Raw genomic sequence first — 57033 nt, 5'->3', positions numbered from 1 at the left:
GCGTCGCTCACCTCGGAGACCGCGTACGGGCCCTGCACCGCGACCTCCTCCACGCGGAAGCGCACGGCGGGCCAGCGGCGCCGGGCGTTCTCCAGCACGTCGCGCTCGGCGGCGGAGTCGCGCCCGCAGATCAGCCCGATCGTGCCGGGCAGGAAGGGCAGGCGGCGCTTGCGGTCGGCGGCGAACAGCCCCTCGGCGGCCAGCACCTGACGCAGCCGCTCCAGCCTGGCCAGCAGCTCGCCCACGCCGACCGGCCGGATCTCCAGGGCGGTGAACGCGAAGGACCCGCGGTTGACCCAGAAGTCGGGCTTGACGTGCATCACGACCCGCGCCCCGTCGGCGGGGCGGGGGACGGCGGCCTCGTAGACACCCCTGGGGCAGGTGACCCGGGCCGAGACGTTGGCGACCGGATCGCGCAGGGTCATGAACACGGTGCCGCCGCGGGCCGTCAGCTCGGTGATCTGCCCTTCGACCCAGATGGTGCCGAGCTTGCCGATCCACCCGGCGACCATCTGCAGCACGGTCCTGATCGGCAGCGGCTGCTCGGGTGAGGTCTTCTGCGCCATGCCGGGCAGCTTACGTGCCCGGCGGTCGCCAGGCGGACCTCATCCGGCCGTACGCGGCCCGCCGTGGTTACGCGCCGCCCTCCGCAGCGATCTTGGCGAGACGGTTCTCGTACATCTTGATGATGTTCGGCCGGTCGGTGGTGGCCCGCTCGTAGTCGAGCAGCGCCTGCACCTCTTCGGCCGTCTTGCCGCGCAGCCGCGCCCGCAGCGAGGCCATCGTCAGCTCGGCGTAGCCCGGCATCGGCTCGGCCAGCGTCGCGGTCTCGACGGTGCCGCCGGCCTTGACCGGCTCGGCCGCGACGGGGGCCGGCGCCTCCTCCACGACCGCCTGCGCGGCCTCCTCGGCCTTCTCGGCGGCGGCCTCGGTGGCGGTGGCCGCCTTGGCCAGCTCACCCTCGGCCTTGGCGGGCTCCTCGACCTTGACGGCGGGCTCCTCGGCCTTCGCCGCGGGCTCCTCGGCCTTGACCGGCTCCTCCACCTTGACGGCGGGCTCCTCGGCCTTGGCGGCGGGCTCCTCGGCCTTCTCGACCGGCTTCTCAACCGGCTTCTCGGCCGCCTTCTCGACCGGCTTTTCCGCCGGCTTCTCGGCCGGCTTCTCCTCCGGAGCGACGACGACCGGAGCCGCCTTGGCGCCGTTGGGCGTGATCTGCTCCGGCTCGACCGGGCGCGGTGCGAAGATGACCGGCTCGCGGCGCTTCTTCTCCGGCTCCTCGGCCGCCGGCTTCTCGGCCTTCTCGGCCTTCTCGGCCTTCTCGGCCTTCTCGGCCTTCTCCGCCTTCTCGGCCGTCTCGGGCGCGGTCGCGGTGGTCTCTTCCTCCTCCTCGCGCCTGCCGAGGCGCTTGAGCTTGGTACGGACCCGGTCGCCCAGGAGCAGTGCCTGGCCGACCCCGCTCAGGGCCGACTGCAGCACGTACGCGGGCAGGTCCTTGGCCTTCCGCCCGAGCTCGTCCCGGTCGGTCAGCGTATCTTTGACGGATTTGGCGACGTTGCGAACGACGTCGGTGATGGACATACCGACTCCTTGGGAGGTCTGTTATCGGATGGCCAGTCTGGCGCAGACTGGCGTAACAGGCACGCGGGCTGAGACGTTCTTGTCCCCCCCGTAGCATAGAAACATGACGACACAGAGCTCCACGACCCGCCGACGGGTCCTCGTGGCCAGGCCCCGCGGCTACTGCGCGGGGGTCGATCGGGCGGTCCAGACCGTGGAGAAGGCTCTGGAGCGTTACGGCGCGCCCGTGTACGTGCGCAAGCAGATCGTGCACAACACGCACGTGGTCAAGACCCTTGAGGAGCGGGGCGCCGTCTTCGTCGAGGAGACCGAGGAGGTCCCCGAGGGCGCCATCGTCGTCTTCTCCGCGCACGGCGTGAGCCCGGCGGTGCACGAGGAGGCCGCCAAGCGCAGCCTGCGCACCATCGACGCCACCTGCCCCCTCGTCACGAAGGTGCACAACGAGGCCAAGCGGTTCGCGGCCAAGGACTACGACATCCTGCTCATCGGGCACGAGGGCCACGAAGAGGTCGAGGGCACCGCGGGCGAGGCGCCCGAGCACATCCAACTCGTCGATGGGCTCGACGGGGTGGCCGGGGTCAGCGTGCGCGACCCCAACCGGGTGGTGTGGCTGTCGCAGACCACCCTGTCGGTCGATGAGACCACCGAGACCGTCGCCCGGCTGCGCGAGCGCTTCCCCAACCTGATCGACCCGCCGAGCGACGACATCTGCTACGCCACCCAGAACCGGCAGGTGGCGGTGAAGGCCATCGCCCGTGAGGCGCAGCTCGTCATCGTGGTGGGCTCGACCAACTCCTCCAACTCCAAGCGCCTGGTCGAGGTGGCGCTCGACGCGGGCGCCGACGCGTCCTACCTGGTCGACTACGCCGACCAGATCCGCGACGAGTGGCTCGACGGCGTCACCACGGTCGGCCTCACCAGCGGCGCGTCCGTGCCCGACGAGCTGGTGCAGCAGGTCATCGCCCATCTCGCGGCCCGCGGCTTCGGCGAGGTGGAGGAGGTGGAGTCGGTGGAGGAGAGCGTCCGCTTCGCCCTCCCCCACGAACTCCGCAAGGATCTGCGTACGGCCTAGCCGGGCGCGCCGCTTCACCGGGCGGCGGGCTCGATGTCGATCTCGACCAGCTTGTCCAGCTCGTACGTGTCCAGGTCGGCGGTGTTCCAGCGCTCATCGGGCCTGATGCGGTGGAACCGGAACGTCCCGTTGGTCTCGTTGACGGCCACGATGCAGCGCACTGCGCATGGCGGATCGAGGGCGTGGACCAGGCGGCTGAACTCCAGGGCGAAGGCGATCCCGTGCTGGAGGATCAGCCGCTGGTCGTCCTCGCGGATCACCGGAGGGCCGTCGGCGGCGACGAGCTCCTCCATGGTGGCCTCGTCCAGGACGTAGGGCTCCAGGTGGAAGGAGCTGGCGCTGCTCTCCCAGTACGTGAGGGTCTGGCAGCGCGAGGCTCCGTCGGGCATTCCCGGGCAGGACGCCCAGGTGAGCACGTCGCCACGCCACGCGATCCCCTCCGCGAGCCGTTCCCGCAGGTCCGCCGACAGGCCGCCCGGAGGGTGGGCGCCGCCCGGCCCGTCGAGGACTCCGAGCAGGGCGGCGGCGTCGTCGTTCATCTTCACCGAGATCATGGGGCCATGATCCCGCGGTGCCGTCAGCGTACGGTCGCGCCCTCGGCCAGGGCCAGCAGGGGGAGTTCGGCGCGGGTGGGGAGGGCGTGCCAGTCGCCGTGGGAGGCCACCGCGAAGGCGCCCAGGGTGACCGCGCGGTCCAGGCGGTCCTGTGGGGGGAGGCCGTCGAGGAGGCCGGACAGGTAGCCGGCGACGAAGGCGTCTCCTGCGCCGACCGTGCTGGCGACCGGCACGCGCAGGGCGGGGCGGGTGATGGGGGTGTCGGCGCCGGGTGTCCAGACCTCGGCGCCGTCGGCGCCGCGTTTGATCACGATCTCGCCGATGCCGGCGTCGGTCGCGGCCCGGCGTCCGCCGACGATGGGCAGTTCGTCGTCGGAGGCGATCAGCAGGTCCACGTACGGCAGCAGGCCGGTAAGGACCTTCGCGGCCGTCTCGGTGTCCCACAGCCGCGAGCGGTGGTTGACGTCCAGGACGACCGTGGCGCCCGCGGTGCGCGCCTGGCGTACGGCCTGCTCGACGGCCGCGCGCGGGGCGTCGCCGAGCGCGGGGGTGATGCCGGTGACGTGCAGCAGCCGGGGCGCGGGGGTGAGGGCCGCGGTGGCGTCGGCGGGGGAGAGGGTGGACCCGGCCGAGCCCGCGCGGTAGTAGTGCACCCGGGTGATGTCGGCGATCCGGCTCTCCTGGATCATCAGCCCGGTGGGGCGGTCGCCCGACTCGCGTACGGTGCTCACGTCCACGCCCTCGGCGCGCAGGGTGCGCAGCACCAGCGCGCCCAGCTCGTCCTGGCCGACCACGCCGGCCCAGCGGGCCCGGTGGCCCAGCCGGGCCAGGCCGATGGCGACATTGGCCTCGGCGCCCGCGATGCTGAGCGCGAGCGTGCCCCCCATGCGCAGCGGGCCGTCGCCGTGCAGGCAGGCCATGGTCTCGCCGAGCGTCGTGACGTCGGGTCTCACGTCGGGCCTGGGATCGGGCGTGCTCATCTCGCCACCACCTGGCGGAAGCTCCGGGCGCGCTCGCGCAGGGCGTCCAGGTCGCCGCCGTGCGGGGCGTCGCCGACCAGCGGGGAGCCGACGCCGACCGCCGCCGCGCCCGCGTCGAGGTACGCCGCGACCTGGTCGGTGCGCACCCCGCCCACCGGCACCAGCGGAATCCGCGGGAACGGGTCGCGCAGCGCCGCGAGATGGCCGGGCCCGCCCAGCGACGCCGGGAAGATCTTCACCGCGGCGGCGCCGGCGGTGTGGGCGTTCCAGACCTCCGTGGGCGTCAGCGCGCCGATCAGCGACGGCAGGCCCAGCTCGATCGAGCGCAGCGCGCCCGGCCCGAGCGCGGGCGTCACCGTGAACGTCGCGCCCGCCTCCGCCACCGCCTCGGCGTCGGCCTCGGTCATCACCGTGCCGGCGCCGAGCACCACGTCGCCGCCGAGCGCCTTGGCGATCCTGCCGATGACGTGCAGCGCGTCGGCCCCGGTGAGGGAGACCTCCAGCACGTCCACGCCCTCCTCGACCAGGGCGCACGCGGTGGCGTACGAGGCTTCGGGGTCGCGGCCCCGGATGATGGCGACCAGCCGCCGGTCGCGAAGGATGTCCAGAAGATCCATGCTCACCACTCTGCCAGGGAGCCGTCGTCGTGCCGCCACACGGGGTTGCGCCACGCGTGCGGGGAGCGGTCGGCCCGGCGCACGGCCGCCTCGTCCACGCGCACACCGAGGCCGGGGGCGTCGGTGCGGCGGGCGTAGCCGTCCACGAAGTCGAACGGCGCCGGGTCGAGCACGTAGTCGAGCAGGTCGGCGTCGCCGTTGTAGTGGATGCCCGCGCTCTGCTCCTGGATCAGGAAGTTGGGCGTGCAGAACGCGACCTGGAGGCTGGCGGCCAGCGCGATCGGCCCCAGCGGGCAGTGCGGCGCGAGCGGCACGTCGAAGGTCTCGGCCAGCGCCGCGATCCGGCGCACCTCCGAGATGCCGCCGGCGTGGGACAGGTCGGGCTGGGCGACCGCGAGCCCGGCGGTGAGGGCGGGCAGGAAGTCGGTGCGGGAGTACAGCCGCTCGCCCAGCGCGATCGGCACCGGCGTGCCCGCGGTGATCTCGCCGAGCCGGTGCAGGTACTCCGGCGCGACCGGCTCCTCCACGAACAGGGGGTGCGCGGGCTCGATGGCGGCGACGATCTGCCGGGCCAGCGCGACCGAGGCGCGCCCGTGCAGGTCCACCGCGAAGTCGCGGCCGGGTCCGAGCGCGTCGCGGGCGATCTCGGCGCGGGCCACGACCGCGGCCAGGTCGGCGGCGGACAGCGAGCGCGGCAGCATGCCGGACGCGTTCATCTTGATCGCGGTGAACCCGGCCTCGACCTGCTCCTCGATCGCCTCGCGCAGCTCGCCGGGCTCGTCGCCGCCGACCCAGGCGTACACGCGGACGCGGTCGCGTACGGGGCCGCCGAGCAGGCCGTGCACCGGCGCGCCGTAGTGTTTGCCCGCGATGTCCCACAACGCCTGGTCCAGCCCGGCGACGGCGCTGGACAGCACCGGGCCGCCCCGGTAGAAGCCGCCCTTGGTGAGCACCTGCCAGTGGTCCTCGACGCGCAGCGGGTCCTGCCCGATCAGGTACTCGGCCAGTACGCCGACCGCCGCGCGGACCACCTCGGCGCGCCCCTCCACGACCGGCTCGCCCCAGCCGACGACGCCGGTGTCGGTCTCCACCCGGCAGAACAGCCACCGCGGCGGCACCATGAAGGTCTCGACGCGCTCGATCTTCATGCCGTCTCCCCGGCCGGCGTCTCCCACAGGCGCAGCAGGTCGCCCCACGCCTTGGCCAGCAGCTCGCGCATCGCGCCGTCGGCCGCGTCGGCGTCGCCCTCGGCGATGGCGGTCAGCACCGCCAGGTGGCTGGGCACCGGGTCGTCGCCGGGCTGCGCGCCGTGCACCAGCCGGTCGCGCCCGGCCAGGCCCGCGCCCATCACGACGTCCATGCGCTCCAGCAGCTCGTTCCCGCTCGCGGTGAGCAGCGCCCGGTGGAAGGCCAGGTCGGCGGCCACCATGGCGCCCGCGTCGCCGCGCGCCTCGGCCATGCGGCCCAGGGCGGCCCGCAGCGCCTCCAGGTCCTCCTCCGTACGCCGCAGCGCGGCCAGCCGCGCCACCGACGGCTCCACGATGGACCGCAGCTCGTGCAGGTCCTCCAGGAACCCGTGGTCGGGCCTGCCGGCGAACTTCCACCGGATCACGTCGCCGTCGAGCAGGTTCCAGTCCTGCCGGGGCCGCACGAACGTGCCCAGCTTGGGCCGGGCCATGATCAGGCCCTTGGCGGCCAGCACCTTCATCGCCTCGCGCAGCGCGGTCGAGCTGACGCCCAGCCGCTCCTGCAGCTCGGCGACGTCCAGGCCGTCGCCCTCGCGGTACTCGCCGCTGAAGATCATCGTCGCGAGGGCCTCCACGGTCTGCCCGTGCAGGCCCCGCCCCCCGTATGCCGCCATCAAGCCGAGTCCTTCACAATGCTCCAGCCTCCGTCCACGACCACGGACGTGCCGGTCATGAACGACGCGTCCGCCGAGCCCAGGAAGGCGATCACCGCCGCCACCTCCTCCGGCTCGCCGAACCGGCGCAGCACCGTCGCCCGTACGCTGTCGGCCCGGCCGGCCTCGTCCACCCGGTCCCAGGCCGGGGTCATGATCGGCCCGGGGATGACGCAGTTCACCCGCGCGTCCGGGCCGTACTCCACGGCGAGCTGCCGCGTGAGCGCGGTGAGCCCGCCCTTGGCCGCCGCGTACGCGGGGTGTCCGGGCAGCCCGACCAGCGCGTGCACCGAGGAGGTGACGACCATGCTGCCGCGCCGTGCCGCGAGATCGGGCAGCAGCCGCCGCGCGGCCAGGAACGTGCCGGTGAGGTTGACCCCGATCTGCCGGTGCCACGACTCCAGCGAGGTCCGGTGCGCGGGCAGCACGTCCACCGCGGCCGCGTTGCTGACCACCAGGTCGTACGGGCCGCGCTCGGCCACCTGCTCCCAGGTCTCCTCCCGCGCCACGTCGCCGATGAGGTGGTCCCCGGTCTCGGGCGGCCGCACGTCCACGACCAGCACGTCGGCGCCCTCCGCGCGCAGCCGGGCGGCCGTGGCCGCGCCGATGCCGGACGCGCCGCCGGTCACCACCGCCCGCCGGCCGGTGTACCTGCCGGGCGTCATGATCTCTCCTCGCGCAGCACGGCCACGCCCTGGCCGGGCAGGTCGGTCCCGTACGCCCGCACCGGCGCGTCGGTGTGGTTGAGCAGGAACAGGAACCGGGTGCCGTCGGCGGCCTCGCGCGCCACGGCCTCCACGCCCTCGGGCAGATCGGGCAGCACCGGCTCGACCCCGGCGGCGGCCAGCTCCGCCCGGACCAGGGCGCGCATCGCGCCGGGCTCCAACCGGGTGCCCAGGTAGGTGGCGCTGCCCGCGCCGTACGCGTGCCGGGTCACGGCCGGCACGCCCGCCAGCGGCCCGCCGGCGTAGCGGGCCAGCGGCTCGGCCCCCTCCAGCACCAGGTCGTCGGCCCACAGGCCGGCGGTCGTGCCGTCGGTCAGCGTGACGGTCTCGCCCTCGCCGAGCGGCCAGAACTCATCGACGCGCAGCCCCAGCAGCTCGCGGAACGGCCCCGGGTAGCCGCCCAGGTGGATGCGGTCGCGCTCGTCGGCGATCCCGCTGAAGAACGACATCAGCAGGCGCCCGCCGCCGCGCACGTACGCCGCCAGATCGGCCGCCGCCTCGGCCGAGACGAGGTACAGGTTGGGCACCGCGACCAGCTTGTAGCCGGACAGGTCGGCGCCCGGGGGCACGATGTCCACGGTCACGTTCTCGTGCCACAGGGCCGCGTAGTGGTCCTTCAGCCGCTCCAGCAGCTCCAGCTCGGCCGGGCGGGCGTCCAGCTCCAGCGCCCACCAGTTGGCCCAGTCGTGCACCAGCGCCACCTGCGCGCGTACGCGGGAGCCGGCGACGTCCGCGAGCCCGGCCAGCTCCTTGCCCAGCGCGGACACCTCGCGAAACACCCGGTTGTCCGTGCCCCCGTGCCCGACGACGGCGGAGTGGAACTTCTCCGCCCCGCCCGCCGAGGCCCGCCACTGGAAGTACATGACCGCGTCGGCGCCCCTGGCCACGGCCTGCATGCTCCACAGCCGCATCTGGCCCGGCTTCTTGGGCCGGTTCGGCGGCCGGTAGCTGATCGCGCTGGGCGCCTGCTCCATCAGCATCCACGGCTGCCCGCGGCGCAGCGAGCGGGTCAGGTCGTGGAACAGGGCGCCGCCGATGTGGGCCGTGGGGTCCTTCGGCTCGGGGTAGAGGTCGAGCGCGGCGATGTCCAGCTCATCGGCCCAGGAGAAGGAGTCCACCGACTTCCACAGCCCCATCATGTTGGTGGTGACCGGAATGTCGGGCAGCAGCGCGAGCAGCGCCTCCCGCTCCATCAGGTAGCACTCGCGCATCGCGTCGGAGCTGAAGCGGCGGAAGTCGAGCTGCTGGGCCGGATTGGGGAACGTCGGGGCCAGCCGCGGCGGCAGCACCTCCGACCAGTCGGAGTAGCGCTGGCTCCAGAAGTCGGTGGACCAGGCCGCGTTCAGCCCGTCCAGGTCGCCGTAGCGGGCGCGCAGCCACTCGCGGAAGCCGGCCGCCGAGGCGTCGCAGTAGCAGGCGTCCACGTGGCAGCCGTACTCGTTGCCGACGTGCCACAGGGCGAGCGCCGGGTGCTGTCCGTACCGCTTGGCCATCGCGGTGGCGAAGTCGAGCGCGGCGGCGCGGTAGGCGGGGGAGCTGGGGCAGTACTGCTGCCTGGCGCCGGTCCACAACGTGCGCCCCTCGGCGTCCACCGGCAGCGTCTCGGGGTGCAGCCGGGCCAGCCACGGCGGCGGCGAGGCCGTGCCGGTGGCCAGCGACACCGCGATCCCGGCCTCGCCGAGCAGGTCCATGACCTCATCCAGCCAGCCGAAGTCGCGCTCGCCGGGCTCCTTCTCGATCGCCGCCCAGGAGAAGATGCCCAGGGTGACGATGGTGACCCCGGCCTCGCGCATGAGGCGTACGTCCTCGCGCCACACCTCGCGCGGCCACTGCTCGGGGTTGTAGTCGGCCCCGAAGCCGATGCCGCCGCCCATCGCCCGGTACAGGCGGGGGATGCGCTCGCTCATTCCTTGACGCTCCCTGCTGTGAGGCCCGCCCGCCAGAAGCGCTGAAGTGACGCCATGGTGAGGACGAGGAGGAGTGCGGACACCGCCGCCCCGGTGACGGTCAGTTCGAAGAACGCCGGGTCTCGGAAGGTCTGCGAGTTCCACTGGGCCAGGCCCAGCGTGACCGGGTAGAGCCGTTGGTCGGAGAGCATCACCAGGGGCAGGAAGTAGTTGTTCCACACGCCGATGAACTGGAACAGGAAGATCGTAACCAGTGCCGGCGACATCACCCGCACCGCGATCCGGAAGAAGATGCGGTACTCCCCGGCGCCGTCCAGCCGCGCGGCCTCCAGCAGCGCGTCCGGGATCGCCGCGTGCGCCTGGATGCGGGCCAGGTACACCCCGAACGGGCTGACGATGCTCGGCAGCAGCACCGACCAGAACGTGCCGGTCAGCCCGACCTCGCTGAAGATCAGGTACGTCGGCAGCGCCAGCACGGTCGCGGGCACCAGCACGCCGGCCAGGACCAGGTTGAACAGCAGTTCCCTGCCCCGGAAGGGGTACTTGGCCATCGCGTAGCCGGCGCCCGCCGACAGCAGCGTGGCGATGAGCGCGCTGACGCCGGCGTACAGGAAGCTGTTGAGGATCCACCGGCCGAACAGGCCGTCCTCGGCGCCGAACAGCCGGCCCAGGTTGGCGCCGAGCTGCGGGTCGGGCGACCACAGGCCGAACGTGCCGAACAGGTCGGCCGAGCTCTTGGTGGCCGCGATCAGCACCCACGCGACCGGCAGCAGGAAGTACACGGCCGCGGCCGTCAGCAGGGCCAGCACCACGACGGTGGCCGGGCTGAGCCGTCTGCGGTCTACCACGCCCGGTTCCCCTTCCGGTTGACCACGCGCAGGAACCCGAACGAGACCACGAACGAGATGATCGCGATGATGGTGGCCTCGGCGGAGGCGAGGTTGATGTTGCTCTGCCCGAACGCCTGGTTGTACGCGGCCAGGTTGGGGGTGAAGTCGCTGTTGATCGCGGTCGTCAGCGGCTTGAGGATCAGCGGCTCGACGAAGAGCTGCAGCGTGCCGATCAGCGTGAACACCGTGATCAGGATGATCGGCGCGCGCACCATCGGGATCTTGACGTGCCAGGCGATGCGCAGCTCGCTCGCGCCGTCCACCCGGGCGGCCTCGTACAGCTCCTGCGGGATCGCCTGAAGGCCGGCGATCAGCACCAGCATGTTGTAGCCGGCGAACTGCCAGGTCGCGATGTTGGCGATGGAGAACAGGATCGTCCCGGGGCCGAGGAAGTCGTGCGGCAGGCCGACGGCCGACAGGATGTCGATCAGCGGGCTGGTCTGCGGCACGTACAGGAAGCCCCACAGCAGCGAGGCGACCACGCCCGGCACGCCGTAGGGCAGGAAGAACGACACCCGGAAGAACGCCCGCCACCTGGCGCGGGCCGAGTCCAGCAGCAGCGCCAGCGCCAGGGCGCTGACCACCATGATCGGCACCTCGATCGCGGCGAACACCAGCACCCGGCCCAGGCTGCCCACGAACGCGGGCGAGCTGAGCGCGGTGGCGTAGTTCGCCAGGCCGGAGAACTCGATCGTCGGCTCGGTCAGGCCCAGGCCGCTGCTCTGCAGGGTGAAGAAGCTCTCGTAGAGCGCGTAGCAGATCGGCGCGATGAAGAACAGCGAGAAGGCCACGAAGAAGGGCGCGACGAACACGGCGACGTGCAGCCGCGGCCCCCGCCGGGCCCGTGAGCGCGTGTGCGCCGCACGGCGGGGCCGGCCGGACGCGCCGCCGGGAGGGGTCTCCCGCGCGCCGGCCGCCCCCGTCGTACGGGTGCCGGTCGTTCCCGCCACGCTCAGCCGCCCGTCGCCACGACGTTCAGGCCCTTGGCCTTGAGCTGCTCCACCATGGCCGTCTGGGTCTTGGCGAAGGCGTCGGCCAGCGTGCCGTCGCCCTCGACGGCGGCCTTGGCGTTGTCGGTCAGCGTGGAGTACAGCGCGTCGCTCACCGGGGGCCAGCGCCAGTCCAGGCCGACCGCCGCGTCCGCCTCCTTGAAGACGTCCCAGATGTTCTGCCCGCCGTAGAACGGGAAGACGGTGTCGTCCTGCTGCAGGTTGGGAATCCGGCTGGTGTCCTTGATCGAGGGCCAGCCGTAGCCCGCCGACAGCAGGATGTTCACGCTCTCGGGGTCGCTGGTCAGCCACACCGCGAACGCCGTCGCCTCGGCCGGGTGGTCGGTGCCCTTCAGCACCGCCGAGGCGGAGCCGCCGCCCCAGCTCGCCGAGGCGAACTTCGCGGCGCCCGGCCACTGCGGCATCGGCGCGACCGCCCACTTGCCGGAGGTCTTCGGCGCGTTGCCGCGGATGATGGCATCGCCCCAGGAGCCGCCGATCCAGCCCGCGATGTCACCGGTCTGCAGGTCCTTGTACCAGCCGTTGGACATGTCGGCCTCGGTCTTGACCAGCTTGTCGTCCAGCATCTTCTGCCAGAAGCCGGCCATGCGCCGGGTGTCGGGGTTGTCGATCGTCACCTTCCAGGCGTCGCCCTCGGTGCTGAACCACTGCTGCCCGGCCTGCTGCGCCAGCGCGATCATCCACGGCGCCTGGTTGGCGGCGAAGGTGGAGATGTAGGCGCTGTCGTCCTTCTCCCGGATCGTCTTGGCCGCCGCGGCGAAGTCGTCCCAGGTCTTGGGGGCCTCGATGCCCCACTTGTCGAACAGGTCCTTGCGGTAGTAGAAGGCCATGGGGCCGCTGGCCTGCGGGATCGAGTAGACCTTGCCGCCGAAGACGCCGGTCTGCCACTGCCAGTCGACGAACTTGGCGGCGTCCTTCTCGGCGTACTGGGTGATGTCCTCAAGCGCGCCGTTGACCAGGAACGACGGCAGCGAGTCGTAGCCCACCTGCGCCACGTCGGGCGCGTTGCCGGCCTTGACGCCCGCGAGCATCTTGGCGTACCCGCCGTCGGGGCCGGGGGTGATCGTCTCCAGCTTGACCTTGATGCCGGGGTGCTTGGCGTTGAAGGCGTCCACCGCCTTCTGGATGTTGGGCACCCACGACCAGAAGGTCAGCTCGACCGGGTTCGCCGGGTCGCCGCTCGCCGCCGCCGCGCTCTTGGCGGGCTCCTCGCCACCGCCGCCCCCGCACGCGGCGGCCAGCCCCAGCGCCGCGGCGGCGGCCAGCGCACCTGCCGCCGTCCGAATCCTCGACCCCATGTGTCACTCCTTCGAGGTGAGAGGTACCGGCGCAGCTCGCCGGTGCGGCGACATTACTAGTATTTTATTAATAATACAAGGATGTTTCGGTCCCCTAGCGAACCATGGGTGACCAGCGGGAATGCCGTTACGGCTACTCGGAGGCGGCTTTACGGTGGGTGCCGTAGACGCGCGGCTCGAAGTAGCCCTCGGGCTCGGGGGCGTACGCGCCGTCGCCCGCGCGGGGCCGCGGCACCGGCGCGCCCGCGGCCGGCCCGCGCGCGCCCCGCAGCTCCTCGCGCAGCGCGCGCACATTGCCGCGCAGGCCGCGCCGCCAGGTGATGACCAGCACCAGCGCCGTGCCCGCGAACAGCCACGGCGCGCCGCCCGACATCGCGGTGAACAGGCCCAGGGCGAGGTTCTGCAACGGCGACGCCGCGCCCAGCGCGCGCGCCGCCTCGGCGATCAGCGTGCCCACGAAGAACAGCAGCGGCGGGGTGACCACCACCGACAGCAGATCGCGCCGGTTGACCAGCAGCGCCGCGGTCACGCACCCGGCGATGAACACGATCCCGATCGCCGCGCCCGCGCCGGTCAGGCTGTCCAGGGCGTAGCCGACGAGCGTGGCCACCAGGATGACCGCGATGGCGCCACGAGCGGTCAGCGTGACGCCGGCACGTGATGCCTGCCGAGTGCTCAAGACCCTCCTCTTTGCGATCGCCTCGCAATACGCGGGGCTCGCCCCGAACCCGGTCGCCCGCGCCGAAGCCCGGTCGCCCGCGCCGAAGCCCGGTCGCCCCCGCCGAAGCCCGGTCAGCCGTGCCGAAGCCCGGTCAGCCGGGCCCAAGCCCGGTCGCCCGCGCCCGGTCGCCGGGCCCGAATGCCCGAGTCCGGCTCACCGATCCCGGTTGCCCGAGCCCTGCGTCGTCCTCCAGTGTGCGATGGGAGGGGGCGTCAGGACAGGTCCTTTGCCAACTTACCGTTCAGGTGGGGTGCGGGGGACGCGGCCGGGCCCTCCGTGCCCGCCGCCTCGGCCAGTTCCGGGGCGGCCAGGGCGCGCGGCAGCTCCTCCACGAGCTGCGGCTGCTCCAGCTCGGCGTCCACCACGCCGAGATCGTTGAGCTTGCGGGCGCTCACCATGACCCGGCTCTCCAGCGACCCGACCGTCTTGTTGTACGCCTCCACCGCCCGGCCGAGCGCCCGGCCCAGGGCGTCCACGTTGCGGCCCATCGTGCTCAGCCGCTCGTACAGCTCCTTGCCCAGCTCGAAGACCGCCCGCGCGTTCTCGGTCAGCGCCGCCTGCTGCCAGGCGTACTGGGCGGTGCGCAGCATGGTGATCAGCGTGGTCGGCGTGGCGATGTGCACCCGGCGGCTCATGGCGTACTCCAGCAGCGACGGGTCGCGCTCCAGCGCGGGCGCCAGGAACGCCTCGCCGGGGATGAACAGCACCATGAACTCCGGCGCCGGGCTGAACGCCTGCCAGTACGCCTTGGACGCCAGCCGGTCCACGTGCTCGCGCAGGTGCCGGGCGTGCGCGTCGAGGCGTACGGTCGCCGACTCCGGGTCGGCCGCCTCCGCCGCCTCCAGGTAGGCCGCCAGCGACACCTTCGAGTCCACGATGATGTTCTTGCCGCCCGCCAGCCGGACCACCATGTCGGGCCGCACCACCCCGTCGGCGGTCGTCGCGCTGGCCTGCTCGTCGAAGTCGCAGAAGCGCGACATGCCCGCGATCTCCGCCACCCGGCGGAGCTGGAGCTCTCCCCACCGGCCGCGGGCCTCGGGCCGCTGCAGCGCCCGCACCAGCGCACTGGTCTGCGCCCGGAGCTGGTCGCTGCTCTGCCGGACGAACTCGATCTGCTTGGCCAGCTCGGCCTGCGCGGCGCGCCGGCCCATCTCGGTGTCGCGGAGCTGGGCCTCCACCTTGGCCAGCGTCTCCTTCAGCGGCACGATCATCTGTTCCACGGCCTGCTTGCGCTGCTCGACCTCCCCGGCCGCCTCGGCCCGGGTCGTGGCCAGCCGGGTCTCGGCGAGTTCGAGGAACCGCAGGTTGTTCACGTCCAGCGCGCGGGCCGACAGCGCCTGGAACCGCTCGGCGAGCTGCTCCTCGACGTACGCGGCCTTCTCCTCCGCGACCTTGGCCCGGGCCACCGCGTCGGCCGACCGCGACCGCCCGAGCAGGAATCCGATGGCCAGCCCGGCGGCGAGCCCGACGACGAGTGCCATGAAATCCACAACCGCCAATGATCCCAGCAGGCCCGGCTCCACGAGCCCGCGACACGCGGCGGATGAGCGACCATGCCGCGCAGGCCCGTAAACTCGGCAGACGTGAGCCTGAGCATCGGCATCGTCGGCCTGCCCAACGTCGGCAAGTCCACGCTATTCAACGCGCTGACCAAGAGCGGCAACGCGCTCGCGGCCAACTACCCCTTCGCCACCATCGAGCCCAACGTGGGCATCGTGGGGGTGCCCGACGCCCGCCTGCCCAAGCTCGCCGAGATGTTCGGCTCCGCGAAGATCATCCCGGCCAAGGTGGAGTTCGTGGACATCGCCGGCCTGGTGCGCGGCGCGTCCGAGGGCCAGGGCCGCGGCAACCAGTTCCTGGCCAACATCCGCGAGACCGACGCGATCTGCCAGGTCATCCGGGTCTTCAGCGACCCCGACGTCACCCACGTCGATGGCGAGATCTCCCCCGAGCGCGACATCGAGACCATCAACACCGAGCTGATCCTGGCCGACCTGCAGACCCTGGAGAAGGCCCTGCCGCGCCTGGCCAAGGAGGCCAAGTTCAACAAGGACCGCAAGGCCGTGCTCGACGCGGCCGAGGCGGCGAGCAAGCTCCTCGACGGCGGCACCACCCTCTACGCGGGCGCCAAGGGGGCCGGCATCGACCCGGCCGACCTGCGCGAGCTGCACCTGCTCACCGCCAAGCCGTTCCTATACGTCTTCAACCTCGACGCCGACGAGCTGACCGACGCCGCGCTGCGCGGGCGCCTGTCGGCCCTGGTGGCCCCGGCCGAGGCCGTCTTCCTCGACGCCAAGATCGAGTCGGAGCTGGTCGAGCTGGACGACGATGAGGCCCTGGAGCTGCTGCAGTCGGTCGGCCAGGAGGAGTCGGGCCTGTCACAGCTCGCCCGCGTCGGCTTCGCCACCCTCGGCCTGCAGACCTACCTGACCGCGGGCCCCAAGGAGACCCGGGCCTGGACGATCCGCCAGGGCGCCACCGCCCCCGAGGCCGCCGGCGTCATCCACACCGACTTCCAGCGCGGCTTCATCAAGGCCGAGGTGATCTCCTTCGACGACCTCATGGCCGCCGGCTCCATGACCGCCGCCCGCGCCGCCGGCAAGGCCCGCATCGAGGGCAAGGACTACATCATGCGCGACGGCGACGTGGTGGAGTTCCGCTTCAACGTGTAGTTCCTTCAACGTGTGGTCAGAGGGCGAGGTGGGCGTTGGGGGCGCGGGCGGCCTCGGCCAGGGCGGGCAGTTCGACCACGGTCACGCCCGCCTCGGCCAGCACCCGTGCGCCCTGGCAGTCGGAGACGAACGTGTCGGGCTCGCGCCAGGCGATCACGACGCGGCGGATGCCGGCGGCGATGATCAGCTCGGCGCAGGGGCGGGGGCGCGAGGCGCGGCGGCAGCAGGGCTCCAGCGAGCTGTAGATCGTCGCCGTGGCGAGGCGGGGATCGTCCGGCGCGAGCTTGGCCAGGGCGGCCTCCTCGGCGTGTACGTGCGGGTCGCCGCCCTCGCGGCTGTGGCCCCGGCTGAGCTCCGTGCCGTCGGCGGCCACGATCAGCGCGCCCACCGAGAACGCCGTACGCGACGGCGGGCACAGCGCCGCGAGGTCGGTGGCCAGCCGCAGCCGGCGCAGGTCCTCGGCGCTCATGGGACCTCCGGTTTCGGGGCGTAGCGGATCAGCACCACGTCACCCACCGTACGCGCCTCCAGCAGCCGCAGCCGGTGCGCGGGGCCGCCCGGGTAGCGGGCCGGGCCCAGGACGCGCGGGGCGGCCGGGTCGCCGACGAGGAGCGGGGCCACCGCGAGTTGCAGTTCGTCGGCCAGGCCCTGCGCGAGGAAGGCGGTGAGGATCGACGTGCCGCCCTCCACCATCAGCCGTCGTACGCCGCGCGCCCCCAGGTCGTCCAGGAGCGCCCCGAAGTCCACGGTCGCCCCGATGGGCACGACCTCGGCCCTGCCGCCCAGGCGGGCCCGTAGCGGTCCCGCGGCGGCGTCCGTGGTGTAGACGAGCTTCTCCCCGCCGGTGTGCCAGAAGGGCAGCGCCGGGTCGAGGTCGCCGCCGCCGGAGACCACGATCTTGATCGGGTGCTCGGGACGCCCGGCGGCGACGCGGGCGGCGCGCCGCTCGGCGCTGCGTACGAGCAGGCGGGGTTCGTCGCGGCGCAGGGTCACGCCGCCGATGAGGATCGCGTCGGACGCGGCGCGCTCGGCGTCCACGCGGTCGAAGTCCTCCGGCCCGGACAGCAGCAGCCGTTCGGCGGTCGTGTCGTCGATGTGTCCGTCGATGGACGCCGCCACGCTCAGCAGGACGAAGGGCCTGGGCGGATGGTGTGAGTGGGGCACGGAACCCGCAGGTTACGCGAATGCCGTACGCCATGGTCAAGCAGGCGCCCCAGGCTCCTGACTCGCGGCGAGGACGGGCCCGGCCTCCGGCGGGCGTCATCGCCGAACCGGGCGACAAGGGAGGAATGCGAAAGTCGCGACACTCAGGGAGCCCTTAGGACAGCAACACCTGTCCGAAAGGTAATCGACACCCCTCCTGGCCTGGTCCAACCCGCTATCGAACACTGTTCGCGGCGTCCCCGGGGCGTCGTACGGGATGAAGACCTAGTTTGCTCGGTTAGGGTGATGCCTGCAGCACGGGCGTGGCTTTCCTGGAACAATTGGCAGGGCCGCTAGGGTGAATGCTTCACCACCGATAACGGGATCGAGAGTAAGACGACACCGCGCCATGCCGGAGGGATCGGCGCGAGCGGAGGCGTGATGGCTCGAAGGTCGATCGTCCAGCAGGATCCTGGGATCCCTGGAGACCCTGAGCTGTCGGCGTACCCGGATGCCGCCGAGGCCGAGCGAGGGCCCCGGCGGGGCCGCGGCGCGCCCCGGCGGGGCGGCTGGTCCGGGGGCGGCGGGCGGTGGCTGGTATGGACCGGCAGGGCGGTCCTGTGGGCGCTCATCATCGTCATCGTCGTCAACGGGGTGCGCGCCCCGTTCGAGCGATTCACCCAGCAAAGCACCGCCACCGGCCAGGGCGCCACGCCCACAGATTACGGATTTCCCGTCGATCGCGCGTCCTCATTCGCCAATCAATTCGCCGCGGTATATCTGAATTTCGACGCGGGCACACCGGGCCGTCCCGAGGAAAGGGCAGGCAGGCTGGCCCCGTACCTTCCCGACGGCGCCGACCCGCAATTCGGCTGGGACGGAATCGGCCGCATGTCGGCCGGCGCGATCCAGCCGTACGGCGTCGAGGTCATCGACGCGCACAACGCCGTCGTCACACTCGTCTTCCAGTCGGAGAACCGGCGCATGCTGCTCTCCGTGCCCGTCTACTACGCGGACGGCGATTTCGTGGTCTCCGGCCGCCCCGGCGTGCTTCCGGCGCCGGCCGCCGCCGGGCTGCCGCAGGCCGCGCAGCCCGACCGCGACGACACCACCGCCAACGAGCTCAAGCCGCAGCTCGAAGGGTTCTTCAAGGCGTACGCCGCGGGCGACACCGTCCAGCTTCAGCGCTACGTCGACACCGACAGGCCGCTGACCGGCTTCGCGGGCGCGTTCGACTTCGTCGAGCTCAAGGACGTCGTCGTGCCGCCGGGCGGCACCACGCGCGAGATCAGCGTGGAGGTCGTCTGGGGGGTGCCGTCCGCCGCGACACCGGTGCCCCAGGCCACGCCCAACCCCGGCGAGATGGCCGGGAAGCTGACCCAGGCGTACCGGCTGACCGTCGAGAAGCAGGGCGACAAGTGGTACGTCAAGGACATCCGCGGTGCGAATCGGTCCGTGGGGTGACTGATGCCAGACCCAGGCCCGTACGTGGCTGAGCGAAACCCCCGGGAGGACGAGAATTGATCCTGAAAACGATATTGCTGAGCGTCGCCGATCTGGCCGTGCTGCCGGAACTCGCGACGCCCTCGGCCCCTCCGGCGGGCGTCGACACCGAAGGGCTGGCCGACTTCCTGCGCAGCTTCTTCGCCCCGCTGTTCCTCGTGATCGTCTCGGTCGTGGCGCTTTTCTTCCTCTTCACCCGCGAGATCACCAGGTTCGTTCAGTTCATCATTCTGGCGATCGCCATCGGAGTGATCTTCTACGTCCCCAACATCATCGAGGTGACGGCGCGGGCGATCGCGGGGGCGCTGGGCATCCAGTGAGGGTTGGACAAGGCTTTGCGCGGTCATTGATGGATCAGGTGGTTCGCGCGCCGGAGGGCGCGTGAGGTATCCGGCACGATCCGGCGTGCGCGGCGGCGCCGGCGATCATCGGCCCCAGGGGCGGAGAGGAGGACCGCGTGGACCTGCCCACCTATACCAATATCTGGCGCATTGAGAAGCGGCTGTACAAGCTGTATGACCTGCGGCTTCCCATGCCTCTTCCGATCGTCTGGATCGGTGTCTTCGTGGGCGTGCTGGTGCCGTGGTCCCTCATGCTCTGGCTCGTCGGCCTCCCCTTCGAGGCCCCGTGGCACGTGGTCTACCTGGTGCCGCCCGGCGTCGTGACCTGGCTGTCCACCCGCCCGGTCATCGAGAGCAAGCGCCTGACGGAGCTGCTGCAGTCGCAGGTCCGCTACCTGGGCGAGCCGCGTACGTGGTGCCGCATGGCCCCCGACGCCGAGCCCGGCGAGATCACCATCGTGGCCCGCGTCTGGCGCGCCGCCCCCCGCCCCGCCCGCGCCGCCGACCGCGCCAAGGTCCGCGCCAGGGCCAAGGTCGCCGCGCGCGCCAAGCACGCCGCCGTCAAGTCCCGCCGCCCCGAACGCGCCCTGCCCACCGCCCCCCGCCAGGTCCGCCCCGCCGTCGCCGCAGCGGCCGCCGCCGCGGCCAACGCCCCCGTCACCGACCCCGCCCCGCTCCCGGCCCGCGACCGGGTACGCGGGCGCGAGCGCGAGCAGGTCCGGGGCAATGAGCAGGTCCGGGAGCGGGAGCGTGAGCAGGTCAGGGAACGGGTCCGCGAGCGTGAGCAGGTCCGCGAGCGTGAGCAGGTCCGGGAGCGTGAGCAGGTGCGCGAGCGCGGCACCGCGCAGGGCACGCGGGGCCCCGCCGTGCCGTCCCGAGAGGGTGCGCCGTCACGCGACCGCACCCCGTCCCGGGACCGTACGCCGAGGCGCGAGCGCGAGGCCCCCGGCCGCGAGCGCACCACCCCGGTACGCCGCCAGGGCGACGCCCCGGCCCTGATCCCCCTGCCCGGCGTCTCCGCCGACCCGGCCCGCCCCGCCACCGAGGCGATCCCGGCAGCGCCGGCCGCCGGGCACGAGCCGTTCTACCTCCCCGAGACCCGACCGGAGCGCGCGACCCCCCTCACCTGGGGCGACGTCGTCACCCCGCCCGAGGTCCCGTCCGCGCAGGCAGGCACCGGCAGCGGCCCCCGACACGAAGTGACCACATCCCCCGAAACCGGCGCGGCCGAGACCCAGAAGGCCGCCGCCGGGCCCCGCCCTTCGGAGGCGGAGACGCGCGCCGATGGTGTGGCCGTGGTCCCGGCGGTAGAGGCGTCGGGCCCCGTCTCCGGGTCGCGCGCTCCCGAGGTGGAGGCGCGTGGCGATGGTGTGACCGCGGTTCCGGTGGCCGAGGCCGCGGAGCCCGTCTCGGGGCCCCGCGCCCACGAAGCGGCCCTGGCCGAGACGCCGGCAGAGGCCGCTCAGGCGGCAGGCGAGGACGAGGGCATCGCGCCCCGGGTTCGCGCGGCCGGTCGGCAGGCGGCTGGTCGGCGGATGGCCGGTCGGCGGGCAGCCGACCCGCAGGTGGCGGGGGACCTCGCCGAGGGCGCGGAGGCGCAGGGCACGGAGGCTCCCTCGCAGGGCGCGCACGATGCCCGCGCGGTCGGTGCGGGGGCCGCCTCGCCAGGCCCGAGCGGTACTGCCGCCGCCGACATGGACCCGGCCGCGCCCGATGCCAGTGGCGCTCTCGTGGCCGGTGCGGACGCCGCCCTGCCGGACACCGCCGGTGCTGACGGGGCCGACGTGGAGGCGGGTGGCGTGGAGGCCGCCGCCTTGGCGGACCCGGACCTGAATGGGGCTCGCGCGGTCAGTCGGGACGAGGTCACCACCGGTGCCGACCGTGCTCTCACGCCCGATGCCGGCGGGCTGGCGGTGGCCGCTGGTGAGCCCGTGGCCGCTGGTGACGCCGTGGCCGGCGGTGACGTGGACGCGGCTGCCGTTGACAGGCATGCGGCCGAGGGCGAGACGGACGGGGACGAGGCCGAGGGCGAGCGTGCTCGGCAGCGGTCGGCCGGGGCGCCCATCGGGGCGGAGGCGTTGCGGCGGTTGCGGCGGCTGGCGGCCTCCGCCGATCCGGGGGCCGGGGATCTCGGGGCGTCGGGGCGTGACCCGGACGACCCGCGTGAGCAGCACCGCAGGGGACAGCCGCCGCGGCCCGCGCGGCTGATCCCGATCTCGCCCGACACCCAGCGTGCGTGGCCGCCGGCCGCCGCCGACAGCCCGATGCCGGGCGAGCCCGTGGCCCCGGCCGCCGGGCAGGTCCCGGCCGTTCCGGCCGTTCCGGCTGCCGGGCAGGTCCCGGTGGTTCCGGCCGTTCCGGTGGTTCCGGCCGCCGGGCACGTCCCGGCCGTTCCGGCCGTCCCCGTGGTTCCGGCTGCCGGGCCCGTTCCCGTGGCTCCGGCCGCCGAGCACATCCCAGGGGAGCCGGTGGGCACGGCCGAGGCCGGGGGGCTGGAGGCGGGTGAGCCGGGCCGGGAGGCCGGGGCCGGGTATCCGGCGCGGGTGTCGGTCCGGGCCGTGGGGCAGGCGGGGGCCGGGGTGCCGGCGTTGCCGATCCCGGTGGCGCGGCCCGGGGGTGACGTGCCGGATCACGGCGGGAGGCCGGAGTTCCGGCCGCCGGCCAAGCCGCGGCGGGTGGAGTCCGTGGTGGGGCGCGACCCGTCGGGCGGATGGCGGCGGCTGGCGCAGGTGGTCATCGGCTCGGGTGGCAGCCGCACCGACGGGTCGGAGATCGACGAGGCGCGGGCGCGCGCGGTGTTCGCGGGCAGCAGGCGGGTGGTCGTGCTGGGCTGCACCGGCGGGGCCGGGCAGACCACGACCGCGCTGATGCTGGGGCACACGCTGGCCCAGCTCCGCGACGACCGGGTGCTCGCGGTGGACGCCAACACCGGCGAGAACACGCTGACCAGCCGGGTGCAGGCCGACTCGCCCGAGACGCTGACCTCGCTGCTGGGCGGCGTGGAGCAGGTGAGCGGCTACCTGAGCATGCGCGCGTACACGACCCGGTCGGCCTCGGGGCTGGAGGTGGTCGGGGCCGACACCGACGCGGGCGCGGAACAGCGGCTCGCCGACCGCACCCTCTTCTCCGACCAGCGGCTCGGGCAGCTCATGCACGTGCTCGACCGGCACTACAAGCTGGTGGTGATCGACCCGGCGGCGGCGCTGGCCGCGCGGGTGCTGCCGTACGCCGACCAGCTCGTGCTGGTGGTGCCCGCCAGCGAGGACGGGCCCGACGCGGTGGCGATGACGTACGACTGGCTCGACGGGCACGGGTGCGCCGACCTGCGCAGACGCGCGATCATGGTGGTCAACGGCGTGAGCCGGCGCAGCATGGGCGACGTGGAGCAGGCCGAGGCGGTGGCGCGGGGACGGTGCCGGGCGATCGTACGGGTGCCGTGGGAGGACGAGCTGGCGCCGGGGCGGCAGGCCTGCGTGGAGCCGGCGCATCTGCGCTCGGCCGGCCGCAGGGCCTATCTGGCCCTCGCGGGCGTGGTGATCGCGGGATTCGTCGCACCCCGGGCGGCCAGGAACAGCGAGGAGGAAGTGGCTCAGTGATCCTGAGGCGCGAGGGCAGGGAGAGCGGCTCATGAGTCGTTCGTCGCGGGCGCGCAGCCGCCTGGCCGTCAGGTACTTCGACGATCGAGTGCTCCTTACCGATTCCGCGGCATGGGCTTACTTCCGGCTTCCGACGGTGAACTATGAGTTCGTGACCCCGGAGGAGCGCGAGGCCCTGGCGACGAACATCACGATCGCGCTGGCGGCCATCCGCATGCCCGACGCGGAGGTGCACCTGCGGGTCGCGCACCGCGCCTACCCCGCCGCCGAGTGGGCGATGGCGCTGAACCAGACCTCCGACGAGGGGCCGGGCTGGCGCGACTACCTGGAGGAGATGTACCGCCACGTCTGGGCCAAGGACTTCTGGACCAAGGAGGTCTACCTCGGCGTACGCCTCGGGCCGCGCGGGGCGCAGCTCGGCACCGGCGTGCTGGCGCAGCTCTTCGGCTTCTACCAGCGCGGCGAGAAGGCGCTCGGGCTGGAGGACGACCACGTGCCCGACAGCGAGATCGCCAAGTGGACCGCCGCGGCCGAGCGGCTGGGCCGCGCGCTGGCCTCCAGCGCCCTGTACGCCCGCCACGCCACGTCCACCGAGATCGCCTGGCTGTTCCAGCACGCCGCGCACGGCGGCCTGGGCGACCCGCCGCCGTCGGCCAGCCCGAAGCGGCGCTGGGGCCGGGGCGAGATCGAGGCGCTGGTCGAGGGCCAGATCCACAACGGCCGGTCGATGCTGCGCATCGTGCAGAACGCCGGCGACTCCTATGTGGCCCACCTGTCCTTCGCCCGCTTCCCCGACCTGATGCCGTTCCCCGACGGCGAGCCGTGGCAGCACTTCGCCGACCAGCTCCCGTTCCCGGTGGAGGTCTCCAGCCGGATGCGGCTGATCCCGCCGGTCAAGGCCAGCAAGGACGTCGCGCGCAAGCTCGCGCACGCCCGCGACATGGACATCCACATCCGCGAGGCGGGCGCAGAGGCGCCGATCGCGCTGGCCGAGCAGATCGACGCGGCGCGCATGCTGGAGCACGGCATCACCAAGGAGCGCCTGCCCTTCGTGTACGGCTGGCACCGGCTGATCGTCAGCGCGCCCACGGAGGAGATCTGCGTGCAGCGGGTCGAGGCCGTGATCGAGCACTACCGCGACCTCGGCATCGACATCGTCAACTCGACCGGCGACCAGTTCTCGCTGTTCTGCGAGTCGCTGCCGGGCGAGCGGGTGCGGGTCAACGCGTACGCCCAGCGCCAGCCGCTGCGCACGATCGCGGGCGGCATGCCCACGGCGACCGTCGATCTGGGCGACCGGATCGACGAGACCAACGCCGGCTGGGTGGGCCCGTACGTCGGCGAGACCGTCGGCCGGGCGCGCAGCATCGTGCACTTCGACCCGCTGGTGGCGGCCACCCGCAACCGCCCGACCGCCATCGCGATCACCGGCGAGCCCGGCGGCGGCAAGACCACGCTGGCGCTGCTGCTGATCTACCAGATGGCGCTGCGCGGCGTGACGGTCGCGGTGATCGACCCCAAGGGCGACGCCGAGTCGCTGGTACGCCTGCTCCAGGCGCGGGGCCGCAAGGCGCGGATCATCCCGCTGGGCTCGGCCGCGCCCGGCCTGCTCGACCCGTTCAGCTTCGGCGACGACATCGCCGCGAAGAAGACCATGGCCACCGAGACGCTGCGGCTGCTGCTCCCCCGCATGTCGGAGGAGCGCGAGTCGGCCATGATCCAGGCGGTGGCCGCGGTGTCGAACGGCGAGAACCCCTCGCTGGGCAAGGTCGTGGACTTCCTGGAGCAGGCCGACGATCCGGCGTCGAAGAACCTCGGCGCCGTGCTGCGCTCGATGTCCGAGATGCACCTCGCCCGGCTGTGCTTCGACCCCTCGGGCGGCGACCAGATCGACAGCGAGGGCTGGACCACGGTGTTCACCCTCGGCGGTCTCACCCTGCCCGACGTCGCCACCGGCCGCGACGACTACTCCTACGAGCAGCGGCTGTCCGTGGCGCTGCTCTACCTCGTCTCCCAGTTCGCCCGCAGGCTGATGAACGGCATCGACCGCCGCTCGCCCAAGGCGATCTTCCTGGACGAGGCGTGGGCGATCACCTCCACTCCCGAGGGCGCCAAGCTGGTGCCCGAGGTGAGCCGGATGGGCCGCTCGCGCAACACCGCCCTCGTACTGGTCTCCCAGAACGCGGGCGACCTGCTCAACGAGCAGGTCACCAACTGCCTGTCCTCGGTGTTCGCCTTCAGGTCCACCGAGCGGGTCGAGGTCGAGCACGTGATGTCGCTGCTCGGCGTCGATCCCTCGGAGGAGCACAAGGCGGTGCTGCGCTCGCTCGGCAACGGCGAGTGCGTCTTCCGCGATCTGGACGGCCGCGCCGGCCGGATCGCGGTCGATCTGATCAGCGAAGAACTACTTCGCTGGCTCGACACGAATCCGACGCACGACAAGCCCGGCGAGAACGGGCATGATCCTTCTGGGGGCATCGGCGGCTCGGGGGCGACGGCGCAGGAGGTGCGGTCATGAGGGTGTCCCGCAAGGGGCGGCGAGGGCCTGGGCCGAGAATCGGCGGCGGGCCGGAACGCGGAGACAGACGGGCTCGACTACTCCGGCGGTGCGCCGCCGGCCTGGTGCTGTTCCTGGGATTACTGGCGCTGCCGCTGGCCCTGCCCACGATGGGCACGGCCACTGCGGCGGCGCCGTGTGACCTCTCCCCGGACCTCGCACCCGAGATCGTGGACGGCGGGCTCGACGGGCTGCTCAAGCCGCCCGCCGACTCGCTGGCGACGACGGCCGGCGCGCAGGTGGGGGCGCAGCAGCAGCCCACCGCGCCGCCGGCTCCGGAGTCGCAGACCAACTACGACCGCTACGGCATGGCCGGGCAGTTCTGGCACACCCACCAGCTCGGCTGCGACGACGTCGCCGCGGTGCTGGGCAACGCCTGGGCCAACACGATCTTCCTGTGGGCCAAGTCGGTCGATCGGATGACGATCACCACCTACCAGGCCGCGGCGACCGAGGGCCCGCTGCAGTCGATCAAGGACGCGGTGGACGGGATCGTCACCAACCTGGCCAACGCGATGTACTGGCCGTACCTGCGCCCGGTGGTGATCCTGGGCGCGATCTGGCTGGCGTGGTACGGCCTGATCCGCAAGCGGGCGACCACCACCGCCGAGGGCGTCATCTGGATGGTGCTCGCGGTGACGGTCGCGGTGTGGTTCTTCAGCCGTCCCGGCGACTTCACCGGCATCGGCAAGGTGGTGACCGACAAGACCGGCGAGATCGTCAACTCGGCGTTCGCCGGGCTGCCCAACTCCGGCGGCGTGTCCTGCCTGCCCACCAAGGGCGACACCACCGCCGAGGCGCAGCCGGGCGGCTACGGCCAGGCGGGCACGCCCGGGGTGGACCAGAACGCCGACGCGCTGTGGTCCACGCTGGTCTGCAAGCCGTGGCTGATGGGCCAGTTCGGCACCGCCGACCCCAACGCGCCGGTCGTACGCGACTTCGGGGCCAAGGTGCTGGACATCCAGGCCATCGACGCGCAGGAGATGGCCGCGGGCGAGCGGCCGGCCAGCGACGCGTACCAGAAGCGGTATGAGGAGGAGTTCGCCGACAAGCTGGAGAACACCGCGATCTTCCCGCTGATCCAGGGCAAGGACTGGACCACCAGGCTGGGCATCGCGATCGGGGCGCTGATCGCGGCCATGGTGGCGGGCCTGCTGATCTTCCTGGTGGCGGTGTCGCTGCTGGTGCTCAAGGTGGGCTTCCTGCTGTTGCTGATCCTGGCGCCGGTCTTCCTGCTGATCGGCGTGCATCCGGGCTCCGGGCGGATCATCGCGATGCGCTGGCTGGAGATGCTGATCGGCACATTGCTGAGACAGGCGGTGCTGGCGCTGGTGCTCGGCGTGCTGGTCTACGGCTACGCGCTGATCATCGCCACCGCCATGCCCTGGGGCCTGCAGATCCTGTTCATGGCGCTGCTGACGATCGCGGTGTTCTTCTACCGGCGGCCGTTCCAGCACCTGTTCGCGTCCATGGACGGGCACACGCTCACCACCCGCATGCTCGGCGAGGCCGCGACCGCGCCCACCCTGTCGCGGGCGGCCAACGCGCTGCCGCCGGTGGCGGGCTACCGCGCCGGGCGCTGGGGGCTGCGCAAGGCCGAGCCGCTGCTGCAGACCGCGGCCATCGCGGGTGGCGCGACGGCCGCCGCGGCGGCGGCCGGGGGAGTGGCCCAGGGCCGGGCGCGCGGCACCGACGGCGCGGAGGCGGCCACGCCGTCCAACGCCCGGGTGCCGGTGGGCGCGCCCGCGCCGCTCGACACCGACGGCACGGCGGCGGGCCGCCGCAAGGTGCCCGCCCGCACCACGATCCAGCGCACGGGCTCGGCCCCGCCGCTCAACCTGTCCGGCACGCCGTCCAACGGCGCCGTACGCGGCGTGCGTACGGGCGCGACGGCCAACGGGACCGTACGCGGCGCCGCGTCCGGCACCACCGGGACGACCGGCACGACCGGCGGCACCGGCTGGTTCGGCGGGCGGTCCGGCGGCGGCTGGGCGCGCGGCGGCTCGGCCGCGGCGGGCACCCGCGGCACTGGCGGCTCCACCGCCAGGACCGGCAGGCAGTCCGGCGGCCCGGCGCGGGGCGGCGGCGGCCTGTTCGGCGGCGGTGGCGGTGGCGGCCTGTTCGGCGGAGGCGGAGGCGGCGGTGGCCGTGGCGGGCGTGACGGCCGGCGCGGCGGCGACGGCGGCGGCCTGTTCGGCGGCGGCAACGGGCAGGCGCGGCGCAACGGCGGAGGCGTGGCGCGCGGCTCCGACGGCGCGCGCCGCGACCGGGCGTCCGAGGCGCCCCCGCTGTGGCTGCCCAGCAGGAGCGGCGACGGCGCGGACGAGGCGCCCACGCCCTTCTGGCTGCGCCCCACCAATCCCGACAAGGACTAACGAGGACTAACGGTCAAGGACCCGGACGGGTCCGGCACTGACGGCATCCACGAGCACGAGGACCAAGGGAACGGGCGTTGGCGGGCGGAACCGGAGACCGGCGGGGCGTGGTCTTCGCCGGGCTGGTCGCGATCCTCGCGGTGGTGGGGATCTATCTCACGGTGGGCGGGCCGGGCACGTCGGAGGAGACTCCGGCGTCGCCCGCCGCGGCCCAGCGGCAGGAGGTCGGCGAGGGCGGCGCGTCCCCGGCCGTCCCGCAGACGCCGCTGGCCACGGCCAGCCAGGCCCCCTTCGACATCTACTCCTTCCTGCCGATGTCGAAGCAGGAGCTGGCGGCGGCGGCCGACGTGGCGCGGCGTTTCACCGAGGCGTACGGCACGTACCGCTTCGATGAGGACCCCGGCGCGTACGCCCAGCGGCTGCGCGCCTTCACCACCACCGAGCTGGGCGACGAGCTGGCCCGCGCCGTCAGCGCGCCGGGCACGGTCGAGCAGAACCGCACCGACCAGCTCGTCGCCCAGGGCTCGGCGACGGTCAAGCAGATCCGGGAGGTCGACGAGACCTCGGTGATCTTCGTGGTGACGGGCGTGCAGAACGTCACCTCCACGAGCGGGCCGCAACAGCGCAGCGCCGACTACGCGGTCACGCTCACCCAGGTAGGCAGCGACTGGCGGGTCTACGACCTCCAGCCCGCGGACGCGGGCCAGGAGGGCGACCCGTCCGGAGGGGTGGAATGAACACTCCGCGTGTCCGGATTGCACTGATCGTCGGAATCGCGGGGTTGGTTCTCATGACACTCGTGGTGGCCCCGATGCTGATGAGCACCTTCCCCTCGTTCCTCGGCGGCGGCACCTTACCCGACTGCGAGGAGGTCGCCCCCGGCGGCGGCGACGACCTCTCCGCGACCGCCGGCTCCGACATCCCCGCCGAGTACCTGGAGCTGTACCAGAAGTACGGCAAGGAGATCGGCGTGCAGTGGAACGTCCTGGCCGCCGTGGGCAAGCGCGAGACCAACCACGGCCGCTCCACGCTCCCCGGCGTGCGGAGCGGGACCAACTCGGCCGGGGCCGCCGGCCCGATGCAGTTCCTGATCAGCACCTGGGGCGGCAAGGCCAAGATCGATATCCCGTCCAAGTTCAACGGCTACGCCTCCGACGGCGACGGCGACGGCGTGGCCGACGTGTACAACCCCGCCGACGCCATCCTCGGCGCGGCCAAGATGCTCAAGCGCAACGGCGCCCCCGAGGACGTACGCCGGGCGCTGTTCGTCTACAACCGGGCCTGGTGGTATGTGGACCAGGTTCTGGAGATCGCCCAGCGCTACGCCAAGGACGGCGAGCTGACCCTGCCCCCCGAGGCCGACCCCGCCTGCGACGAGCCCCTGGTGGAGGCGGCGCCCAACGACATCGTCAAGGAGATCCTGGACTACGCCCTGGCGCAGCGCGGCAAGCCCTACCGCTGGGGCGGCACCGGGCCCGACGCGTTCGACTGCTCCGGGATCATCTACATGGCCTACCGGTCGGTGGGCCTGTCCATCCCCCGTACGACGTTCGGCCAGTGGCCCTTCGGAGTCAGGATCGACGAAGGCGACGAACAACCCGGCGACCTGGTGTTCTTCAACTCCGGCCCCGGCACCGGCCCCAACCGCCCCGGGCACGTCGGCCTGGTGGTCTCCAAGGGCAAGATGGTCGAGGCGCGCTGCCGCCTGTGCGGGCCGATCAAGGTGACCAGCTACACCGACCGCGGCAACCTGGTCGGGTTCACCCGCCCCCTGGAGAACGAGTCGGTGCGGGAACAGCTCAAGCGGGTGGTGCAGGCGGCGGGCTGACATCATGTGTCCCCATGAGCCTGGTCGTGGTTGGTGCGGCGGTGGTGCGTGACGGGCGGCTGCTCGCGGCGCAGCGGGCCGAGCCGCCGGAGTTGCGCGGTGGCTGGGAGTTCCCCGGCGGCAAGGTCGATCCCGGCGAGAGCGACCGCGAGGCGCTGATCCGGGAGTGCCGGGAGGAACTGGGCGTCCTGGTCACCCTCGGCGCCCAGGTGGGCGGCGACTGGCCGCTCAGCGGCGCGTACGTGCTGCGGGTCTGGATCGCCGAGATCGCCTCCGGCGAGCCGGAGGCCAAGGAGCACCTCGAACTGCGCTGGCTCGCCCCCGACGAGCTGTTCCAGGTGCCCTGGCTCCCGGCCGACCTGCCGATCGTACGGGCGGTGGCGGATTTCCTCGCAGCCTCCTCGCCGGGGCAGGATTGAGGATCAGTCCAGCGTGACATAACAACTACGCAGCGTAATACTGCTCATGTGCGTGCGCGTCCATGCGCGCGATTTCCGGCGGATCTTCGGGGGGAGAAGCGCCGTGCCTGGTCGGGGATATGCGGTGATGACATTGGCGACGGCCGTCGCCCTCACGGCGGGAGCCGTGCCCGCGAATGCGGCACAGGCCGAGATGGGCAAGCGGGACGACGGCGACGCGTGGAGCCGGTGGGTGCGCACCGGGGAGGCGTTCCTGCTCCGGCTCCGCCTGTCCGGCGAGACCGGCGACGCACGCCTGCGCGTACTGGCCGACCCGCCCGGCACCGTGATCGTGCTGCCCTGCGCGGGAAGCGCGGCGGGCGTGCCCGCGGGGGAGGAGTGCCCCCTCGGCCGGGTCGCCGACGGCCGGACGGTGGACGTACGCGTGACGGCCCCCGCCGACGACGCGGAGGAGATCGTCCTCACCGCGGTGGCCGACCTGCGCACCTCCAGCGGCGCCTGGCACACCCGCACGTCCCGGGCCTCGATCCTGACCCCCACCACCGCCGGGACGGCCTCCCCCGCCCCCGCGGACGCCGAACCCCGATCCGCGTACGCCCCCGGCGGGCTCACCGTGGCGGAGGACGGCATGCGCCTGCACTGGCACGCCACCCCCGGCAGCGGCCTACGCGCCCCCCTGGCACCCCCCGCCTCCTTCGAACCCCCGCGCGCCCTCCAGGCCGAGGGCGACACCCAGGCCACGGTGGAGGAGGCCCACGGCGACACCTCCGGCCGCGAGTCCATCTCCCACACTCCCGTGGCGCCTTCGCGCGGCCTTCAGGATGAGGCCGTCGATCGTGCGTCCGTCTCCGACGCTCCCGTGGTGCCCCCGCGTGGTCCTCAGGCCGAGGCCCGTGGCGAGGCCGTCGATCGTGCGTCCGGCTCCGACGCTCCCGTGGCGCCTTCGCGCGGTCCTCAGGGTGAGGCGCGTGGTGAGGCCGTCGATCGTGCGTCCGGCTCCGACGCTCCTGTGGTGCCCCCGCGTGGTCCTCAGGCCGAGGCCCGTGGCGAGGCCGTCGATCGTGCGTCCATCCCCCACACGCCCGTCGCGCCCCCGCGCGGCCCTCAGGCCGAGGCCCGTGGCGAGACCTTCGGTCGTGATGCGGGTGGCGATGTGGTGGCTCGTGGCCCGGCGACCGTGCCCGATCCGGACGGCAGCGGTGTGCGCGGAGACGCCTCCGGCCGCGCGTCCACCCCCCGCACTCCTGCCACGTCCCCGGCCCACCCCGCACCCCCGCGCGGCCCCCGGGCCGAGGGCGACACCCATGCCACCCCCGAGGAGGCCCGCGGCGACGCGTCCGGCCGCGATGCCGGCGGTGATCCGGTGGCGCGTGGTCCGATGAGCGCGCCCGATACGGGTGGCAGGAGCGCACCCAAGGTGTCCCGTCGTGACTCGGGGGGCACTCTGGCGGCCCCCCGTCTGGAAGCCGCGCCCGATGCGGGAGCCAGGGGTGCGCGCGGCGATGCCTCCGGCCGTGACTCGGGGGGCACCCTGGCGGCCCCCCGTCCGGAGGCCGCGCCCGATGCGGGCGGTAGGGGCGGACACGGAGACATGGCCAGGCGTGGGCCCGTGGTCGTCGCCGACCCGGGGGACCGGGGTGGGCGCAGGCACGCCTCCGCGGGCGATCCGCGGCATGACGCGGGGCGTGACAAGCGGGCAGACGGCGGGAGGCTCGACCGGCCTGCGGTTCAGGGCGGGCCGGCGCCTCGTCCCCGCGTTCCGGGCGCCCCCGCGCCGCGTCCCCTCGTGCCGCCGGTCCCGGACCCCCGTCCTGGGGTGCGGGCCGTCCCCGACGGGCGGCCCGGGGTGCGGGCGGTGCCCGACGGACGGTTCGGCGCGGGGGCGGCGCCGGACGCCCGTCCGGGCGTGGGGGCGGTGCCGGACGCCCGGCCCGGGGTGCGGGCCGTGCCGGACCCGCGGCCCGGGGTGCGGGCCATGCCCGACCCGCGCCCTGCCACAGGCGGGGGGCCGAACCCGGGGCAGGGAGTCGGGGCCGTCCCGGCGCCCGCACCGGTGCCGGCGCCGCTCGCCGCGCCCGAGCTGCCCGCCGTCTCTCCGGTCCCGCCCGGCGGGTCCTACGGACAGCCCTCCGCGCCGGTGATGCCCCCGGCCGTGCCGGTCCCGCCCTCGGTGCCGTCGTCCGAGATGATGCCGTCCCAGGGAATGCCGTCCCAAGGGATGCCGTCGCAGGCGTTGCCGGCCCAGCCGATGCCCTCCGGAGGGATGCCGTACGGCGGGACGCCCTACGGCGGGATGCCGTCGGCGGGACCGTCCGCCATGCCGGCCGTCCCGGCGCAACCCGGCGCCTCGGCGCCCGCGGACCTGCCGGGCTCCGCCATGGCCGCCGATCCCGGGCCCGGCTCGCATGTGATCGCCAACATGCACACCGCGCCCGCCGCGAGCGATTCCCGCGCCGGTGGCATCGATGTGCGCGGCCTGCCCGCCGTGCTGGCCGCCGTGCTCTTCCTACTGGGGTTGCTCACCGCTCCGGCGTGCCTGCGCCGCTTCCGCTGCCGTACGCGCAGCGGATCGCGATCAGTGTCGTAAAACAGACGTTGCTGTAACCTTTGCCCAACTAGTATTTCCTTGACTCGCTTTGTTGAGGACTTGGCGGAGGGCACCGGTGACTAGACGCGGGCATGGGAAGGCCGTGTCCGCAATGGTACTCACGCTCGGACTCTGCGGTGGCGGCGTGCTTGTCGCCGCGCCGCTGATCGGATCGTCGGCCAGTGCGGCGACCGACGGAGTACGCAGCGCGGCCATGGCGGTTCCGTCGCAGCTCGAGCCCGATGACAACGTGGGTCAGGAAGAGCCGTCAGACCCGGTCACCACGGTCACCACCACGATCACGCCTCCTGCGGAGCCCGGTCCGACCGAGGTGACGACCACGGTCACGGTGACGCCCTCCAAGACCAAGACCTCCAAGCCGCCGGAGCAGCCCGCCCCGCCGAGCACGACCGCCGCGCCCCCGCCGGCGCAGCCGACGCAGCAGCCGGTCCAGCCGCCGCCGACCACGGCGCCGCCGCCCACGGAGACGGAAGAGCCGACGGTGTCGCTGCCGACCGTGTCCGACGTGGTCACGACTCCGCCCACCGCCCTGGCCAGCCCCACCCAGGTGCCGCCGAGCAGTGACTCCGTACCCGTCGAGCTGCGCGAGGCCGCCCCCGAGTTCGACCAGCAGACGATCAGCCGCCAGCTCGGCATCCCCGCGCTGGTCCTGGTCCTGCTCGCCCTGTTCGCGGTGCTCATCTTCGAGGGCCGCCTGCGCCGCATGGCGCACGCCGCGGCCGTCCGCAAGGCGGGCCCCAAGGCCCCCGGCCGGCACCGCAGCGTCACCCCCACGGCCGACCCCGCCGCGGCGGCGGCCTACACCGGCTACCCGGCCGGGCCGGGCTACTCCTCCGGGTACGCGCAGGTGGCCTACCCGGGCGGCACGGCGTACGCGCCGATCATCAGCTTCGTCCCGGTCACGACCTACCCGAGCGGCTACCAGCAGTACGGCACCCCGGAGCAGGGCTACTACGCGCAGCAGGGCTACGGCATGCCGGCCCCGGGCCAGGAGTACCCGGCGCCCCAGCCCTCGGACCCGGCGACGCCCTCCCCCGCGGAGTACACCGCCCCCGACGCCTTCACCCCGCCGTCTTCAGCGGACTACGCCGCCCCCGGCACCTTCACCTCGCCGTCCCCCGCCGACCCGCCCTTCCCCGTTCCGGAGGCCGCCGCCCGCGAGCCCGGCACTCCGACTCCGCCCCTCCCCGGGAACCTGCCTCCGGAGTCGTTCCTGGAAGGCCCGCACGACCTCACGCCGTTCGACGCCTTCACCCCGCACACGCCCCCATCCGGCACGGGTAGCGGCTCGTCCTGGTCCCAGACCGTCCCGTTGGCGGACGACGAGCGCAACGGGCCGGGTCCGGTCCCGTCCGGCCCTCAGGGCACCGCACTCTTCCCGGCCGCCGAGCCCCCGCAGGCCGAGGAGGCCCCAGACGGCCCCGAGGACCGCCGACGCGGCAAGTAAAGCCCCCGCGCCGGGCGGTAACCCCAGGCCGCGCCCCAGGGCCGCACAGCCCCGTTCCGCGCCTCCTCACGCCGACGTTGGAAGCCGCGCGAAACCCGCTTGGAGGGCCGGTGCCCGGCGGGACGGGCGGCCCGGCCCTCGGTTCGTCAGGCGTTCGCGTCAGCGTCGTCGCGGTGATGGGCGGGCGTCTCGCGCAGTACGACCACCACCGTGGCCGCCAGCGCGACCGCCAGAACCGCGCTGATGACGCCGACCGCGCTCAGCCCCGCCGTGAAGGCATCCCGGGCGGTGGCGAGCAGTTCGGCGCCGGACGCGCCCGCCAGCCGCTCCGCGATGGGAACCGCCTCCACGAGGCTGTCGCGGGCCGCCATGGCCGCCTGCTCCGGAAGCCCGGTGAGCGGCGCGCCGTCCATCGTGTGCCGGTAGACGGCGCCGGCGATGCTGCCCAGCACCGCGATACCGAGGGCGATGCCGAGCTCACTGCTGGTCTCCGACAGGGCGGCCGCCGATCCCGCCTTCGGGGCGGGGGCGGCGGCGACCACCATGTCGGTGGTCAGCAGCATCAGCGGGGCCATGCCGGAGTCGGGCAGGCGCCTGGTGATCTCCTCGTCCAGGATGGCCGGCCCCTGGCAGGTGAGCACGATCTGGGGTGTGCACCCGGGGCCCTCGGCCGGGCCCCGGGGTGGGCGGGGTCAGGACTTCTGGCGGCGGAGGATCTTGTTGCCCAGCCAGACCAGCGGGTCGTAGCGGCGGTCCACCACTCGTTCCTTCATCGGGATCAGGGCGTTGTCGGTGATCTTGATGTGCTCGGGGCACACCTCGGTGCAGCACTTGGTGATGTTGCAGTAGCCGAGGCCGTGGTCGTCCTGGGCGATGTCCTTGCGGTCGGCCACGTCGTACGGGTGCATGTCCAGCTCGGCGATCCGCATGAGGAAGCGCGGGCCCGCGAAGTTGACCTTGTTCTCCTCGTGGTCGCGGATGACGTGGCAGACGTTGTTGCACATGAAGCACTCGATGCACTTGCGGAACTCCTGCGAGCGCTCGACATCGATCTGCTTCATGCGGTACTCGCCCGGCTTGACGTCGGCGGGCGGGGTGAAGGACGGGATCTCCCGGGCCTTCTGGTAGTTGAACGACACGTCGGTGACCAGGTCCTTGATGACCGGGAACGTCCGCATCGGGGTGACGGTGATGGTCTCGTCCTCGGCGAAGGTGGACATGCGGGTCATGCAGCCGAGCCGGGGCTTGCCGTTGATCTCCATGGAGCAGGACCCGCACTTGCCGGCCTTGCAGTTCCAGCGGACCGCCAGGTCGGGGGCCTGGGTGGCCTGGAGCCTGTGGATGATGTCGAGGACGACCTCGCCCTCGTTCACCTCCACGGTGAAGTCCTCCAGTTTGCCCTCGCCGCCTTCACCGCGCCAGATGCGGAACTTCGCCTTGTAGCTCATCAGGACTCCTTGGCCGCGACCGCGGCGTCGTACTCGGCCAGCTCTTCTTCGGTGAGGTACTTGCTCAGCTCGCCCCGGTCGAACAGGGTGAGCAGGTCCTCGCGCATGCTCGGCTGCGGCCGCTCCTCGACCGTGACGTTGGAGCCGTCGGGGGAGGAGGAGCACACCAGGAGCTTGCGCCGCCATTCGGCCGACATCTGCGGGTAGTCGTCGCGGGTGTGGCCGCCGCGGCTCTCCTCGCGCATCAGCGCCGCCTTGGCGACGCACTCGCTGACCAGGAGCATGTTGCGCAGGTCGAGGGCGAGGTGCCAGCCGGGGTTGTAGATGCGGGTGCCGGCCGCGCCGACGCCCTTGGCCCGCTCCTTGAGCTTCTCGACGACCTCAAGGGCCTCGGTGATCTCCTCGGCCTTGCGGATGATGCCGACGAGGTCGTTCATGGTGCGCTGGAGCTCGTGGTGCACCTCGTACGGGTTCTCGCCGCTGCGCTCCAGCGGGGCCAGGGCCTCGGCCTGGGCCTCGCGGACCGCCGCGTCGTGCACCTTGGGGCGGGAGGTCAGCCCGTCCACGTACGCCGCCGCGCCCGCGCCCGCCCGGCGGCCGAAGACGAGCAGGTCGGACAGCGAGTTGCCGCCGAGGCGGTTGGAGCCGTGCATGCCGCCCGACACCTCGCCCGCCGCGAACAGGCCGGGGACGCAGGCCGCGCCGGTGTCGGCGTCCACCTCGACGCCGCCCATGATGTAGTGGCAGGTCGGGCCGACCTGCATGGGCTCGGCGGTGATGTCGACGTCGGCCAGCTCCTTGAACTGGTGGTGCATCGACGGCAGGCGCTTGCGGATCTCCTCGGCGGGCAGCCGGGTGGAGACGTCCAGGAACACGCCGCCCTGCGGGGAGCCGCGGCCGGCCTTGACCTCGGCGTTGATCGCGCGGGCGACCTCGTCGCGGGGCAGCAGCTCGGGCGGGCGGCGGTTGTTGGCCTGGTCGGTGTACCAGCGGTCGGCCTCTTCCTCCGTGGTGGCGTACTTGTCCTTGAACACCTCGGGGATGTAGTCGAACATGAACCGCTTGCCCTCGGAGTTGCGCAGCACCCCGCCGTCGCCGCGTACGGACTCGGTGACGAGGATGCCGCGCACCGACGGCGGCCAGACCATGCCGGTCGGGTGGAACTGGATGAACTCCATGTTGATCAGCTTCGCCCCGGCCAGCAGCGCCAGGGCGTGGCCGTCGCCGGTGTACTCCCAGGAGTTGGAGGTCACGACGTACGACTTGCCGATGCCGCCCGTCGCGAGCACCACGGCGGGGGCGTCGAAGACGATCAGGGAGCCGTTCTCGCGCCAGTAGCCGAACGCGCCGGAGATCGCGTCGCCGTCCTTGAGCAGGCGGGTGATGGTGCACTCGGCGAAGACCTTGATGTACGCCTCGTGGTCACCGTGGATCTTGTAGTCCTCCTGCTGGAGGGCCACCACGCGCTGCTGGAGGGTGCGGATCATCTCCAGGCCGGTGCGGTCGCCGACGTGGGCCAGGCGAGGGTACTCGTGCCCGCCGAAGTTGCGCTGGCTGATCTTGCCGTCCTTGGTGCGGTCGAACAGCGCGCCCCAGGCCTCCAGCTCCCAGACGCGGTCGGGGGCCTCCTTGGCGTGCAGCTCGGCCATGCGCCAGTTGTTGAGGAACTTGCCGCCGCGCATCGTGTCGCGGAAGTGGACCTGCCAGTTGTCGTCGGGGTTGACGTTGCCCATCGCGGCGGCGGCGCCGCCCTCGGCCATGACGGTGTGGGCCTTGCCGAACAGCGACTTGCACACGATGGCGGTCTTCTTGCCCTGCTGGCGGGCCTCGATGGCCGCCCGGAGGCCGGCGCCGCCGGCTCCGATGACGACGACGTCGTACTGGTGACGTTCGATTTCCATGGTCAGGGCTTCCTTAGAAGAACGTGATGTCGGTGATGACGCCCTTGGCCACCAGCCGGACGTACAGGTCGGCGAACATGATGAACCACATCGACACCATCGCGAGCTGCGCGTGCTTGGCGTTGAGCTTGGAGACGAAGCCCCACATGCGGTAGCGCAGCGGGTGGCGCGAGAAGTGGTTGAGCCTGCCGGCGACGATGTGGCGGCAGGAGTGGCACGACAACGTGTAGGTGACGATCAGGATCGCGTTGACGACGAGGATCAGCGTGCCCAGGCCCATGTGGCCCCACTCGCCCTCGCTGTTGCGGAAGGCGAGGACCGCGTCGTAGGCCAGGATCGCGCCGATGACCAGGGCGAAGTAGAAGAAGTAGCGGTGGACGTTCTGGATGATCAGCGGGAAGCGGGTCTCACCGGTGTACTTCTTGTGCGGCTCGCCGACGGCGCAGGCGGGCGGCGAGAGCCAGAACGAGCGGTAGTACGCCTTGCGGTAGTAGTAGCACGTCACCCGGAAGCCGGCCGGCAGGCCGAGGATCAGGAAACCGGGCGGCAGCGGGAACCAGTCGCCGATCGGGGCCCAGCCGAACAGCCGCGCGCCCTCGGGGCACGCCTCGGTGAGGCACGGCGCCGAGAAGGGGGCGAGGTAGGGCTCCACGAAGTAGCTGCCGTCGAAGATCGCCCAAAAGCCGTATACGAGGAAGGCCGTCAGCGACGCGAATGTTATGGCCGGGGCCAGCCACCATCGGTCGGTGCGCAAGGTGCGCGTGCGGAGCTGCGCGCGCTGTCTCCTGGCTGGGCTCTCGGCCGTTGTCTGGGTCATCGGGGACCTCTCCACCTCCCGCGGACCCGGGAACTACGCCTCGGGACCGGGTTCGTTCGCTCGTGCGCGCCGGCTCGGTCGCGCCGAATCACACGCCGTCGCGCGTATTGGTGGCAGATACGTTACGACGGTCACATCGGCTTGTGTGAGCCGGGTCACTCACTTTTTGGCTGACCAGGTGTGATTCCTGTCACGTATGGTCAGGGACGCTGTGTGGAGCGGGGCAGTTTGACCACCGTCACGAAGAAATCATCAATCTGTCGGACTACCCGGATGAACTGCGTGAAATCCACCGGCTTGGACACGTACGCGTTCGCGTGCAGGTTGTAGCTGCGCAGGATGTCCTCCTCCGCCTCGGAGGTGGTGAGCACCACCACCGGGATCGCGCGCAGGTCCGCGTCGGCCTTGACCTCGGCCAGCACCTCCAGGCCGTCCTTGCGGGGCAGGTTGAGGTCCAGCAGGATCAGGTCGGGCCTGGGCACGTCGGCGTACTCGCCCTGCCGGCGCAGGAAGTCCATCGCGTCCTCGCCGTCGTTGACGACGTGCAGGCGGTTGCGCACCTTGTTGTGCTCGAACGCCTCCTGGGTCAGCAGCACGTCACCGGGATCATCCTCGACCAGCAGCACCTCTATGGGGCGCATGTCAAACATCATCCGCTCCTGACGCGGCTCCCGTGGGGGGCCGGGACCTACTGTGGGGGGTGAGTTCCAACGATAGGGGAGGTGCGGCGGGCAGGGTCCACCGGAACGTCGTGCCCGAGGACGTGCGTCCCACGTTGTCCACCCAGATCGTGCCGCCGAGGTACTCCACGATCTTCTTGGCCAGGGCCAGGCCGATGCCCGTGCCGGGGTAGACGTCGCGCGGGTGCAGCCGCTGGAAGATCATGAACACCCGCTCGGCGTACTTGCTGTCGATGCCGATCCCGTTGTCGGAGCAGGAGAACTCCCACATGTCGTCGCGCCGCTCGGCGGCGATCTCCACGATCGGCGGCGCGCTGGAGCGGAACTTCACCGCGTTGCTCACCAGGTTCTGGAAGAGCTGGGTCAGCAGCATCCCGTTGCCGTACACCTGCGGCATCTCGGTGTGCACGACCACGGTCGCGTCGGCCTCCTCGATCGGCGCGGCCAGGTTGTCCAGGGCCGCGCGCAGCGCCGCGCCGGAGTCGGTCATCTGGCGCTCGCCGCCGACCCGCCCCACCCGGGAGAAGGCGAGCAGGTCGTTGATCAGGGTCTGCATGCGCTTGGCGCCGTCCACCGCGTAGGCGATGTACTGCTTGGCCCGGTCGTCGAGCTGGTCGCCGTAGCGCTGCTCCAGCATCTGGGTGAAGCTGGCCACCTTGCGCAGCGGCTCCTGCAGGTCGTGGCTGGCGACGTACGCGAACTGCTCCAGCTCGCCGTTCGAGCGGCGCAGCTCAAGCGCCTGGTCCTCCAGCTTGGCCTGCGCCTCCGCCACCCGCCGCCACTCGGCCAGGATGCGCCCGCGCATGGCGTCGATGTGCCCGGACAGCTCGTTCAGCTCGGCGGGCCGGTCCACGCCGATCCGGGCGTCGAAGTCGCCGCCGGCCACCGTGCGGACCTGCTCGGTCAGCCGCGACACCGGGTTGAGCACGAACCGCCGGATCAGCAGCGCCAGCACGACCAGCGTGACCAGGACGATCACCGCGAGCGCGCCCAGCGTGAGGTAGAGCGTCCTGGCCCCGCTCTGCATGCGCGCCACGCCCTCGCGATGCAGCCGCTCCAGCTCCCCCTGCAGGGGCGCCAGGCTCGCGCGCACCCCGGTGAACAGCTCCACCCCGCGCGTGCCGCCCGAGCGGGAGATCGGGTACTCGCCCTTCTCCCGGACCTGCTCGGCCACCCGCTCGGCGTACTCCTCGCGCCACTCACGCGCCGCCGCCGTGATCCGGCCGACGTGCCCCGCGAGGCGGTCGCCGCCGGGCAGTTCGCGCAGGTGGCGGGTGAGGTCCGCCGCCGCGCGCCGCTCGGCCGCCACCGCGGCCTGGTACTCGTCGAACCGCCCCCTCTCCCCGGTCAGCCCGTACGCCCGGATCGCGGTGTCCTGCCCGGTCAGGGCGCTGGTGAGCTCCAGGCTGCGCATCAGGGCCGGGTCGATCACCTCCACGACCTGGTCGCGGGTCGTGCCGAGCTGGTTCAGCGCGTTGACCGACAGCGCGATGCCGACGAGCAGGATGAGCACGAGCGCGCCGCCCCCGGCGGCGAACCACCGGCCCACGGTGAAGCGGTTCATGCCCTCCGCCTGCCGCGGCGCCGGCAGGGGCTGGGGCGGGGGCACCTGCGTCATCGCGGCCTCCTGCGCAGCAGCACGGCGGCGATGTCATCGACGAGCGGGTGCTGCCGCTGCTCGGTGACCGTGGCGACGATCCGGTCGAGGTCGATGCCGCCCTGGGCGGCCTGCTCCCGGACCAGGTGCACCAGGCCCTCGGTGCCGAGCAGTTCGCCGTCCTCGCCGAGCATGGCCTCGATCAGGCCGTCGGTGTAGAGCAGCAGCGCCCACTCCTCGCCCAGCCGCACGTCGATGGGCGTCCACTCCACGTCGGGGAAGATGCCGAGCGGCGGCCCGGACGGCGTGCCCGGCACCGCCTCCACCGTGCCGTCGCGGACCAGCAGCGGCGCGGGGTGGCCCACGACGTGCATCCGGGCGCGGTCGAGCCGCGGGTCGATGACGACGGTGCACAGCGTGGTGAAGATCTCCGCCGACTTGCGCTCGTGGCGCAGCATGCGGTCCAGCGTGTGCAGCAGGTCGTTGCCCTCGTGCCCCGCCAGCACCAGGGTGCGCCAGGCGATGCGCAGCGCCACGCCGAGCGCCGCCTCGTCGGGCCCGTGCCCGCACACGTCGCCCACCACCAGGTGCACCGACCCGTCGGGCCGCTCCACGGTGTCGTAGAAGTCGCCCGCGAGCAGCGCCGCCTCGCGCCCGGGAAGGTAGCGCGGGTGGTGCTCCAGGTCGCGGGTGTGTAGCAGCGCGACCGGCAGCAGGCCGTGCTCCAGCCGGGCGTTCTCCTGGGCGGTCAGCTCGGCCTGCATCAGGCGGCGCTGCGCCAGGTCGGCCCGCTTGCGCTCCAGCGCGTAGCGCACCGCGCGGCCGAGCAGGCGGGCATCGACGTCCTGCTTGACCAGGTAGTCCTGGGCGCCCGCCGCGACCGCCGCCGCGCCGACGTGGGCGTCGTCCAGACCGGTGAGCACGAGCACCGCCGCGTACGGCGCGAGGTCGAGCACCTGCTCCAGCGCCTCCAGCCCGGTCGCGTCGGGCAGCGACAGATCGACGATCACGCACTGCACGTCGGGGGTGAGCCTGGCCCGGCACTCCGCCATGCTGCGCACCCAGGTGATCTTCGGCGGCGTGTCGGACTGGCCGAGCAGTTCCTCCACCAGGAACGCGTCGCCGGCGTCGTCCTCGATGAGCAGCAGCGTCAGCAGCTCCGGCATGGGGGTGGAGCCAGAGAGCTCGGTCACGGGCACCTCGGGAAGGTGGGCATGGCGGGTCATCCCTCGGGAGTGGCCAGCTCGACCCCCTGCGGCAGGCTGCCCTCGTGGGCGGCCTCGGCCAGGAAGAAGAGCAGGGTGGCGCGGAAGGCGTTGGCGGCGCGGGTGGGCTCGACGTCCTTGCGGTGCGCGAGGGCGATCGTGCGGCGCAGGCCGGGAGGCGCCAGCGGGGTGCCGGCGAGCCCCGGCCTCCCGTCGAGCACCATCGAGGGCACCACGGCCACGCCGAGACCGGCCTCGACGAAGCGCAGCACCGCGTCCATCTCGCCGCCCTCCACCGCGAACCTCGGCTCGAACCCGGCGTGCCGGCAGGCGTTCAGCGTGGCCTCGCGCAGGTCGTACCCGCGCCGGAACATGACCATCGGCCGCCCGCGCAGCTCGTCGATCCGCAGATACGGCTTGCGCGTGCGCGTGTGCGACGGTGACACCACCACCAGATTCTCTCTGAGGATCTCCTCTGTGACCAGCGAGGGATCGTGGCTCTGCAGCGGCAGGATGATCAGCGCCAGATCGAGCTGGCCCCGGGCCAGGTCGCGGACCAGATCCCGCGAGCCGCCCTCCTCCACCAGCAGCTCCACGCCCGGATAGTCGCGGTGGTAGCGGGCCAAAGCGTCGGCCAGCAGCCCCGCGCACAGCGACGGCGTGGCCCCCAGCCGCACCCGGCCCCGGCGCAGCCCGGCCAGCTCGGCGACCTCGCGCCGCGCGGTCTCGGCGTCGGCCAGCATCCGCCGCGCCAGCGGCAACAGCGCCTCGCCGGCGGGGGTCAGGGTGACGTTGCCCCGTGCCCTGCTGAACAGCGGCGCCCCCAGCTCCGACTCCAGGGCGCGGATCTGCTTGCTCAGCGACGGCTGCGCGACCCGCATCCTCTCGGCGGCGTGCGTGAAGTGCCGCGTCTCCGCCACGGCGACGAAGTACGCGAGTTGCTGCAGCTGCACTCTCCATAGCGTACGGCTATCGATTTTCCTGCCATCGGCCCGCCCCGGCATGTGAGATTGGTCGCATCCGCAGCGGCGGGACGCCGCCGGGAGCGCGGAAAACCTGAGGCCATAGCCCGGCGCTATGGAAACCAGACGCCTGATGACTTGGACGGACGGGCCGGGCGCTTCCTACCGTCCAGGACGTGACAGCCACGATTGACCGCGGGTCCGCTACGGCGCCGGTGTTGCCACCGCGATCCGGAGGGTCCCAGCAGAAGCAGAACGCGGGGCCGGCGCGCGAGCGCCGCGGCTTCCTCGGGACCTCCACCGGCAAGAAGGCCGTCATGGCGGTCACCGGGGCCGTGATGGTCCTGTTCCTCATCCTCCACGTGGTGGGCAACCTCAAGGTCTTCTCCGGCGCGGAGTCCTTCAACGAGTACGCGCACTGGCTGCGGCACGTGGGCGAGCCCGCGGTGCCCGGCCGCACGGTCCTGACGCTGATCGAGGTGGTGCTCCTGGTCAGCGTGGTGCTGCACATGTGGGCGGCGATCTCGCTTACCCGCCGCGCCCGCAAGGCCCGCCCGGTCAAGTACGCCGCGCGCCGCAAGTCGCAGGCGTCCGGCTACGCCACGCACACCATGCGGTACGGCGGCGTCGTCATCGTGCTGTTCCTGATCTGGCACCTGCTCGACCTGACCTTCGCCACCGTCAACCCCGCCGGCGCCGCCGGGCTGCCGTACGACCGCATGGTGCAGGGCTTCGCGCCCGAGCGCTGGCCGGTCACGCTGTTCTACACGCTCGCGCTGGTCATGGTGGGGCTGCACCTGCGCCACGGCCTGTGGAGCGCCTTCCAGACCCTGGGGCTGGCGAGCGGCAAGGCGTACCGGCCGCTGAAGCTGGCCGCGGCCGGCCTGTCGGCCGTGCTGGTGCTGGCCTTCCTCTCGGTGCCGTTCGCCATCCTGATCGGAGTTGTCAAGTGAACTACACCGTCGGCGAGCCGATCCGGGACACCAAGGCCCCCGACGGCCCCATCGAGGAGCGCTGGAGCAAGCGCCGCTTCGCCGCCAAGCTGGTCAACCCGGCCAACAAGCGCAAGCTGCACGTCATCGTGGTCGGCACCGGCCTGGCGGGCGGCTCGGCCGCGGCGACGCTGGGCGAGCTGGGCTACAACGTCACGTCCTTCTGCTACCAGGACTCCCCGCGGCGGGCCCACTCCATCGCGGCGCAGGGCGGCATCAACGCGGCCAAGAACTACCGCGGCGACGGCGACTCGATCTACCGGCTGTTCTACGACACGGTCAAGGGCGGCGACTTCCGCGCCCGCGAGTCGAACGTGTACCGCCTGGCCGAGGTCAGCGTGAACATCATCGACCAGGCCGTGGCCCAGGGCGTGCCGTTCGCCCGCGAGTACGGCGGCCTGCTCGACACCCGCTCCTTCGGCGGCGCGCAGGTCTCGCGCACCTTCTACGCCCGCGGCCAGACGGGGCAGCAGCTCCTGCTGGGGGCGTACCAGGCGCTGGAGCGGCAGGTCGCGGCCGGCACGGTCAAGATGCACACCCGGCACGAGATGCTGGACCTGATCGTCAGCGACGGGCGGGCCCGCGGCGTCGTCGTGCGCGACCTGATCACCGGCGAGATCGAGACGCACCTCGCCGACGCGGTCGTGCTGGCCACCGGCGGCTACGGGAACGTGTTCTACCTGTCCACGAACGCCAAGGGCTGCAACACCACGGCGATCTGGCGGGCGCACCGGCGCGGGGCGTACTTCGGCAACCCGTGCTACACCCAGATCCACCCGACCTGCATCCCGGTCTCGGGCGACTACCAGTCCAAGCTGACGCTGATGTCGGAGTCGCTGCGCAACGACGGCCGGGTGTGGGTGCCGTTGCGCAAGGGCGACGACCGCGCGCCCGGCGACATCCCCGAGGACGAGCGCGACTACTACCTGGAGCGCATCTACCCGGCGTTCGGCAACCTGGTGCCGCGCGACATCGCCTCCCGCGCCGCCAAGAACGTCTGCGACGAGGGCCGCGGCGTCGGCCCCGGCGGGCTGGGCGTCTACCTCGACTTCGCCGACGCGATCACCCGCCTGGGCCGCGACGCGGTGGAGAAGAAGTACGGCAACCTGTTCGAGATGTACGAGCGCATCACCGGCGAGAACCCCTACGAGGTGCCGATGCGCATCTACCCGGCCGTGCACTACACGATGGGCGGGCTGTGGGTGGACTACGACCTGCAGTCCACGATCCCGGGCCTGTTCGTGATCGGCGAGGCCAACTTCTCCGACCACGGCGCCAACCGGCTGGGCGCGTCCGCGCTGATGCAGGGGCTCGCCGACGGCTACTTCGTGCTGCCGACCACGATCGGCGACTACCTGGCCGGCGGCCCGTTCGGCGAGGTGGACCAGGACGCGGTGGACGAGGCCGTGGGCCAGGTCCGCGGCAAGATCGACCGGCTGCTGTCGGTCAACGGCGACCGCACCGCCGACTCCTACCACCGCGAGCTGGGCCGGGTGATGTGGGACTACTGCGGCATGGAGCGTACGGACGAGTCGCTGCGCAAGGCGCTGGAGCGCATCTCCGAGCTGCGCGCGGAGTTCTGGCAGAACGTCAAGGTGCCGGGCGACGGCGAGGGGCTGAACCAGGCGCTGGAGCGCGCCGGGCGCATCGCCGACTTCTTCGACCTGGCCGAGCTGATGTGCATCGACGCGCTGCACCGCACCGAGTCCTGCGGCGGCCACTTCCGGGCCGAGTCGCAGGACGCCGACGGCGAGGCGCTGCGCGACGACGAGAACTTCGCCTACGTCGCGGCGTGGGAGTACCGGCCCGAGGGCGGCCCGGTGCTGCACAAGGAAGAGCTGAAGTACGAGTACGTCAAGATGACGCAGCGGAGCTACAAGTGAGCGGGATGAACCTGACCCTGAAGGTCTGGCGGCAGAAGGGTCCCGCCGACGAGGGCCGGATGGTGACCTACCACGTCGAGGACGTCTCGCCGGACATGTCGTTCCTGGAGATGCTGGACGTCCTCAACGAGCGGCTGATCCTGGAGGGCGACGATCCGGTCGCCTTCGACCACGACTGCCGCGAGGGCATCTGCGGCATGTGCGGCATGGTGATCAACGGTGTGGCGCACGGGGAGCAGCGGGCCACCACGACCTGCCAGCTCCACATGCGCCACTTCAAGGACGGCGACACCATCACCATCGAGCCGTGGCGGGCCGCGCCCTTCCCGGTGGTGAAGGACCTGGTGGTGGACCGTTCGGCGTTCGACCGGATCATCCAGGCCGGCGGTTTCATCTCGGTCCCGGCCGGGTCGGCGCCCGACGCGCACACCATCCCGGTGAAGAAGGCCGACGCCGACGCGGCCTTCGACGCGGCCACCTGCATCGGCTGCGGCGCCTGCGTGGCCGCCTGCCCCAACGGCTCGGCCTCGCTGTTCACCGCAGCCAAGATCACCCATCTGGGCCTGCTGCCGCAGGGTCAGCCCGAGCGCGACTCGCGGGCCAAGGCGATGGTGGAGCAGATGGACGCCGAGGGCTTCGGCGGCTGCACCAACACCGGTGAGTGCACCGCGGTGTGCCCGAAGGGCATCCCGCTGGAGACCATCGCCCGGATGAACCGCGACTACCTGCGGGCCAAGTAGAGCCTCAGGAGGCCGCGGCCAACAGGGCGGTGATCCTGGTGCGCAGGGCGTCGGTGTCGATTCCGGCGTCCACGATCACCTTCATCGCCACCCCCTCGCCCTCGCGCAGGATGCCCAGCAGGATGTGGCTGTCGGCGATGAAGTTGTGCTTGAGCCGGATGGCCTCGCGCAGCGAGAGCTCCAGCACCTTCTTGGCGCGGGGGGCGAAGGGGACGTGCCCGCCGAGGGGCGCGCGCGAGCCTCGCGGACGGTCCAGCGCTCCGGGGCCGAAGACCTGCTCGACCTTCTCCCGCACGGCGCCCAGGTCGATGCCGATCGTGCCCAGGGCGTCGGCGTCGAGGTCGTCGGTGCCGACGTAGCGCCGCACGGCCGCCCGCGCCTCGTCGTAGGTGAGGCCCATCGCGGCCAGGACCTGCGCGGGCGGGCGGTCGGTGGCGGACAGCATGGCCAGCAGGATGTGCTCGGTGCCGATGCGGCCGTGCCCGAGGGTGCGGGCCTCCTGCTGGGCCTGGACGACCGCGTCTCTGGCCGCCTTGGTGAACCGCTCGAACATCCCTTCAGTCCTTCCTTCTCAGCAGCCCGCGGCCGCCCGCGTACTTCTTGTGCACGGCCTGCCTGGTGACGCCGAGGTGCACGGCGATGTCCTGCCAGGACCAGCCCTGTTCGCGTGCGTTGTCCACCTGCAACGCCTCCAGCCGCTCCACCAGGACCCGCAGCGCCCGTACGGCGCGCAGGCCCACGGCCGGGTCGCGGCTGCTGGCGTCCGATGCCAACTGCGCTGTGTCGCTCATAGGTGTCAATGTAAGTTGACGACAGGCATTGTGTCAACCATGGTTGACGCCGAAAACCGTTTGCCGTCGTCACCGGCCGTTTGTCAGGCTTGATAGGCCATGCGGTCCTTACCAGTCGCCGATCCCGGCGTTCCAGACTCACGCGGGCCCGTTCGCTACCTGTACTGGGTGGCCCGCGAGCAGGCCGCACCCCTCGCCGGCGGCGTGCTCTTCGCCGTGCTGTGGTGGCTGGGGCAGGCGCTCGTGCCGGCCGTGATCGGCGAGGCGATCGACGCGCTGATCGGCAAGGACGCCCGCGCCCTGACGATGTGGTCGCTGGTGCTGCTCGGCCTCGGCTGCGTGCAGGCGTTCGCCGGCGTGATGCGCCACCGCATGGCGGTGTGGAACTGGCTGGCCGCGGCCTACCGCACGGTCCAGGTCACCGCGCGCCAGGCCACCCGCCTGGGCGCCACCCTGCCCAAACGGCTGTCCACCGGCGAGGTGGTCAGCGTCGGCAACTCCGACATCGCCCACATCGGCAACGCCATCGACATCCTGCTGCGCGGCGGCGGCGCCCTGGTCGCGATCGGCGCCATCGGCGCCATCCTGATCTCGACCTCCCCGCCGCTCGGCCTGCTGGTGCTGGCCGGGGTGCCGCTGATGGCCGCGGCCGTCGGCCCGCTGCTGCGCCCCCTGCACCGCCGCCAGCACGAGCAGCGCGAGCTCCAGGGCGACCTGGCCACCAGGGCCGCCGACATCGTGGCCGGCCTGCGGGTGCTGCGCGGCATCGGCGGCGAGCAGGTCTTCGCCGCCCGCTACCGCGAGGAGTCCCAGCGGGTGCGCCGGGCCGGGGTGCGGGTCGCGTCCGTGGAGTCGGTGCTCGAAGGCGCCCAGGTGCTGCTGCCCGGCCTGCTGATCGCCGCGGTCACCTGGCTCGCGGCCACCTTCGCCATGGAGGGCCGGATCAGCGGCGGCGACATGGTGGCCTTCTACGTCTACGCCGTCTTCCTGATCGCGCCGCTGCGCACGCTCACCGAGGCGGCCGACAAGCTGACCAAGGGCCACGTGGCCGCCCGCCGCGTCGTGCGCATCCTGAGCCTGGAGCCGGAGATCGCCGACACCGGGACCGCGGCCGGGGCCCCTTCCGGAGCGCTGGCCGACGCCGCGTCCGGCGTGGTCGTGCGGCCGGGCGTCTTCACCGCCATCGCCGCCGACCTCCCCGGGCACGCCGCCGCGCTCGCCGACCGGCTCGGCCGCTACGCCGACGGCGAGGTCACCTACGGCGGCGTGCCGCTGCGCGATCTCCCGCTGGCCGAGGTACGCCGCCGGGTGCTCGTCGCCGACAACGACGCCCGGCTGTTCGCCGGGCGGCTCCGCGACGAGCTGGTCACCAGGGGCGAGGCCGACGTCGCCAAGGCCCTGTACGCCGCCTGCGCCGAGGACATCGTCGAGGCGCTGCCCGGCGGCCTGGACGCGGTCGTGGCCGAGTCGGGGCGGGAGTTCTCCGGCGGGCAGCGCCAGCGGCTCCGCCTGGCCCGCGCGCTGCTGGCCGACCCCGAGGTGCTGATCCTGGTCGAGCCGACCAGCGCCGTCGATGCCCACACCGAGGCCCGCGTCGCCGACCGGCTGGCCGGGGCCCGCGCCGGGCGTACGACCGTGGTGTGCACCACGAGCCCGCTGGTGCTCGACCGCGCCGACCACGTGATCTACCTGGAGGGCGGCACCGCCCGCGCCGAGGGCACCCACCGCGAGCTGCTGGCCGCGTGCCCCGGCTACCGGGCCACCGTCACCCGAGGCGAGGAGTGAGGCAGATGTCCCGGCCGATCCTGCCGGTCGCCGACGAGGCGCAGGTCCGCGCGTACGCGCGGCGGCTGACCCTGCGCTACCCCGGCGCCCTCGCCACCGCCCTGGCCCTGCACGGCCTGGCCGCCGTGGCCGGGCTCGCCGCCCCCCGCCTGCTCGGCGAGCTGGTGGAGGGCGTCCAGGCCGGCAGCGGCGCCGACCCGGGCGGCGTGGCGCTGGCCATCGCCGCCTTCATACTCGCCCAGGGCGTGCTGACCAGGTACGCCATCTACGCCTCCTCCCGGCTGGGCGAGAAGGTGCTCGCCGAGCTGCGCGAGGAGTTCGTGGACCAGGTGCTCGCGCTGCCGCTGTCCACCGTCGAGCGCGCCGGGTCGGGCGACCTGATCACCCGCACCTCCCGCGACGTGGACGCGCTGTCGCGCTCGGTCAGGCACGCCGTGCCCGAGACGCTGATCGCCGTGGTCACCGGCGCGTTCGCGGTCGGCGCGCTGGTCCTGGTCGGGCCGCTGCTCGCGCTGCCCGCGCTGCTCGCCTCCCCGCTGCTGTGGATCTCCACCCGGTGGTACCTCAAGCGGGCCCGCGACGGCTACCTGCGCGAGAACGCCGCGTACGCCGACATGACCGAGGGCCTGGCCGAGACCGTCGAGGGCGCGCGCACCGTCGAGGCGCTCGGCCTGCACCGGCGCAGGCACGCCCGCACCGACCGCGACATCGCCGCCTCCTGGGCCGCCGAACGCTACACCCTGAGGCTGCGCACGGTGTGGTTCCCGTGCGTCGAGCTGGGCTACGTGATCCCGGTCGTGGCCACCCTGCTCATCGGCGGCCTGTTCCACATCGAGGGCTGGGTCTCGCTGGACCAGGTCACCGCCGCCACCCTGTACGTCCAGCAGCTCGTCGATCCGCTGGACCGGCTGCTGATGTGGATCGACGAGCTCCAGGTCGGCGGCGCGTCGCTGGCCCGGCTGCTCGGCGTGGCCCGGGTGCCCGACGACCGCACCCCCGGCACCGCCAGGCCCGACGGCGAGGAGATCGTGGCCGACCGGGTGCGCTACGCCTACCGCGAGGGCCACGACGTGCTGCACGACGTGTCGCTCACGGTCGCGCCGGGGGAGCGGCTGGCCATGGTCGGCCCCTCGGGCGCGGGCAAGTCCACCCTGGGCCGGCTGCTGGCCGGCATCCACGGCCCGCGCACCGGCTCGGTCACGGTCGGCGGCGCCCCCCTGGTCGAGCTGCCCCTGGACGACCTGCGCGGCCACGTCGCCCTGGTCACCCAGGAGCACCACGTCTTCCGCGGCACCGTACGCGACAACCTGCTCATCGCCCGCCCCGGCGCCACCGACGCCGAGGTGGAGCAGGCGCTGCGCGCGGTGGACGCCTGGGACTGGGTGGAGTCGCTGCCCGAGGGCCTGGACACCGCGGTCGGCTCCGGCGGCGCGGCCGTGCCGCCCGCCCAGGCCCAGCAGCTCGCCCTGGCCCGGCTGGTGCTGGCCGACCCGCACACGCTGGTGCTGGACGAGGCGACCTCGCTGATCGACCCGCGGGCGGCGCGGCACCTGGAGCGCTCGCTCGCCGCCGTGCTCGACGGCCGCACCGTGATCGCCATCGCGCACCGGCTCTACACCGCGCACGACGCCGACCGGGTGGCGGTCGTCGAGGACGGCCGGATCACCGAGCTGGGGCCGCACGACGAGCTGGTGGCCGCGGGAGGCTCCTACGCGGCCCTGTGGGACTCCTGGCACGGCGTCAAGCGCTGACCCCCAGCGACCGCTTCAGGAACTCGACCTGGAGCAGCAGCAGGTTCTCGGCCACGACCTCCTGCGGGGTCATGTGGGTGACGCCCGACAGCGGCAGCACGGTGTGCGGGCGGCCCGCGGCCAGCAGCGCCGACGACAGGCGCAGCGTGTGGGCCGCCACCACGTTGTCGTCGGCCAGGCCGTGGATGAGCAGCAGCGGGCGCTCCAGCTTGGCCGCGTCGCCGAGCAGGCTCGACCGCTCGTACGGCCCCGGGTCCTGCTCCGGGTGCCCCAGGTAGCGCTCGGTGTAGCAGGTGTCGTACAGCATCCAGTCGGTCACCGGCGCGCCGGCCACCGCCGCGTGGAACACGTCGGGCCGGCGCAGCACCGCCAGCGCCGCCAGGTAGCCGCCGAACGACCAGCCCCGGATGCCCACCCGGTCCAGGTCGAGATCGCCGGGGTAGTGGCGGGCCGCGCCCAGCAGCGCGTCCACCTGGTCCTCAAGGACCGGCCCGGCCAGGTCGTGCAGCACCTCCCGCTCGAAGGCGGGGCCGCGCCCCGGGGTGCCGCGCCCGTCGGCCACGACCACCGCGAAGCCCTGCTCGGCGAACCACTGGCTGGTCAGGAACGCCCCGCTCGCGGCCAGCACCCGCTGCGCGTGCGGCCCGCCGTACGGGTCCATCAGCACCGGCAGCCGGGCCGAGCCCGGCACGTGCCAGGAGGGCAGCAGCACGGCGGTGGCCAGGTCGCGCTCGCCGGTGCGCACCAGGGAGACCCGCAGGTCCAGCCCCGGCCGCTCGGCCACCGAGGCGATGTGGCCGGCCGGGCGGCCCTCGCGCAGCACCCGGGCCACCTGGCCCTCGCCGTCGAGGATCTGGCCGGTCAGCACCACGGTGCCGCCCGCCGCCGCGGCGGCGGAGTACACGCCGTCCTCCTCCGGGCTCACCAGCGTGAGCGCGCCCTCGCGCCAGGCCCACGCCTGGATCGAGGCCGGGTCGCCGCCCGAGGCGCGGAACAGCACCGTGCCGCCGTCCACCGCGGTGACCCCGCGCACCTGGAGCGTGGGCGGGGTGACCGGCCGGTCGCCGACCAGCAGCCGCCGCCCGCCCTCGGACACCTCGGTCCACACCAGCTCGCCGCCGGGCAGCCGGGCGGGCACGCCGGGCACGACGTCCACCCAGGCGGGGTCGGAGTCCTCGCGCAGCAGCGTGGTCGCGCCGGTGGCCGGGTCGGCGGCCAGCAGCCGCATCGACTTCTGGTCACGCGGCATGGTCACCAGGAGCACGCCCCGGGAGTCCCAGGTGGCGGTGGCCAGGTACTCCTGCTCCACCGGCACCGGCACCCGCGAGCCGTCCAGGCCCACCGCGTACAGCTCCACCACCGCGTTGGCCGTGCCCGCCGCCGGGTAGCGCTGCGCCACCGCCGGCCGGTCGGGGTTGGCCGGGTCGGCGATGTGCCACAGCCGCACCGGCTCCTCGTCCACCCGCGCGACCAGCAGGGCCTCACTGGACGGCGCCCACCAGTAGCCGCGGTGCCGGTCCATCTCCTCGGCCGCGATGAACTCCGCCAGCCCGTAGGTCACGGTCGCCGACTCGGGCTCGGCGAGCGCCCGGTCGGCGCCGCTGGCCAGCTCGTGCACCCGCAGCGCCCCGCCGGTCACGTACGCCACGTGCCGCCCGTCGGGCGACGGGCGCGGGTCGATCACCGGCCCCGGCGTGGTCAGCTCGCGGGTCGCGCCGCTCGCCAGGTCGGTGACGTACAGCGCGCCCGACAGCGCGTACGCGGCGATCGTCACCTGCGCGTCGGTCGCGTACGCCACGATCCCGCCCGCGGTCTCGCGGCTGCGTTCCCGCCTGGCCCGCTCCTCCGGCGGCAGGTCCTCCCCGGCGGCGTCGAGCGCGGCCGGGTTGACCACCAGCCGCTCGTCACCCGAGGCCACGTCGAACTCCCACAGGCAGGTCACCGGGTCCACCCCGCTGCGCGAGCGCAGGAAGTAGATCCGCTCCCCGTCGGGGGTGACGGTGAAGCCGCGCGGGACCCCCAGCGAGAAACGCCGGGTCCTGGCGTGGAGGCGGGGGAAGCTCTGGCTCGGACTGTCGGTCATGACACCCCATCCTGCCAGGCGCGGCCGTCACGACTACCCTCGTACCCATGACTGATCGGCGGCTGCTGCTCGTGCACGCCCACCCGGACGACGAGACCATCGGCACCGGCGCGACCATGGCCAAGTACGCCGCCGAGGGCGCGGCCGTCACCCTCGTGACCTGCACCCTCGGCGAAGAGGGCGAGGTCATCCCGCCCGAGCTCGCCCACCTCGCGGCCGACCGCGACGACGCCCTCGGCGAGTACCGCATCGGCGAACTGGCCGCCGCCTGCGCCGCCCTGGGGGTCACCGACCACCGTTTCCTCGGCGGCCCCGGCCGCTGGCGCGACTCCGGCATGATGGGCGTGGCCGCCAACCACCACCCCCGCGCGTTCTGGCAGGCCGACCTGGACGAGGCCGCCGCCGCCCTCGCCGAGGTGATCCGCGAGGTCCGTCCCCAGGTCCTGGTCACCTACGACGAGAACGGCTTCTACGGCCACCCCGACCACATCCAGGCCCACCGCGTCTCGCGCCGCGCCCGCGAACTGGCCGCCGACCCCGCCCACGGCGCCGGCGAGCCGTGGCGGATCGCGAAGTTCTACCACACCGCGATGCCGCGGTCGGTGATGAAGCGCACCGCCGAGGCGATGCGCGAGTCGGGCGCCCCCTTCATGCCCGAGGACCCCGACGACTCCCCCTTCGGCTGCGCCGACGCCGACGTCACCACCGAGATCGACGCCCGCGCGTACGTCGGCGCCAAGCTCGACGCCATGCGCGCCCACCGCACCCAGATCACCGTCTCCGCCCCCTGGTACGCCCTGTCCAACAACATCGGCCAGCAGGCCCTGGGCGTGGAGCACTTCATCCTGCGCGCCGGCCGTCCCGGCCCGCCCGGCCCCGGCGCCCCGTACGAGGCGGGCGGCATCGGCGAGCCGTTCGACCGGGAAGACGATCTGTTCGGGGGAGTCCACTAACCTTGCAGCTCATGGGGGAGATGGCGCCCGAATCGGGCGCGACGGACGGGCCGCCGCACGGGCCGCGCTGGCTCGATCCGACGCTGCTGGGCGCCCTGTACGGCATGCTGTTCGTGCTGGGCCTGGTGCTCGGCGTGGCGGGCGGCTTCCAGCACAACCACTACCTGGGCGAGCACGTGCCCATCGCGGCCATCGCCTGGATCGTGCTGCTGTTCGGCGCGGTGTACGGGCTCGGCCGGCTCATGGACGGCAGGCTGCCCGCCGTGGTGATCGCCCTGGGCTGGCTGCTGGCCTCGGTCGTGTTCACCGTCGAACGCGGCGAGGGCGACCTGGTCATCGCGGCCAACTTCGCCGGCTATCTGTACCTGTACGGCGGTTTCGCCGCCATCGTGGTCGCCGTCCTGGCCGTCCCGTCGCGCGGCCCGTCCTGGTTGCTGAAGGAGCACAGGCTCTCTGGCCATCGCGACCGGGGGAGCACACAATCGTAGGGTGATGAGCGGCTGGCAGCGGGCGCGGCGGGTGGTCAACTACGTCAACCTGTCCACGCCGCTCGGGCTGCTGGTGGCCCGGCTGGGCCGGGCGCGGGTCACCAAGGGGCCCGGAGGGTTGCTGCTCGCCCACGGCTACCGCATCCCGTTCCCGGTGGCGGGGGCGTTCACGCTGGGCAACGTGGTGCTGACCAGGCGGTCGGAGGACGAGGGGTACCTCACCGGGCCGCTGCTGCGCCACGAGGCGCGGCACGCCACCCAGTACGCGTTCTGCCTGGGTGTGCTGATGCTCCCGCTCTACTTCGCCGCGGTGGGCGTCTCGGTGCTGATCTGCGGGCACCACGGGAGCTGGAACCTGTTCGAGTGGCTGGCCGACCTGGACGAGGGCGGCTACCGGCGCCGCTCGCCATGGTGGGTGCGGAGGACGGTGATCCCCTCCAAGGAGGAGGGACCGGATAGTTCGGTCGTATGAGGCATATTTTCCTGATACAGGGGATCATTAACGGTATGTGAGCGGTTCTCACGGCGATTGCTGAGAAATCGTGCGCTCGCGGGGGGCGAGCGACGGAACGTACCAGGGAGCGCCCATGTCGCAAGCGATGCAGCCGACCCCTTCCACCGCGATCCCCGTCCCCGACATCGTCGTCCGGCCCGGACACAAGCCGCATCGCCAATGGCCCCGCTCCTTCAGGGACCGGCTGACATCGCCCCTCGCCGGCTTCAGCGAGCTCGTCAGCGTCACCTGGTACGGCGGCTTCCGCACCGACATCGGCGACGCCGACCTCATCCCCGTCCAGCGCACCGGCCTGCCCCGCGCCACCGCCACCGACACCATCGTCACCTGGGTCGGCCACGCCACGTTCGTGATCCAGATCGGCGGCCTGACCGTGCTCACCGACCCCGTCTGGTCGCGCCGCATCCCCGGCATCCGGCCCCGGCTCACCCCGCCCGGCGTCGCCTGGAACGAACTGCCCCGCGTGGACGCCGTGGTCATCAGCCACAACCACTACGACCACCTCGACGCGCCCACCCTGCGCCGCCTGCCCAAGGACACCCCGATCTTCGTCCCCGCCAAGCTCAAACTGTGGTTCACCCGGCGCGGCTTCCGCCGCGTGGAGGAACTGGACTGGTGGGAGTCCGCCTCCATCGGCCCGGTCCGCTTCGACTTCGTACCCGCCCACCACTGGAGCCGCCGCGGCGTCTTCGACACCTGCCGCACCCTGTGGGGCGGCTGGGTCATCTCCACCGCCGAACACCGCATCTACTTCGCCGGCGACACGGCGTACGGGGAGCGGTTCCAGGAGATCGGCGAGCGGCACCCCGGCATCGACCTGGCCCTGATGCCGGTAGGGGCGTACGAGCCGCGCTGGTTCACCAAGGGCAGCCACGTGGACCCCGACGAGGCCGTACGCGGCTGCCTGGACGTCGGCGCCCCCCGGATGGCCACCATGCACTGGGGCACGTTCGTGCTGTCGGGCGAGCCCTTGATGGCCCCACTCCGCCTCGCCCGGCGCGCCTGGGCCGAGCGCGGCCTGCCCGAGGAAAACCTGTGGCCCCTTGCGGTGGGCGAATCCCGCAAGCTGTAGCCCGCCCCCCGCAGCAGGCGGAAAGCCAGAGGAACCCGCTCACCGAGACCCGCGCGGTAGCCCGCTCACGGAGAAGCGGGAGAGCCGCCGGAGCCGCTCACCGAGAAGCAGGAGAGAGAGGAGTAGAGCGGAGAAGCAGGAGAGAGAGGAGTAGAAGAAGTAGAAGAAGTAGCAGGAGAAAGTGACAGTAGCCCGCTCACTCAGTGGTGGCGACCTGCCCCTCAGGCGTATCCGTGACCCGCACCCCCATCGCCGCCAGCTCCGCCCGTAGCCGATCGGATGCCGCCCAGTCCTTGGCGGCGCGAGCCTTGGCCCGCTCCTCCAGCAACTCGGACGCCCCCGCCGGCAGCGGAGCCGGAGTCAGCTTGCCGATCTCGCTCGCCAGGTCCAGGGCCAGGATGTGATCGGCGTGCAGGAAGGTCTCGAACCGGGCGCCCGGCGGCTGCGACTCATCGCGCTCCAGCTCGCGCAGCACCCGCAGCGCCAGCGGCGTGTCCAGGTCGTCGTCCAGAGCGGCCTGGAAGCGGGCGGCGTACTCGGCCGCCATGGGCCGGCTCGGCGCCTCGGCCCATTCCGCCACCCGCGTACGCCAGCGGCGCAGCGTACGGTCGGCCGCCCGCAGGGTCTCCCAGGTCAGGTTCATCTGCTGCCGGTAGCGGTGTTCCATTACCGCCAGCCGCACCGCCAAGGGGTCGAGCCCCGCCGCCGCGACGTCGGACACGTGCACCACGTTCCCCGTGGACTTCGCCATCTTGCGGCCCTCGAACAGCAGATGCTCACCGTGCACCCAGTGGGCCACCACCTCGTGCCCCGCCGCCGCGTCGGACTGCGCCCGCTCGTCCTCGTGATGCGGGAACCGCAGGTCGATTCCGCCGGTGTGCAGGTCGAAACTGTCGCCGAGGAACCGCAGCGACATCGCCGAGCACTCGATGTGCCATCCCGGGAACCCCCGCCCCCAGGGCGTCTCCCAGGTCATCTCGGGCCTGGCCTCGCCCCCGGCCGCCTTCCACAACGCCCAGTCGGCATGGAACCGCTTGCCCGGCTCGACCTCGATCCGGTGCCCCGGCTTGAGCTGGTCCAGCCGATTGCCCGATATCTCCCCATAGGAGGGAAAAGAAGCCGCGTCAAAGTAAACAGACCCGCCGGGCACGGCGTACGCGTGGCCGCGCTCGATGAGCTTCGCGATCAGCTCGACCATCAACTCGATGCTCTCGGTGGCCCGCGGCGTGTACTCCGGCGGCCGCAGATTCAACGCCGCCGCATCGGCATTGAACGCGTCCTCGTAGAACCGCGCGACCTCCAGCGCCGACCGCCCCTCCTGGCGAGCCTGCGCCAGCACCTTGTCCTCACCCGTGGGGTCGATCTCCGCGTCATCCACGAGATGCCCCACGTCCGTGACGTTCCGGCACGCGATCACCCGTACGCCGTGCCGCTCGGTCACCCGCCGGATCAAATCGGCGAGCACATACGACCGCATGTTCCCCACATGCGCGTAGCGGTACACGGTCGGCCCGCAGGTGTACATCCGCAACACCCGCCGCCCCCCAGGGACGATCTCCTCCACCTGCCGATGCCGCGTGTCATACAACCGGAGCATGCCTAGAGCCTACGCGCCCCCCAAAGGCACGCC

Annotated in this window: 50 protein-coding genes (1 of these 50 cut by a window edge); 21 read left to right on the top strand and 29 right to left on the bottom strand. The window is 72.8% G+C overall.

The genetic code is table 11. The features are described 5' to 3' along the window. Both xseA and HNP84_RS18295 read right to left on the bottom strand, forming a co-directional pair. Positions 1-566 carry the 5' portion of an exodeoxyribonuclease VII large subunit gene (gene xseA, locus HNP84_RS18300; protein ID WP_185050942.1) on the bottom strand. 646 nt of this gene lie to the left of the window's left edge, so only the first 566 of its 1212 coding nucleotides appear in the window; it begins with the start codon at positions 564-566; the stop codon falls past the left edge of the window. Positions 567-633: 67 nt separating this feature from the next. Next, positions 634-1578, bottom strand: coding sequence for a DUF8129 domain-containing protein (locus HNP84_RS18295; protein ID WP_185050941.1), 945 nt, complete (start codon positions 1576-1578; stop codon positions 634-636). 103 nt (positions 1579-1681) lie between these two features. On the opposite strand from HNP84_RS18295, the gene HNP84_RS18290 reads away from it, so the two are divergent. Further along, positions 1682-2650 carry a 4-hydroxy-3-methylbut-2-enyl diphosphate reductase gene (locus HNP84_RS18290; RefSeq protein ID WP_185050940.1) on the top strand — a complete coding sequence of 323 codons (969 nt, stop codon included), beginning with the start codon at positions 1682-1684 and terminating at the stop codon, positions 2648-2650. Between the two features lie 14 nt (positions 2651-2664). Here the strand turns inward: HNP84_RS18290 and HNP84_RS18285 are convergent, their stop codons facing one another. From HNP84_RS18285 to HNP84_RS18230, 12 genes are all read right to left on the bottom strand, one after another. Next, entirely contained in the window at positions 2665-3204 is a 540-nt protein-coding gene (locus HNP84_RS18285) for a PM0498 family protein (protein ID WP_185050939.1), read from the bottom strand. A 23-nt stretch (positions 3205-3227) separates the two neighbouring features. Beyond that, positions 3228-4184, bottom strand: coding sequence for a sugar kinase (locus HNP84_RS18280; protein WP_185050938.1), 957 nt, complete (start codon positions 4182-4184; stop codon positions 3228-3230). Continuing rightward, the gene (locus HNP84_RS18275) at positions 4181-4801 is read right to left on the bottom strand and encodes a bifunctional 4-hydroxy-2-oxoglutarate aldolase/2-dehydro-3-deoxy-phosphogluconate aldolase (RefSeq protein ID WP_185050937.1); all 621 of its coding nucleotides are present in this window, start codon (positions 4799-4801) and stop codon (positions 4181-4183) included. The genes HNP84_RS18280 and HNP84_RS18275 overlap by 4 nt, the downstream gene beginning before the upstream one ends. Positions 4802-4803: 2 nt before the next feature. Continuing rightward, positions 4804-5949, bottom strand: a complete 1146-nt coding sequence (gene dgoD / locus HNP84_RS18270) for a galactonate dehydratase (protein ID WP_185050936.1) — start codon at positions 5947-5949, stop codon at positions 4804-4806. Next, entirely contained in the window at positions 5946-6662 is a 717-nt protein-coding gene (locus HNP84_RS18265) for a FadR/GntR family transcriptional regulator (protein WP_185050935.1), read from the bottom strand. Before HNP84_RS18265 ends, dgoD begins: the two co-directional genes overlap by 4 nt. Then, positions 6662-7366, bottom strand: a complete 705-nt coding sequence (locus HNP84_RS18260; RefSeq protein ID WP_185050934.1) for an SDR family NAD(P)-dependent oxidoreductase — start codon at positions 7364-7366, stop codon at positions 6662-6664. Before HNP84_RS18260 ends, HNP84_RS18265 begins: the two co-directional genes overlap by 1 nt. After that, entirely contained in the window at positions 7363-9333 is a 1971-nt protein-coding gene (locus tag HNP84_RS18255) for a beta-galactosidase (RefSeq protein ID WP_221336397.1), read from the bottom strand. Before HNP84_RS18255 ends, HNP84_RS18260 begins: the two co-directional genes overlap by 4 nt. Beyond that, positions 9330-10181, bottom strand: coding sequence for a carbohydrate ABC transporter permease (locus HNP84_RS18250; protein WP_185050933.1), 852 nt, complete (start codon positions 10179-10181; stop codon positions 9330-9332). The genes HNP84_RS18255 and HNP84_RS18250 overlap by 4 nt, the downstream gene beginning before the upstream one ends. Next, complete coding sequence (locus HNP84_RS56105) at positions 10175-11173, bottom strand: carbohydrate ABC transporter permease (protein ID WP_185050932.1); 999 nt, start codon at positions 11171-11173, stop codon at positions 10175-10177. Before HNP84_RS56105 ends, HNP84_RS18250 begins: the two co-directional genes overlap by 7 nt. Positions 11174-11175: 2 nt before the next feature. Next, positions 11176-12531 (bottom strand): ABC transporter substrate-binding protein, encoded by a 1356-nt coding sequence (locus tag HNP84_RS18240; protein ID WP_185050931.1) that lies wholly within the window; start codon positions 12529-12531, stop codon positions 11176-11178. 133 nt (positions 12532-12664) lie between these two features. Continuing rightward, the gene (locus HNP84_RS18235; protein ID WP_185050930.1) at positions 12665-13210 is read right to left on the bottom strand and encodes a DUF6542 domain-containing protein; all 546 of its coding nucleotides are present in this window, start codon (positions 13208-13210) and stop codon (positions 12665-12667) included. Between the two features lie 254 nt (positions 13211-13464). Next, positions 13465-14733 (bottom strand): DNA recombination protein RmuC, encoded by a 1269-nt coding sequence (locus HNP84_RS18230; protein ID WP_185051149.1) that lies wholly within the window; start codon positions 14731-14733, stop codon positions 13465-13467. Positions 14734-14835: 102 nt separating this feature from the next. On the opposite strand from HNP84_RS18230, the gene ychF reads away from it, so the two are divergent. Further along, positions 14836-15924, top strand: a complete 1089-nt coding sequence (gene ychF, locus HNP84_RS18225; protein WP_185050929.1) for a redox-regulated ATPase YchF — start codon at positions 14836-14838, stop codon at positions 15922-15924. Between the two features lie 16 nt (positions 15925-15940). Here ychF and HNP84_RS51140 read toward each other — a convergent pair whose 3' ends face one another. Both HNP84_RS51140 and HNP84_RS51135 read right to left on the bottom strand, forming a co-directional pair. Next, positions 15941-16393 carry a cytidine/deoxycytidylate deaminase family protein gene (locus HNP84_RS51140; protein ID WP_221336395.1) on the bottom strand — a complete coding sequence of 151 codons (453 nt, stop codon included), beginning with the start codon at positions 16391-16393 and terminating at the stop codon, positions 15941-15943. Further along, positions 16390-17088 carry a RibD family protein gene (locus HNP84_RS51135; protein WP_312925142.1) on the bottom strand — a complete coding sequence of 233 codons (699 nt, stop codon included), beginning with the start codon at positions 17086-17088 and terminating at the stop codon, positions 16390-16392. The genes HNP84_RS51140 and HNP84_RS51135 overlap by 4 nt, the downstream gene beginning before the upstream one ends. 420 nt (positions 17089-17508) lie before the next feature. Between HNP84_RS51135 and HNP84_RS18215 the strand changes: the two genes are divergently transcribed. The 9 genes from HNP84_RS18215 (at position 17509) to HNP84_RS18175 (ending at position 32273) form a co-directional block, all read left to right on the top strand. Continuing rightward, the gene (locus tag HNP84_RS18215; protein ID WP_185050928.1) at positions 17509-18531 is read left to right on the top strand and encodes a conjugal transfer protein; all 1023 of its coding nucleotides are present in this window, start codon (positions 17509-17511) and stop codon (positions 18529-18531) included. 56 nt (positions 18532-18587) lie between these two features. After that, positions 18588-18890, top strand: a complete 303-nt coding sequence (locus HNP84_RS18210) for a hypothetical protein (RefSeq protein ID WP_185050927.1) — start codon at positions 18588-18590, stop codon at positions 18888-18890. A 137-nt stretch (positions 18891-19027) separates the two neighbouring features. Next, a complete protein-coding gene (locus HNP84_RS55085; protein WP_185050926.1) occupies positions 19028-22507 on the top strand; it encodes a conjugal transfer protein in 3480 nt (1159 codons plus the stop codon). Between the two features lie 31 nt (positions 22508-22538). Continuing rightward, positions 22539-25025 carry an ATP-binding protein gene (locus HNP84_RS18200; protein ID WP_185050925.1) on the top strand — a complete coding sequence of 829 codons (2487 nt, stop codon included), beginning with the start codon at positions 22539-22541 and terminating at the stop codon, positions 25023-25025. Positions 25026-25129: 104 nt separating this feature from the next. Next, a complete protein-coding gene (locus tag HNP84_RS55080; protein WP_312925139.1) occupies positions 25130-27439 on the top strand; it encodes a type IV secretion system protein in 2310 nt (769 codons plus the stop codon). Between the two features lie 77 nt (positions 27440-27516). Beyond that, positions 27517-28176 carry a hypothetical protein gene (locus HNP84_RS18190; RefSeq protein WP_185050923.1) on the top strand — a complete coding sequence of 220 codons (660 nt, stop codon included), beginning with the start codon at positions 27517-27519 and terminating at the stop codon, positions 28174-28176. A gap of 53 nt (positions 28177-28229) precedes the next feature. Further along, the gene (locus HNP84_RS18185) at positions 28230-29267 is read left to right on the top strand and encodes a C40 family peptidase (protein WP_246518310.1); all 1038 of its coding nucleotides are present in this window, start codon (positions 28230-28232) and stop codon (positions 29265-29267) included. A gap of 14 nt (positions 29268-29281) precedes the next feature. Then, positions 29282-29686, top strand: coding sequence for a (deoxy)nucleoside triphosphate pyrophosphohydrolase (locus HNP84_RS18180; protein ID WP_185050921.1), 405 nt, complete (start codon positions 29282-29284; stop codon positions 29684-29686). Positions 29687-29813: 127 nt separating this feature from the next. Then, positions 29814-32273 carry a hypothetical protein gene (locus HNP84_RS18175; protein WP_185050920.1) on the top strand — a complete coding sequence of 820 codons (2460 nt, stop codon included), beginning with the start codon at positions 29814-29816 and terminating at the stop codon, positions 32271-32273. A 255-nt stretch (positions 32274-32528) separates the two neighbouring features. Here HNP84_RS18175 and HNP84_RS18170 read toward each other — a convergent pair whose 3' ends face one another. Then, the gene (locus HNP84_RS18170; RefSeq protein ID WP_185050919.1) at positions 32529-32807 is read right to left on the bottom strand and encodes a hypothetical protein; all 279 of its coding nucleotides are present in this window, start codon (positions 32805-32807) and stop codon (positions 32529-32531) included. On the opposite strand from HNP84_RS18170, the gene HNP84_RS18165 reads away from it, so the two are divergent. Continuing rightward, positions 32800-33741 (top strand): hypothetical protein, encoded by a 942-nt coding sequence (locus tag HNP84_RS18165; protein WP_185050918.1) that lies wholly within the window; start codon positions 32800-32802, stop codon positions 33739-33741. The two genes, HNP84_RS18170 and HNP84_RS18165, sit on opposite strands and share 8 nt — an antisense overlap. Positions 33742-33887: 146 nt before the next feature. Here the strand turns inward: HNP84_RS18165 and HNP84_RS18160 are convergent, their stop codons facing one another. The 8 genes from HNP84_RS18160 to HNP84_RS18125 form a co-directional block, all read right to left on the bottom strand. Further along, on the bottom strand, positions 33888-34382 hold the full coding sequence (locus HNP84_RS18160) for a hypothetical protein (protein ID WP_185050917.1): 495 nt from the start codon (positions 34380-34382) through the stop codon (positions 33888-33890). 51 nt (positions 34383-34433) lie between these two features. Then, complete coding sequence (locus HNP84_RS18155) at positions 34434-35189, bottom strand: succinate dehydrogenase/fumarate reductase iron-sulfur subunit (RefSeq protein WP_185050916.1); 756 nt, start codon at positions 35187-35189, stop codon at positions 34434-34436. Further along, positions 35189-37090 carry a fumarate reductase/succinate dehydrogenase flavoprotein subunit gene (locus HNP84_RS18150; RefSeq protein ID WP_185050915.1) on the bottom strand — a complete coding sequence of 634 codons (1902 nt, stop codon included), beginning with the start codon at positions 37088-37090 and terminating at the stop codon, positions 35189-35191. The genes HNP84_RS18155 and HNP84_RS18150 overlap by 1 nt, the downstream gene beginning before the upstream one ends. Before the next feature lie 13 nt (positions 37091-37103). After that, a complete protein-coding gene (gene sdhC / locus HNP84_RS18145; RefSeq protein ID WP_185050914.1) occupies positions 37104-37907 on the bottom strand; it encodes a succinate dehydrogenase subunit SdhC in 804 nt (267 codons plus the stop codon). Positions 37908-38107: 200 nt separating this feature from the next. Further along, a complete protein-coding gene (locus HNP84_RS18140; RefSeq protein ID WP_185051148.1) occupies positions 38108-38557 on the bottom strand; it encodes a response regulator in 450 nt (149 codons plus the stop codon). After that, positions 38550-40205 (bottom strand): sensor histidine kinase, encoded by a 1656-nt coding sequence (locus tag HNP84_RS18135; protein ID WP_185050913.1) that lies wholly within the window; start codon positions 40203-40205, stop codon positions 38550-38552. Before HNP84_RS18135 ends, HNP84_RS18140 begins: the two co-directional genes overlap by 8 nt. After that, positions 40202-41377: a PP2C family protein-serine/threonine phosphatase gene (locus tag HNP84_RS18130; RefSeq protein WP_312925138.1), complete on the bottom strand. Its 1176-nt coding sequence runs from the start codon at positions 41375-41377 to the stop codon at positions 40202-40204. Before HNP84_RS18130 ends, HNP84_RS18135 begins: the two co-directional genes overlap by 4 nt. Positions 41378-41406: 29 nt before the next feature. Beyond that, on the bottom strand, positions 41407-42342 hold the full coding sequence (locus HNP84_RS18125) for a LysR family transcriptional regulator (protein ID WP_185050912.1): 936 nt from the start codon (positions 42340-42342) through the stop codon (positions 41407-41409). Between the two features lie 185 nt (positions 42343-42527). Between HNP84_RS18125 and HNP84_RS18120 the strand changes: the two genes are divergently transcribed. The 3 genes from HNP84_RS18120 to HNP84_RS18110 are packed head-to-tail and all read left to right on the top strand — an operon-like array spanning position 42528 to position 45966. Continuing rightward, positions 42528-43304 carry a succinate dehydrogenase cytochrome b subunit gene (locus HNP84_RS18120; protein ID WP_185050911.1) on the top strand — a complete coding sequence of 259 codons (777 nt, stop codon included), beginning with the start codon at positions 42528-42530 and terminating at the stop codon, positions 43302-43304. Continuing rightward, positions 43301-45226, top strand: coding sequence for a fumarate reductase/succinate dehydrogenase flavoprotein subunit (locus HNP84_RS18115; protein ID WP_185050910.1), 1926 nt, complete (start codon positions 43301-43303; stop codon positions 45224-45226). The genes HNP84_RS18120 and HNP84_RS18115 overlap by 4 nt, the downstream gene beginning before the upstream one ends. A 5-nt stretch (positions 45227-45231) precedes the next feature. Beyond that, positions 45232-45966: a succinate dehydrogenase/fumarate reductase iron-sulfur subunit gene (locus HNP84_RS18110; protein ID WP_185051146.1), complete on the top strand. Its 735-nt coding sequence runs from the start codon at positions 45232-45234 to the stop codon at positions 45964-45966. 4 nt (positions 45967-45970) lie between these two features. On the opposite strand, the gene HNP84_RS18105 is transcribed toward HNP84_RS18110, so the two are convergent. Together HNP84_RS18105 and HNP84_RS18100 are read right to left on the bottom strand one after the other, a co-directional pair. After that, positions 45971-46519 (bottom strand): Clp protease N-terminal domain-containing protein, encoded by a 549-nt coding sequence (locus HNP84_RS18105; RefSeq protein WP_185050909.1) that lies wholly within the window; start codon positions 46517-46519, stop codon positions 45971-45973. A gap of 4 nt (positions 46520-46523) precedes the next feature. After that, positions 46524-46757 carry an RNA polymerase subunit sigma-70 gene (locus HNP84_RS18100; protein ID WP_185050908.1) on the bottom strand — a complete coding sequence of 78 codons (234 nt, stop codon included), beginning with the start codon at positions 46755-46757 and terminating at the stop codon, positions 46524-46526. Positions 46758-46856: 99 nt separating this feature from the next. On the opposite strand from HNP84_RS18100, the gene HNP84_RS18095 reads away from it, so the two are divergent. After that, positions 46857-48542: an ABC transporter ATP-binding protein gene (locus HNP84_RS18095; RefSeq protein ID WP_185050907.1), complete on the top strand. Its 1686-nt coding sequence runs from the start codon at positions 46857-46859 to the stop codon at positions 48540-48542. Positions 48543-48547: 5 nt separating this feature from the next. After that, complete coding sequence (locus tag HNP84_RS18090; protein WP_185050906.1) at positions 48548-50293, top strand: ABC transporter ATP-binding protein; 1746 nt, start codon at positions 48548-48550, stop codon at positions 50291-50293. On the opposite strand, the gene HNP84_RS18085 is transcribed toward HNP84_RS18090, so the two are convergent. Continuing rightward, positions 50283-52376: a S9 family peptidase gene (locus HNP84_RS18085; RefSeq protein WP_185050905.1), complete on the bottom strand. Its 2094-nt coding sequence runs from the start codon at positions 52374-52376 to the stop codon at positions 50283-50285. The genes HNP84_RS18090 and HNP84_RS18085 overlap by 11 nt on opposite strands. 47 nt (positions 52377-52423) lie before the next feature. On the opposite strand from HNP84_RS18085, the gene mshB reads away from it, so the two are divergent. The 4 genes from mshB to HNP84_RS18065 all read left to right on the top strand — a co-directional run bounded on the left by mshB (position 52424) and on the right by HNP84_RS18065 (position 55403). After that, on the top strand, positions 52424-53329 hold the full coding sequence (gene mshB, locus HNP84_RS18080) for an N-acetyl-1-D-myo-inositol-2-amino-2-deoxy-alpha-D-glucopyranoside deacetylase (RefSeq protein WP_185050904.1): 906 nt from the start codon (positions 52424-52426) through the stop codon (positions 53327-53329). Between the two features lie 11 nt (positions 53330-53340). Then, complete coding sequence (locus tag HNP84_RS18075) at positions 53341-53817, top strand: DUF6113 family protein (RefSeq protein ID WP_185050903.1); 477 nt, start codon at positions 53341-53343, stop codon at positions 53815-53817. 4 nt (positions 53818-53821) lie between these two features. Further along, the gene (locus tag HNP84_RS18070; RefSeq protein ID WP_185050902.1) at positions 53822-54289 is read left to right on the top strand and encodes a hypothetical protein; all 468 of its coding nucleotides are present in this window, start codon (positions 53822-53824) and stop codon (positions 54287-54289) included. Positions 54290-54404: 115 nt separating this feature from the next. Then, positions 54405-55403, top strand: a complete 999-nt coding sequence (locus HNP84_RS18065; RefSeq protein ID WP_185050901.1) for an MBL fold metallo-hydrolase — start codon at positions 54405-54407, stop codon at positions 55401-55403. Between the two features lie 196 nt (positions 55404-55599). Here the strand turns inward: HNP84_RS18065 and cysS are convergent, their stop codons facing one another. Further along, positions 55600-57000: a cysteine--tRNA ligase gene (cysS, locus tag HNP84_RS18060; protein WP_185050900.1), complete on the bottom strand. Its 1401-nt coding sequence runs from the start codon at positions 56998-57000 to the stop codon at positions 55600-55602. Positions 57001-57033 lie beyond the last annotated feature (33 nt).

The organism is Thermocatellispora tengchongensis (assembly GCF_014202315.1).
Taxonomy (GTDB): domain Bacteria; phylum Actinomycetota; class Actinomycetes; order Streptosporangiales; family Streptosporangiaceae; genus Thermocatellispora; species Thermocatellispora tengchongensis.
The sequence above is the reverse complement of the archived record's forward strand: the minus strand, read 5'-3'. Positions and strand labels throughout refer to the sequence as shown.

Excerpts from the sequence above, each read along its gene's own strand:
- HNP84_RS18295 (WP_185050941.1), bottom strand. The coding sequence starts at position 1,578 with ATGTCCATCACCGACGTCGTTCGCAACGTCGCCAAATCCGTCAAAGAT.
- HNP84_RS18290 (WP_185050940.1), top strand. The coding sequence starts at position 1,682 with ATGACGACACAGAGCTCCACGACCCGCCGACGGGTCCTCGTGGCCAGG.
- HNP84_RS18285 (WP_185050939.1), bottom strand. The coding sequence starts at position 3,204 with ATGATCTCGGTGAAGATGAACGACGACGCCGCCGCCCTGCTCGGAGTC.
- HNP84_RS18280 (WP_185050938.1), bottom strand. The coding sequence starts at position 4,184 with ATGAGCACGCCCGATCCCAGGCCCGACGTGAGACCCGACGTCACGACG.
- HNP84_RS18275 (WP_185050937.1), bottom strand. The coding sequence starts at position 4,801 with ATGGATCTTCTGGACATCCTTCGCGACCGGCGGCTGGTCGCCATCATC.
- dgoD (WP_185050936.1), bottom strand. The coding sequence starts at position 5,949 with ATGAAGATCGAGCGCGTCGAGACCTTCATGGTGCCGCCGCGGTGGCTG.
- HNP84_RS18265 (WP_185050935.1), bottom strand. The coding sequence starts at position 6,662 with ATGGCGGCATACGGGGGGCGGGGCCTGCACGGGCAGACCGTGGAGGCC.
- HNP84_RS18260 (WP_185050934.1), bottom strand. The coding sequence starts at position 7,366 with ATGACGCCCGGCAGGTACACCGGCCGGCGGGCGGTGGTGACCGGCGGC.
- HNP84_RS18255 (WP_221336397.1), bottom strand. The coding sequence starts at position 9,333 with ATGAGCGAGCGCATCCCCCGCCTGTACCGGGCGATGGGCGGCGGCATC.
- HNP84_RS18240 (WP_185050931.1), bottom strand. The coding sequence starts at position 12,531 with ATGGGGTCGAGGATTCGGACGGCGGCAGGTGCGCTGGCCGCCGCCGCG.
- HNP84_RS18230 (WP_185051149.1), bottom strand. The coding sequence starts at position 14,733 with ATGGCACTCGTCGTCGGGCTCGCCGCCGGGCTGGCCATCGGATTCCTG.
- HNP84_RS51140 (WP_221336395.1), bottom strand. The coding sequence starts at position 16,393 with ATGAGCGCCGAGGACCTGCGCCGGCTGCGGCTGGCCACCGACCTCGCG.
- HNP84_RS18215 (WP_185050928.1), top strand. The coding sequence starts at position 17,509 with ATGGCTCGAAGGTCGATCGTCCAGCAGGATCCTGGGATCCCTGGAGAC.
- HNP84_RS18200 (WP_185050925.1), top strand. The coding sequence starts at position 22,539 with ATGAGTCGTTCGTCGCGGGCGCGCAGCCGCCTGGCCGTCAGGTACTTC.
- HNP84_RS18185 (WP_246518310.1), top strand. The coding sequence starts at position 28,230 with ATGACACTCGTGGTGGCCCCGATGCTGATGAGCACCTTCCCCTCGTTC.
- HNP84_RS18180 (WP_185050921.1), top strand. The coding sequence starts at position 29,282 with ATGAGCCTGGTCGTGGTTGGTGCGGCGGTGGTGCGTGACGGGCGGCTG.
- HNP84_RS18175 (WP_185050920.1), top strand. The coding sequence starts at position 29,814 with ATGACATTGGCGACGGCCGTCGCCCTCACGGCGGGAGCCGTGCCCGCG.
- HNP84_RS18155 (WP_185050916.1), bottom strand. The coding sequence starts at position 35,189 with ATGAGCTACAAGGCGAAGTTCCGCATCTGGCGCGGTGAAGGCGGCGAG.
- HNP84_RS18150 (WP_185050915.1), bottom strand. The coding sequence starts at position 37,090 with ATGGAAATCGAACGTCACCAGTACGACGTCGTCGTCATCGGAGCCGGC.
- sdhC (WP_185050914.1), bottom strand. The coding sequence starts at position 37,907 with ATGACCCAGACAACGGCCGAGAGCCCAGCCAGGAGACAGCGCGCGCAG.
- HNP84_RS18140 (WP_185051148.1), bottom strand. The coding sequence starts at position 38,557 with ATGTTTGACATGCGCCCCATAGAGGTGCTGCTGGTCGAGGATGATCCC.
- HNP84_RS18135 (WP_185050913.1), bottom strand. The coding sequence starts at position 40,205 with ATGACGCAGGTGCCCCCGCCCCAGCCCCTGCCGGCGCCGCGGCAGGCG.
- HNP84_RS18110 (WP_185051146.1), top strand. The coding sequence starts at position 45,232 with ATGAACCTGACCCTGAAGGTCTGGCGGCAGAAGGGTCCCGCCGACGAG.
- HNP84_RS18105 (WP_185050909.1), bottom strand. The coding sequence starts at position 46,519 with ATGTTCGAGCGGTTCACCAAGGCGGCCAGAGACGCGGTCGTCCAGGCC.
- HNP84_RS18100 (WP_185050908.1), bottom strand. The coding sequence starts at position 46,757 with ATGAGCGACACAGCGCAGTTGGCATCGGACGCCAGCAGCCGCGACCCG.
- HNP84_RS18095 (WP_185050907.1), top strand. The coding sequence starts at position 46,857 with ATGCGGTCCTTACCAGTCGCCGATCCCGGCGTTCCAGACTCACGCGGG.
- HNP84_RS18090 (WP_185050906.1), top strand. The coding sequence starts at position 48,548 with ATGTCCCGGCCGATCCTGCCGGTCGCCGACGAGGCGCAGGTCCGCGCG.
- HNP84_RS18085 (WP_185050905.1), bottom strand. The coding sequence starts at position 52,376 with ATGACCGACAGTCCGAGCCAGAGCTTCCCCCGCCTCCACGCCAGGACC.
- mshB (WP_185050904.1), top strand. The coding sequence starts at position 52,424 with ATGACTGATCGGCGGCTGCTGCTCGTGCACGCCCACCCGGACGACGAG.
- HNP84_RS18075 (WP_185050903.1), top strand. The coding sequence starts at position 53,341 with ATGGGGGAGATGGCGCCCGAATCGGGCGCGACGGACGGGCCGCCGCAC.
- HNP84_RS18070 (WP_185050902.1), top strand. The coding sequence starts at position 53,822 with ATGAGCGGCTGGCAGCGGGCGCGGCGGGTGGTCAACTACGTCAACCTG.
- HNP84_RS18065 (WP_185050901.1), top strand. The coding sequence starts at position 54,405 with ATGTCGCAAGCGATGCAGCCGACCCCTTCCACCGCGATCCCCGTCCCC.
- cysS (WP_185050900.1), bottom strand. The coding sequence starts at position 57,000 with ATGCTCCGGTTGTATGACACGCGGCATCGGCAGGTGGAGGAGATCGTC.